The sequence below is a fragment of the Paraburkholderia sp. BCC1886 genome (assembly GCF_900996245.1).
GTDB lineage: Bacteria > Pseudomonadota > Gammaproteobacteria > Burkholderiales > Burkholderiaceae > Paraburkholderia.
Genome location: NZ_CAAJGK010000052.1, coordinates 113,423 through 169,670 on the forward strand (window position 1 = coordinate 113,423; position 56,248 = coordinate 169,670).

At 63.7% G+C, this 56,248-nt stretch carries 54 protein-coding genes and 1 pseudogene (1 of these 55 only partly in view); 25 read left to right on the top strand and 30 right to left on the bottom strand.

Going from position 1 to position 56,248, the window contains the following annotated elements:
• The 6 genes from FQ746_RS18640 to ugpQ all read right to left on the bottom strand — a co-directional run.
• A protein-coding gene (locus FQ746_RS18640; protein WP_144111103.1) for a dicarboxylate/amino acid:cation symporter crosses the window boundary here: on the bottom strand, positions 1-1,184 show its 5' portion. It extends 97 nt beyond the left edge of the window; only the first 1,184 of its 1,281 coding nucleotides appear in the window; the start codon lies at positions 1,182-1,184; its stop codon lies off the left edge, out of view.
• 370 nt (positions 1,185-1,554) lie between these two features.
• Positions 1,555-2,625: an ABC transporter ATP-binding protein gene (locus FQ746_RS18645; protein WP_144111105.1), complete on the bottom strand. Its 1,071-nt coding sequence runs from the start codon at positions 2,623-2,625 to the stop codon at positions 1,555-1,557.
• 18 nt (positions 2,626-2,643) lie between these two features.
• The gene (locus tag FQ746_RS18650; protein WP_144111106.1) at positions 2,644-3,435 is read right to left on the bottom strand and encodes an ABC transporter permease; all 792 of its coding nucleotides are present in this window, start codon (positions 3,433-3,435) and stop codon (positions 2,644-2,646) included.
• Entirely contained in the window at positions 3,432-4,370 is a 939-nt protein-coding gene (locus tag FQ746_RS18655) for an ABC transporter permease (RefSeq protein WP_144111108.1), read from the bottom strand. The genes FQ746_RS18650 and FQ746_RS18655 overlap by 4 nt, the downstream gene beginning before the upstream one ends.
• Positions 4,371-4,499: 129 nt before the next feature.
• Positions 4,500-5,612, bottom strand: a complete 1,113-nt coding sequence (locus FQ746_RS18660; RefSeq protein WP_144111110.1) for an ABC transporter substrate-binding protein — start codon at positions 5,610-5,612, stop codon at positions 4,500-4,502.
• Positions 5,613-5,683: 71 nt separating this feature from the next.
• A complete protein-coding gene (gene ugpQ / locus FQ746_RS18665) occupies positions 5,684-6,478 on the bottom strand; it encodes a glycerophosphodiester phosphodiesterase (RefSeq protein ID WP_144111112.1) in 795 nt (264 codons plus the stop codon).
• Positions 6,479-6,753: 275 nt separating this feature from the next.
• Between ugpQ and FQ746_RS18670 the strand changes: the two genes are divergently transcribed.
• The gene (locus FQ746_RS18670; RefSeq protein ID WP_144111114.1) at positions 6,754-7,524 is read left to right on the top strand and encodes a DeoR/GlpR family DNA-binding transcription regulator; all 771 of its coding nucleotides are present in this window, start codon (positions 6,754-6,756) and stop codon (positions 7,522-7,524) included.
• Between the two features lie 63 nt (positions 7,525-7,587).
• Here the strand turns inward: FQ746_RS18670 and FQ746_RS18675 are convergent, their stop codons facing one another.
• On the bottom strand, positions 7,588-9,255 hold the full coding sequence (locus FQ746_RS18675) for a Na/Pi cotransporter family protein (RefSeq protein WP_144111116.1): 1,668 nt from the start codon (positions 9,253-9,255) through the stop codon (positions 7,588-7,590).
• Between the two features lie 226 nt (positions 9,256-9,481).
• Here FQ746_RS18675 and FQ746_RS18680 point away from each other — a divergent pair, with 226 nt between their 5' ends.
• The gene (locus FQ746_RS18680) at positions 9,482-10,165 is read left to right on the top strand and encodes an HAD family hydrolase (RefSeq protein ID WP_144111118.1); all 684 of its coding nucleotides are present in this window, start codon (positions 9,482-9,484) and stop codon (positions 10,163-10,165) included.
• A 21-nt stretch (positions 10,166-10,186) separates the two neighbouring features.
• Here the strand turns inward: FQ746_RS18680 and FQ746_RS18685 are convergent, their stop codons facing one another.
• Genes FQ746_RS18685 through tauA form a run of 3 tightly spaced genes read right to left on the bottom strand, consistent with a single transcriptional unit; the run spans position 10,187 to position 13,065 of the window.
• The gene (locus FQ746_RS18685) at positions 10,187-11,137 is read right to left on the bottom strand and encodes an ABC transporter permease subunit (RefSeq protein ID WP_260854096.1); all 951 of its coding nucleotides are present in this window, start codon (positions 11,135-11,137) and stop codon (positions 10,187-10,189) included.
• On the bottom strand, positions 11,134-11,985 hold the full coding sequence (locus tag FQ746_RS18690; RefSeq protein WP_144111122.1) for a taurine ABC transporter ATP-binding protein: 852 nt from the start codon (positions 11,983-11,985) through the stop codon (positions 11,134-11,136). Before FQ746_RS18690 ends, FQ746_RS18685 begins: the two co-directional genes overlap by 4 nt.
• 57 nt (positions 11,986-12,042) lie before the next feature.
• Complete coding sequence (gene tauA / locus FQ746_RS18695; protein ID WP_260854097.1) at positions 12,043-13,065, bottom strand: taurine ABC transporter substrate-binding protein; 1,023 nt, start codon at positions 13,063-13,065, stop codon at positions 12,043-12,045.
• Positions 13,066-13,337: 272 nt separating this feature from the next.
• On the opposite strand from tauA, the gene FQ746_RS18700 reads away from it, so the two are divergent.
• Positions 13,338-13,781, top strand: a complete 444-nt coding sequence (locus FQ746_RS18700) for a hypothetical protein (RefSeq protein ID WP_144111124.1) — start codon at positions 13,338-13,340, stop codon at positions 13,779-13,781.
• A gap of 302 nt (positions 13,782-14,083) precedes the next feature.
• Here FQ746_RS18700 and lipA read toward each other — a convergent pair whose 3' ends face one another.
• The 3 genes from lipA to FQ746_RS18715 all read right to left on the bottom strand — a co-directional run bounded on the left by lipA (position 14,084) and on the right by FQ746_RS18715 (position 16,277).
• A complete protein-coding gene (lipA, locus tag FQ746_RS18705) occupies positions 14,084-15,103 on the bottom strand; it encodes a lipoyl synthase (RefSeq protein WP_260854098.1) in 1,020 nt (339 codons plus the stop codon).
• Positions 15,104-15,116: 13 nt separating this feature from the next.
• A complete protein-coding gene (gene lipB, locus FQ746_RS18710; protein WP_144111126.1) occupies positions 15,117-15,866 on the bottom strand; it encodes a lipoyl(octanoyl) transferase LipB in 750 nt (249 codons plus the stop codon).
• An 84-nt stretch (positions 15,867-15,950) separates the two neighbouring features.
• Complete coding sequence (locus FQ746_RS18715) at positions 15,951-16,277, bottom strand: DUF2917 domain-containing protein (protein ID WP_144111128.1); 327 nt, start codon at positions 16,275-16,277, stop codon at positions 15,951-15,953.
• A 98-nt stretch (positions 16,278-16,375) separates the two neighbouring features.
• Between FQ746_RS18715 and FQ746_RS18720 the strand changes: the two genes are divergently transcribed.
• Positions 16,376-17,377: a transcriptional regulator GcvA gene (locus FQ746_RS18720; RefSeq protein WP_144111130.1), complete on the top strand. Its 1,002-nt coding sequence runs from the start codon at positions 16,376-16,378 to the stop codon at positions 17,375-17,377.
• Here the strand turns inward: FQ746_RS18720 and FQ746_RS18725 are convergent.
• The 9 genes from FQ746_RS18725 to FQ746_RS18765 form a co-directional block, all read right to left on the bottom strand.
• Positions 17,343-17,615 carry a DUF493 family protein gene (locus tag FQ746_RS18725; RefSeq protein ID WP_144111132.1) on the bottom strand — a complete coding sequence of 91 codons (273 nt, stop codon included), beginning with the start codon at positions 17,613-17,615 and terminating at the stop codon, positions 17,343-17,345. The genes FQ746_RS18720 and FQ746_RS18725 overlap by 35 nt on opposite strands.
• Before the next feature lie 4 nt (positions 17,616-17,619).
• Positions 17,620-18,861 (bottom strand): D-alanyl-D-alanine carboxypeptidase family protein, encoded by a 1,242-nt coding sequence (locus FQ746_RS18730; protein WP_144111134.1) that lies wholly within the window; start codon positions 18,859-18,861, stop codon positions 17,620-17,622.
• Positions 18,862-19,200: 339 nt separating this feature from the next.
• A complete protein-coding gene (locus FQ746_RS18735; RefSeq protein ID WP_144111136.1) occupies positions 19,201-19,845 on the bottom strand; it encodes an alpha/beta hydrolase in 645 nt (214 codons plus the stop codon).
• A 17-nt stretch (positions 19,846-19,862) separates the two neighbouring features.
• Entirely contained in the window at positions 19,863-20,183 is a 321-nt protein-coding gene (locus FQ746_RS18740) for a (2Fe-2S) ferredoxin domain-containing protein (protein WP_144111138.1), read from the bottom strand.
• A gap of 150 nt (positions 20,184-20,333) precedes the next feature.
• Entirely contained in the window at positions 20,334-21,497 is a 1,164-nt protein-coding gene (locus tag FQ746_RS18745) for a VanZ family protein (protein WP_144111140.1), read from the bottom strand.
• Between the two features lie 31 nt (positions 21,498-21,528).
• Positions 21,529-22,155 carry an ABC-type transport auxiliary lipoprotein family protein gene (locus tag FQ746_RS18750; protein WP_144111142.1) on the bottom strand — a complete coding sequence of 209 codons (627 nt, stop codon included), beginning with the start codon at positions 22,153-22,155 and terminating at the stop codon, positions 21,529-21,531.
• 30 nt (positions 22,156-22,185) lie between these two features.
• Positions 22,186-23,169: an MlaD family protein gene (locus FQ746_RS18755; RefSeq protein ID WP_144111143.1), complete on the bottom strand. Its 984-nt coding sequence runs from the start codon at positions 23,167-23,169 to the stop codon at positions 22,186-22,188.
• A gap of 16 nt (positions 23,170-23,185) precedes the next feature.
• A complete protein-coding gene (locus FQ746_RS18760) occupies positions 23,186-24,064 on the bottom strand; it encodes an ABC transporter ATP-binding protein (RefSeq protein WP_144111144.1) in 879 nt (292 codons plus the stop codon).
• Complete coding sequence (locus FQ746_RS18765) at positions 24,061-25,194, bottom strand: MlaE family ABC transporter permease (protein WP_144111145.1); 1,134 nt, start codon at positions 25,192-25,194, stop codon at positions 24,061-24,063. Before FQ746_RS18765 ends, FQ746_RS18760 begins: the two co-directional genes overlap by 4 nt.
• A gap of 184 nt (positions 25,195-25,378) precedes the next feature.
• Here FQ746_RS18765 and FQ746_RS18770 point away from each other — a divergent pair, with 184 nt between their 5' ends.
• From FQ746_RS18770 to FQ746_RS18780, 3 genes are read left to right on the top strand one after another with little or no spacing between them, the layout of a single operon-like run.
• Positions 25,379-26,284, top strand: a complete 906-nt coding sequence (locus FQ746_RS18770) for a biotin--[acetyl-CoA-carboxylase] ligase (protein ID WP_144111146.1) — start codon at positions 25,379-25,381, stop codon at positions 26,282-26,284.
• Positions 26,281-27,159: a type III pantothenate kinase gene (locus FQ746_RS18775; protein ID WP_144111147.1), complete on the top strand. Its 879-nt coding sequence runs from the start codon at positions 26,281-26,283 to the stop codon at positions 27,157-27,159. The genes FQ746_RS18770 and FQ746_RS18775 overlap by 4 nt, the downstream gene beginning before the upstream one ends.
• Before the next feature lie 46 nt (positions 27,160-27,205).
• Complete coding sequence (locus FQ746_RS18780) at positions 27,206-27,445, top strand: hypothetical protein (RefSeq protein ID WP_144111148.1); 240 nt, start codon at positions 27,206-27,208, stop codon at positions 27,443-27,445.
• A 13-nt stretch (positions 27,446-27,458) separates the two neighbouring features.
• Here the strand turns inward: FQ746_RS18780 and rfaE2 are convergent, their stop codons facing one another.
• The 6 genes from rfaE2 to FQ746_RS18810 form a co-directional block, all read right to left on the bottom strand.
• Positions 27,459-27,941, bottom strand: coding sequence for a D-glycero-beta-D-manno-heptose 1-phosphate adenylyltransferase (rfaE2, locus tag FQ746_RS18785; protein ID WP_144111149.1), 483 nt, complete (start codon positions 27,939-27,941; stop codon positions 27,459-27,461).
• Positions 27,942-28,070: 129 nt separating this feature from the next.
• Positions 28,071-28,943 (bottom strand): ferritin-like domain-containing protein, encoded by an 873-nt coding sequence (locus tag FQ746_RS18790; RefSeq protein ID WP_144111150.1) that lies wholly within the window; start codon positions 28,941-28,943, stop codon positions 28,071-28,073.
• Between the two features lie 633 nt (positions 28,944-29,576).
• Positions 29,577-30,380, bottom strand: a complete 804-nt coding sequence (locus FQ746_RS18795; protein ID WP_144111151.1) for a PhaM family polyhydroxyalkanoate granule multifunctional regulatory protein — start codon at positions 30,378-30,380, stop codon at positions 29,577-29,579.
• 86 nt (positions 30,381-30,466) lie between these two features.
• A complete protein-coding gene (locus FQ746_RS18800) occupies positions 30,467-31,360 on the bottom strand; it encodes an enoyl-CoA hydratase/isomerase family protein (protein ID WP_144111152.1) in 894 nt (297 codons plus the stop codon).
• Between the two features lie 58 nt (positions 31,361-31,418).
• The gene (locus tag FQ746_RS18805; protein ID WP_260854099.1) at positions 31,419-32,639 is read right to left on the bottom strand and encodes an ABC transporter substrate-binding protein; all 1,221 of its coding nucleotides are present in this window, start codon (positions 32,637-32,639) and stop codon (positions 31,419-31,421) included.
• Positions 32,640-32,828: 189 nt separating this feature from the next.
• The gene (locus FQ746_RS18810) at positions 32,829-33,812 is read right to left on the bottom strand and encodes a fumarylacetoacetate hydrolase family protein (protein ID WP_144111153.1); all 984 of its coding nucleotides are present in this window, start codon (positions 33,810-33,812) and stop codon (positions 32,829-32,831) included.
• Between the two features lie 116 nt (positions 33,813-33,928).
• Between FQ746_RS18810 and FQ746_RS18820 the strand changes: the two genes are divergently transcribed.
• From FQ746_RS18820 to FQ746_RS18850, 7 genes and pseudogenes are all read left to right on the top strand, one after another.
• A complete protein-coding gene (locus FQ746_RS18820; protein ID WP_144111154.1) occupies positions 33,929-34,867 on the top strand; it encodes an IclR family transcriptional regulator in 939 nt (312 codons plus the stop codon).
• Between the two features lie 46 nt (positions 34,868-34,913).
• On the top strand, positions 34,914-36,257 hold the full coding sequence (locus FQ746_RS18825; protein ID WP_144111155.1) for a DUF3108 domain-containing protein: 1,344 nt from the start codon (positions 34,914-34,916) through the stop codon (positions 36,255-36,257).
• 162 nt (positions 36,258-36,419) lie between these two features.
• Positions 36,420-37,208, top strand: coding sequence for an alpha/beta fold hydrolase (locus FQ746_RS18830; protein WP_144111156.1), 789 nt, complete (start codon positions 36,420-36,422; stop codon positions 37,206-37,208).
• A gap of 117 nt (positions 37,209-37,325) precedes the next feature.
• Positions 37,326-37,583, top strand: coding sequence for a DUF3567 domain-containing protein (locus FQ746_RS18835; RefSeq protein ID WP_144111157.1), 258 nt, complete (start codon positions 37,326-37,328; stop codon positions 37,581-37,583).
• 271 nt (positions 37,584-37,854) lie between these two features.
• Complete coding sequence (locus FQ746_RS18840; protein ID WP_144111158.1) at positions 37,855-38,925, top strand: homocysteine S-methyltransferase family protein; 1,071 nt, start codon at positions 37,855-37,857, stop codon at positions 38,923-38,925.
• A 62-nt stretch (positions 38,926-38,987) separates the two neighbouring features.
• Positions 38,988-41,717: pseudogene (metH, locus tag FQ746_RS18845) on the top strand (methionine synthase); the annotation flags it as partial.
• Between the two features lie 156 nt (positions 41,718-41,873).
• Positions 41,874-42,083 carry an acid-shock protein gene (locus tag FQ746_RS18850; protein ID WP_144111160.1) on the top strand — a complete coding sequence of 70 codons (210 nt, stop codon included), beginning with the start codon at positions 41,874-41,876 and terminating at the stop codon, positions 42,081-42,083.
• A gap of 121 nt (positions 42,084-42,204) precedes the next feature.
• Here the strand turns inward: FQ746_RS18850 and FQ746_RS18855 are convergent, their stop codons facing one another.
• Positions 42,205-42,531, bottom strand: coding sequence for a DUF1840 domain-containing protein (locus FQ746_RS18855; protein ID WP_144111161.1), 327 nt, complete (start codon positions 42,529-42,531; stop codon positions 42,205-42,207).
• A 308-nt stretch (positions 42,532-42,839) separates the two neighbouring features.
• On the opposite strand from FQ746_RS18855, the gene argS reads away from it, so the two are divergent.
• From argS to FQ746_RS18880, 5 genes are all read left to right on the top strand, one after another.
• On the top strand, positions 42,840-44,630 hold the full coding sequence (gene argS, locus FQ746_RS18860) for an arginine--tRNA ligase (RefSeq protein WP_144111162.1): 1,791 nt from the start codon (positions 42,840-42,842) through the stop codon (positions 44,628-44,630).
• 61 nt (positions 44,631-44,691) lie between these two features.
• A complete protein-coding gene (locus FQ746_RS18865; protein WP_144111163.1) occupies positions 44,692-45,528 on the top strand; it encodes an SPOR domain-containing protein in 837 nt (278 codons plus the stop codon).
• A gap of 206 nt (positions 45,529-45,734) precedes the next feature.
• A complete protein-coding gene (locus FQ746_RS18870) occupies positions 45,735-46,373 on the top strand; it encodes a thiol:disulfide interchange protein DsbA/DsbL (RefSeq protein ID WP_144111164.1) in 639 nt (212 codons plus the stop codon).
• A gap of 16 nt (positions 46,374-46,389) precedes the next feature.
• Positions 46,390-47,163 carry an SDR family oxidoreductase gene (locus tag FQ746_RS18875; RefSeq protein WP_144111165.1) on the top strand — a complete coding sequence of 258 codons (774 nt, stop codon included), beginning with the start codon at positions 46,390-46,392 and terminating at the stop codon, positions 47,161-47,163.
• A 206-nt stretch (positions 47,164-47,369) separates the two neighbouring features.
• On the top strand, positions 47,370-48,956 hold the full coding sequence (locus FQ746_RS18880; protein WP_144111166.1) for an ABC transporter substrate-binding protein: 1,587 nt from the start codon (positions 47,370-47,372) through the stop codon (positions 48,954-48,956).
• A 67-nt stretch (positions 48,957-49,023) separates the two neighbouring features.
• Here FQ746_RS18880 and FQ746_RS18885 read toward each other — a convergent pair whose 3' ends face one another.
• Positions 49,024-50,106 (bottom strand): MBL fold metallo-hydrolase, encoded by a 1,083-nt coding sequence (locus tag FQ746_RS18885; protein WP_144111167.1) that lies wholly within the window; start codon positions 50,104-50,106, stop codon positions 49,024-49,026.
• A gap of 143 nt (positions 50,107-50,249) precedes the next feature.
• Here FQ746_RS18885 and FQ746_RS18890 point away from each other — a divergent pair, with 143 nt between their 5' ends.
• Genes FQ746_RS18890 through FQ746_RS18915 form a run of 6 tightly spaced genes read left to right on the top strand, consistent with a single transcriptional unit; the run spans position 50,250 to position 55,777 of the window.
• A complete protein-coding gene (locus FQ746_RS18890) occupies positions 50,250-50,663 on the top strand; it encodes a MerR family transcriptional regulator (protein WP_144111168.1) in 414 nt (137 codons plus the stop codon).
• Between the two features lie 2 nt (positions 50,664-50,665).
• Positions 50,666-52,504: a bifunctional isocitrate dehydrogenase kinase/phosphatase gene (aceK, locus tag FQ746_RS18895; protein ID WP_144111169.1), complete on the top strand. Its 1,839-nt coding sequence runs from the start codon at positions 50,666-50,668 to the stop codon at positions 52,502-52,504.
• A 60-nt stretch (positions 52,505-52,564) separates the two neighbouring features.
• Positions 52,565-53,329, top strand: a complete 765-nt coding sequence (can, locus tag FQ746_RS18900) for a carbonate dehydratase (protein WP_144111170.1) — start codon at positions 52,565-52,567, stop codon at positions 53,327-53,329.
• A 35-nt stretch (positions 53,330-53,364) separates the two neighbouring features.
• Positions 53,365-54,573: an acetyl-CoA C-acetyltransferase gene (locus FQ746_RS18905; RefSeq protein ID WP_186310773.1), complete on the top strand. Its 1,209-nt coding sequence runs from the start codon at positions 53,365-53,367 to the stop codon at positions 54,571-54,573.
• 44 nt (positions 54,574-54,617) lie between these two features.
• Positions 54,618-55,295 carry an SDR family oxidoreductase gene (locus FQ746_RS18910; RefSeq protein WP_144111172.1) on the top strand — a complete coding sequence of 226 codons (678 nt, stop codon included), beginning with the start codon at positions 54,618-54,620 and terminating at the stop codon, positions 55,293-55,295.
• A 32-nt stretch (positions 55,296-55,327) separates the two neighbouring features.
• The gene (locus FQ746_RS18915) at positions 55,328-55,777 is read left to right on the top strand and encodes a YchJ family protein (protein ID WP_144111173.1); all 450 of its coding nucleotides are present in this window, start codon (positions 55,328-55,330) and stop codon (positions 55,775-55,777) included.
• The last annotated feature ends 471 nt before the right edge of the window (positions 55,778-56,248 follow it).

The window sequence follows — 56,248 nt, forward strand, 5'->3', positions numbered from 1 at the left end:
GTCGCAACCCCGTTGCCGACGATATTGGTCAGCGCGCGGCACTCGCTCATGAAGCGGTCGATGCCGAGAATCAGCACCATGCCCGACAGCGGAATGGTCGGCACCACGGCGAGGGTCGCGGCCAGCGTGATGAAGCCCGCGCCGGTCACGCCGCTTGCACCCTTCGACGTCAGCATGGTCACCGCGAGCAGCGTGAGTTGCTGGGCCCACGACAGGTCGGTGTTGGTTGCCTGCGCAATGAACAGCACGGCCATCGTCATGTAGATGTTGGTGCCGTCCAGGTTGAACGAGTAACCGGTCGGCACGACCAGACCCACGACCGAGCGCGAGCAGCCGAGCTTTTCGAGCTTCAGCATCAGTTGCGGCAACGCGGCTTCCGACGAGCTCGTGCCGAGCACGATCAGCATCTCTTCCTTGATGTAGGCCACGAAACGCAGGATGTTGAAACCCACCGCCCGCGCGATGATACCGAGCACCACCACGACGAACACGATCGAGGTCAGATAGAACGTGCCGATCAGCTTGAGCATCGGCAGCAGCGAGCCGATGCCGTACTTGCCGATGGTGAAAGCCATCGCGCCGAACGCGCCGATGGGCGCCAGCTTCGTGATGATGCGCACGATGCCGAACAGCACGTGCGAGAGTCCGTCGATGAAGTTCGTGACGACCTTGCCCTTCTCACCGGCCGTTGCCAGCACCGCGCCGAACAGCAACGCGATCAGCAGGATCTGCAGGATTTCGCCCTGTGCGAAGGCCGATACCAGCGTGTCCGGAATGATGTGCATCAGGAAGTCGACCGTGGTCTGGCCGTGTGCCTTGGCGGCATACGAGGCGACCGCCTTGCCGTCGAGCGTGGCCGGATCGATGTTGAAGCCGACGCCCGGTTTCAGCACGTGCGTCGCGATCAGGCCGAGCACCAGCGCGAAGCTCGAGACGATTTCGAAGTACAGCAGCGCCTTGCCGCCGACGCGCCCGACCTTCTTCATGTCTTCCATGCCGGCGATGCCGGTCACCACCGTACAGAAGATGATCGGCCCGATCACCATCTTGATCAGCTTGATGAAGCCGTCGCCGAGCGGTTTCATGTCGACCGCGAAATCCGGATAGAAATGACCGAGCGCGATGCCGATGATGATCGCCACGATCACCTGCACGTACAGCACTTTATGAATAGGTTTCTTCACGATGTTTCCTGCGATGTGGATGAGCCCAAGGCCTGCCACGCAGCGCTACGTGCGAACGATGAATCGCGTCGCTCCGTGCGCGGCATCAGACCGCTGACCAGGAGGACGAATTCAGAAATACCGGGAAGGGAAATCAGACATCGTTGTCTCCTTGCTTTAGTTGTCGGACCGTTGCGGCCGCCAATCTGTTTTGCAAGCTCGATGCCAGCTGGATGGCGCGTTAAGTGCGCTGATTTATAAGCGTTTTTTGGACGTGTGCGCAAAGCGCCTTCCGGGATTCCGGAAATCCGGACAGAGGCTGTCGGGGAATCCGGAATCCGTCTTCATGCGGCCTCCGGGAAAACCCGGAGGCCTTTTACAGTGGGCGTTTTCACGCGCCGCCCTCTTCCAGCACCAGCAGGTTGTCGTGCGAAAAACCGAGCGACACCGGTTGGCCGCGCTCCGGCAAACCGCGATTCGGATCGTTGAACACGTCGAGCGAAATCACCGCGTCTTTCACGCGCGTTCTGATGCGCACTACCGCGCCGAGAAAATTCACTTCTTCGACGGTCGCGTTCAGCGAGTTGCGACCCGCGGCCGCCGGCTCCAGCACGATGGCTTCGGGCCGCAACGCGAGCATGCGTTGCTTGCCCGCGTCGTCGGCCGGCAGGGTCTGGGTGGTCGTCAACTCCTGGCCGTCGACGATCATTCTGCCGGTCGCCGGATCGACCACGTGTCCCGCCAGAATATTTAGCGTGCCGACGAAGGACGCGACGAAACGCGTGCGCGGGAAGTTGTAGATTTCCGACGGCGTACCAACCTGTTCGACGCGCCCTTCGTTCATCACGACGATACGGTCGGAGATGGACAGCGCTTCTTCCTGATCGTGCGTGACGAAGATCGACGTGATGCCCAACTCGCGTTGCAGCGCGCGAATGTCCTGGCGCAACGAAATGCGGATTTTCGCGTCGAGCGCGGACAGCGGTTCGTCGAGCAACAACACCTGCGGCTTGCCGGCCAACGCACGCGCGAGCGCGACGCGCTGCTGCTGGCCGCCGGACAGTTGCCACGGATAACGCTCGCCCACGTGCGGCAGCTTGATCAGCTCCAGCATCTCGCCGACCCGCTTGCCGATTTCGGCCTGCGGACGATGAGCGATCTTCAGACCGAAGCCGATGTTCTCCGCGATCGTCATGTTCGGAAACAGCGCGTACGACTGGAACACCATGCCGACCTTGCGCTGCCGCGTACGCAGGTGCGTCACGTCCTTGTTGTCGAGCCGGATGATGCCGCGCGTCGGCGTTTCGAAGCCCGCGATCATGCGCAGCACGGTGGTCTTGCCGCAACCCGACGGCCCGAGAAACGTGATGAATTCGCCGCGCTCGATCTTCATGTCGAAGCGATGCAGCGCCGTGTTCGCCCCGAAGGACTTATGCAGATTTTCGATTTCGAGAAATGCCATGATGTCTGCCTTGGTCCATCAAATTTTCTGGCCGCTCAACGCGCGGGCCGAGCCGAATACCTGGATCAGTCCCATCGACGCCCACGTAATGACGAACGCGATGATCGCGAGCGCCGACGGTTCGTACGCGCGATTCGCGCCGATCAGTTGCAGATACGGTCCGAACGCGGGCCGGTCGAGCAGGCTCGCCAGCGTGAATTCGCCGATCACGACCGCGAAGGTGAGAAAGGCGCCGGACAGAATGCCGGAGCGGATATTCGGGAAGATCACCTTGAACAGAATCGTCGGCCAGCTTGCGCCGAGGCACTCGGCGGCTTCGGTGAGCGAGCGCACGTCCACCGCGCGCAAGCCGGCGTCGACCGCCCGGTACATGTACGGCAACGAGAGCGTGACGTAGCCGCACACCAGCAGCACGTCGGTGGCGCGTTCGTTGCCCGTGAGCGGCAGGATCGAGCTGCTGTTGTAGATGCGCAGATAGCCGAACACGATCACGATGGCGGGCACCACCAGCGGCAGCAGCGTGATGAACTCCACCACCGGCCGCAGCTTCGGCAGTCGCAGTTGCACCCAGTAAGCGGTCGGCACCACCAGCAATACGCCGACGACGATCGTCAGCAGCGCCATCAGGATCGAATAGCCGAACGAGGCCTGAAAACGCGGATCGGTCAGCACCACCTTGTAGGCGTCGAAGCTGTAGACGCCGCGACGCATCCGCAGACTGAACTCGAAAGTCGCGATGAGCGGAATCAGGAAGTACAGCGAGCCGACCACCATCGCGGTCCACGCGCCAACGCGCGATTGGCTTTTCATCGACGGCCCCTTTCAGCGCGCGAGCGCAACCAGATATAGCCGCCGTTGGAAAGACCCGTGACCAGCACCATGCCGAGCGCGAGCGCATAGCCGAGGTTCGCGTTGTGCATCACGTCGCCGCGAATCTGCGCGTACAGCAGGATGGTGACGATATTCAGCGAGCTGCCCGTCAGTGCGTAAGCGGTCGCAACCGCGCCGAACGAGTTGGCGAACAGCAGCAGCGCTGCGCCCAGCACGCTCGGCCACAGCACCGGCAGCGCGACATGGCGCCAGTACTGGAACGCCGTGCCGCCGAGGCATTCGCAGGCTTCGCGCCATTCGCGCTTCAGGCCGTCGAGCGCGGGCGTGACGATCAGCACCATCAACGGAATCTGGAAGTACAGGTAGGTGAGCGTCAGGCCGGAAAAACTCAGAATGCTGAAGCCCGTCGAGTACAGGTTGAAGCCGAGATATTTTTTCAGCAGCACGGTGACGAGGCCGACGCGCCCCAGCGTGCAGATAAAAGCAAACGCGAGCGGCACGCCGGCGAAGTTCGACGCGACGCCGGAGAAGGTCATCAAGGTCGGCCGGATCCAGCCCGGCAGCTTGCCCTGCACCGCCGCCCATGCGAGCAGCGAGCCGATCACTGCGCCGCCGATCGAGGACGCCGCGCTCACCTTGAAGCTGATCCAGTACGCGTCCAGGATAGTCGGCTGGAACAGGTCGCGGAGATTCACGAGCGTGAAGTGACCTTGCGCGTCCTGGAACGCGCCGACCATCAGGAAGCCGGTTGGAAGAATCAGGAACAGCAACGCGAACGTGAAAAACGGCACCACGCCGATCCACGCGAGAAACTGCGACGCGCGGCCGGGACCGTCGACGCGCGGCGTCGGCGTCGGCATCGTCGGAACGAGGAGTTCCGGCTGTACCGATCCAGCATCGGATGAAGCGCTCATGGCTGACCCTTGGGGCTTGGTGACTGAAGCCGGCCGCCTCTGCCCGTGCAGCGATGCCAACGGGCAGAAGAAGGTGGAAGAAGCAGAAGCGGCCGGTGAACTACGCTGCGGTTTGAGGCGATGCGCGGCTTACTTGACGTTCGCGCCGACCGTCTCGTCCCAATGCTTCGTGATGGTGTCCTTGTAGGCGTCCTGCTGGCTCAGCGTCGGGAACACCACGTTTTTGTACGCGGACGGCGGCGGCAACTTGTCGAGCAGCGCCTGCGGCACCTTCTTACCCGCTACCAGTTCGTTGTAGCGCATCGGATGGCAATAGCCCTTCAGCCAGCCGATCTGTCCTTCATCGGAGTACAGGAATTCCATCCACAGCCTGGCGGCATTCGGATGCGGGGCGTACGCGCTGATCGCCTGCACGTAGACACCGGCGACGACACCCGTCTTCGGAATCACCACGTTCACCTTCGGATTGCCCTTCAGCGTGTCGCGGTCGGCGAGCGCGTTGTAGTCCCAGCGCACGACGATCGGCGTGGTGCCTTGCGCCAGCGAGGCTGCTTTGCCGATGACCGGCACGAAGTTGCCGTTCTTGTTCAGTTGCGAGAAGTACTTGAGACCGGCCTGATCGGCCTTGCTGACATCGCCCTTCGCGGCCGACATACCCGCGGCGAACACGGCCTGAATCGCCTGATTGGCCGTGCGCGGGTCGCCCGCCAGCGAGACGGCGTTCTTGTAGTCGGGCTTCAGCAGATCGCTCCAGTCGGTCGGCGCCTTGTCGATCATGTCGGCATTCACTTCGAACGACAGTACGCCGTAATAATCGCCGTACCAGTAGCCGTCGGCATCTTTCGACTCCTTCGGAATCGAGTTCCACGTCGCGACCTTGTACGGTTGCAGCAGACCGTCGGCTTTCGCGGTCGGGCCGAACGACAGACCCACGTCGATCACGTCTGGCGCCTGCGGCCCCTTGTTGCCCTTGTTCGCCTTGATCGCTTCTATCTCGTCGCCCGAGCCCGCATCCGGGTTCAACTCGTTGACCTTGATCCCGTATTTCTTCTCGAAAGCGGGCACCAGTTCACCGTAGTTGCACCAGTCGTGCGGCAATGCGATGACGCTAAGCTGGCCTTCCTGCTTCGCGGCCGCAATCAGCGAGTCGAGCGGCGCGGCCGACGCGCTGCCCACTCCGGCTGCGGCGACACCCGCCACGGTGGACATCGAAAGTATGCGAGCTAACGCGGTGCGGTTCATAGTCTTCCCCATCCTCTGCCGAAATTGCTACGTTTGGAAAATGTCTGGATTGAACGTCGTAAGCGCCATGTTCAGTCCGCGAACATGTCGTGATGCAGTCTGTCGAGGCGATCCGTACAGATCATGTCGACGCCCCATTGCGCGAGCAGCCGGGCGCGCTCGGGGTCGTTCACCGTGTAGGCGAGCACGCGCAGGCCGGCGGCGTGAATCTCGGCCACCAATGGTTCGCTGAGCGACGCGTGATCCGCGTGCAACGACACGCAGTCGAGTTCGCGCACGATGCGCAGCCACTCGGCCGGCACGTCTTCGAACAGCATGCCGCGTCTCAGATGGGGCGCGGCATCGCGGGCAGCGGCCAGCGCGTCGAACGAAAACGACGAAAGCAGCGGCGCAGTCTGCCCCTGCCACAGGCTCGCCGCGCCGTTCGCCACCAGCCGGCCGGTGATCTCGTCACGGCCCGCGCACGGTTTGATTTCGATGTTGGCGGCAATGCCGTCGCGCGCGCAACGTGCGGCGGCTTCAGCCAGCGTCGGCAGTCGCGTGCCCGCGAACGAGGCGTCGAACCAGCTGCCGGCGTCGAGCGTGGCCAGTTGCGACCACGCTTGCGTGGCGGCCGCGCCCTGAGCGTTCGTCGTGCGCTCGAGCAGGTCGTCGTGCAGCAGAAAGAGTTGATTGTCGGCGGAGAGCTTGGCGTCGAACTCGACCATGCGATAGCCGTAACGCACGCAGGCATCGAAACCGGCGAGCGTGTTTTCGGGTGCGAGCGTGCCGCCGCAACGATGTGCGATCAGCGTCGGGTAAGGCCAGTCGGTGCTGCCGACGGCAGACAGGTCAGTGGACGAAGCGCGATCGATCCCGTTTCCCACGTCTCGTTACCTTTCAGAAAGAGCCAGTCGATGAAAGGTCCCATTCACACCGCGCCAGCGTTGCATAACGCTGTTCGAAAGCTGTTGGAAACGGGGCCGCCGAAGCATTTTCGAAGGCTAAGGTGAAATACACAAACTTGCAAGCTGCCAAAAAAATACAACACAATCGGGCGAAAGTAGTACGCTTGACATCGTCTGGACACACATCCGTGTCCACGATGTCAACCTTTAAAACAAGCCGTGCGAGCGCGCGTTCGCACTCAAGGAAAAGCCGCATGTGGCAGGAAGACCGACATCAGAGAATCCGCGCGTTGCTGTCGACGCTGCAACGTGTGTCGACCGAACGGATCATGGCGGACCTCGGTGTGTCGCGCGAAACGGTGCGGCGCGATCTGCTCGATCTCGAAGCGCTCGGCGCGCTGCGGCGCGTGCATGGTGGCGCAATCAAACCGGCTGACGAAGCGCCGATCGCCGAACGCGCGCAGATGCGCGTCAAATCGAAAACGGCAATTGCCAAGGCGGCAATGGGATTGATCGCGAGCGGCCAGACGCTGTTCGTCGATGCGGGCACGACCACGGCCGCGCTGGCCGAAGAACTGGCGAAGCTGGCGAACCTGACTATCGTCACCAACTCGATCGACGTCGCGCTGAAAATGCGCGGCACGGTCGAGGCAACCGAAGCGGCCAACGAAGTCATTCTGCTCGGCGGGTCGATCAGCGACCGGGCCATGGCGACCTCGGGGGCGACCACCGTGCTCGACATCCAGCGCTATCGTGCGGACATCGCGCTGCTGTCGCCGGTCGGTATCGATCACCGGCATGGGGCGACCAACTACGACCACGCCGAAACCGAAGTTGCCCGCGCCATGGTCGGCAACGCCGACCGCGTGGTAATCCTCGCCGACTACAGCAAGATTGGCCAGCGTAGCCGGATTTCGTATTGCCCGATCGACCGCATCGACGTGCTCGTCACAAATAAAAAGGCGGCCGAAGCCGCCGAGTTTTCAGCGCTGAAAAAGAAGCTCGAGGAGATTTTGCTGGCTTGAATCCATTGCGACCGGGCGAGCTGGCGAGCTGGCAACCAGGCGACCAGCGCAACGAGCGCTGTCCTATTCCTTCACGTGCATGGTGTCGAGCACGCGCTTGCGCAAACGCGTGTCGTGCAGCGCGCCGGCGGCGTCGAGCACCGGATACGCCGTCGACGAAAACAGCGAATTGAGCCGCTTCATATCGCTGATCAGATCCAGATGCAGCGCGCTGGTTTCGATGCTGCGCATGCTTTGTCCGGCGAGCCGGTCCAGGTGCTTGTACGAATACGCGCGCTCCAGATCGCGAAAGCGTTCCTTCTCGGCGAGCAGACGTTCGGCGCAGCGCAGGTCGTTGTTCAGGAACACCGACAGGCCGAGTTGCAGATTGCTCACCAGCCGCGTCTGCAGATCGTCGAGTTCGCCCAGCCCCTCTTCCGAGAACGACAGCCGGTGCGCGATTTTTTTCTCTTCGATATTGCTGACGATGCGCTCGACGATGTCCCCGGCATGCTCCAGGTTGATCGTCAGCGAAATGATGTCGGTCCAGCGGCGGCTGTCGGCTTCGTCGAGTTGCTCGCGCGAGATGAGCGTGAGGTAGGTTTTGACCGCGGCATAGAGTTCGTCGACGTCGTCGTCCATGCGGATGGTCGCGCGCGCTTTCTCCAGGTCGTTGTGATGGATCAGCTCCGCCACGTTGTCGAGCATGGTGCGCACGATATCGCCGATGCGCAGCACTTCGCGCGCGGCGTGTGCGAGCGCGAGCGTCGGCGTGGACAGCGCCGCCGCATCCAGATGCAGCGGCCGCAGTTCGCCGTTGGGCACCGGGCGGTTTGGCAACAAACGGATGCAGATGCGCGACATCGGGTCGACCAGCAGCAGACATGCGCAGCAACGCAGCGTGTTGTAGATCAGGTGAAAGCCGACGGTGGCTTCGCGCGGATTCGCGATCAATACCGGCAGTCCGCGAGCGAGCAAGGACGCGAACGGCAGAATCAGCAAAGCGCCGGCCAGTTTGAACGCAAAGCTGCCCACCGCCAGACGCCGCGCCGCCGCGTTCTGCGCAACCGTGCCGAGCAGCGCGAGCAGGCCGCTGCCGAGATTCGCGCCGATCACGAGGCACAGCGCGACCTTCAGGGAAATAACGCCGGACGAGGCGAGCGTCGCCGTCAGCAGCACGGCGGCCAGACTCGAGTAGGAGAGCATCGCGAAGGCTGCACCGACTAGCGCGTCGAGCATCGTGTCGCCGGTCAGCGCGCCGAACATCACGCGCACGCCGGCGCCTTGCATCATCGGCTGGGCCGCTTCGACGATCAGATGCAGCGCCAGCAGAATCAGCCCGAGTCCGATGATGGTGCGGCCGGCCTGGCCGATCCGATTCTGCTTGCGCGACAGAAACAGCGGCACGCCGACCAGAATCAGGATGGGCGAGAGCCACGATAGGTCGAGGGTAAGGACCCGTGCCATCAACGCGGTGCCGACATCCGCGCCGAGCATGATGGCGAGCCCGCTGGTGAGCGGCAACAGACCTTGGGCCGCGAACGACGTCACGATGACCGCCGTCGCATTGCTGCTTTGCACGAGGCTGGTCACGCCGATACCGGAAGCGAATGCGCGCCAGCGGCTACTGGTGCTTCGGCCGAGCGCACTGCGCAGATCGGCCCCGAGGACTCGCAGAATACCGGTGCGTACGATGTGCGAGCCCCACACGAGCAATGCAACACCGGCTAGAAGGTTAAGGAGAATCAACATAAAGCACTGCGCGTTCGTCCTGCTGCCATGACCCGAACCGCATGCCGTGCTAGTCGGCACCCGGGGCGTTTGTGACAGTAGTGTTGCACATTTTTGCCTTATTGTAATTTTGTGCTTTTAAATATAGGCTCGTGCAAAATGTGGATGGCCTGTCTCGTGGCTATTTTCAAGCTGGATTCCTTCGCTTGCCGATTCCTCGCTGGCGATTTCATCAAGAGGACAATGAATGAGCCGCAACCTTGCGCTGTTCGACCTGGACCATACGCTGCTGCCGCTCGATAGCGACCAGGCGTGGGCGCACTTCATGGCCGGCCTGGGCATTGAAGGCGCGGCGCGACACGCGCAGGACATCGACGGGTATTACCGCCAGTACACGGCGGGCACGCTCGATATGAGCGCTTACCTGAACTACACGCTGGCGCCGCTCGCCCGTCACTCGCGCGAACAGCTCGACGCGTGGCATGCCCGCTTCATGCAGGAAGTCATCACGCCGGCCATTCTGCCGGCCGCGCGCGAACTCGTGCGACGCCATCTCGACGCGGGCGACCTGTGCTGCATCGTGACGGCCACCAATGTGTTCATCACGCAGCCAATCGGTCGCGCGCTCGGCTTCGAGCATCTGCTGGGTATCGAACTGGGCACCGAAGGCGGCGATCCGCTGGCGCGCTTTACCGGTAATGCGCTCGGCGTGCCCACGTTTCGCGAAGGCAAGATCACGCGCACGGAAAGCTGGCTCGCGTCGCTCGGACACCGGCTGCAGGATTTCGAAGAAAGCTATTTTTATAGCGACTCGATCAACGACGTACCGTTGCTGGAGCGCGTCACGCATCCGGTGGCGACGAATCCGGATGCGCGTCTGCGCGCGATTGCAGGCGAACGCGGCTGGCCGGTCATCGATATCTTTGCCTGAGCGCGTTGTTTCGGCGTGGTTTTATCCGCGCCCTTTCCAGGGCACCAGCCGCCGTTCCAGCGCCCGCATGCCGAGATCGAACAGCCACGCGATCAGGCCGATCAGGACGATCCCCATCACGACGACGTCGGTGCGTAAAAAGCTCGACGCGTTGAGCACCATCTGACCCAGGCCGGCAGTCGCCGCCACCATCTCGGCCGCAACCAGCGTAGTCCAGCCGAAGCCGATGGCGATCCGCAAGCCAGTCAGAATCTCCGGCAACGCCGCGGGCAACACGACGTGGCGCACGACCTGCGAGAAACTGCCGCCGAGCGAATACGCCGCATGAATCTGTTCGAGCGTCGCGCTGCGCACGCCGGCTCGCGCAGCCATCGCGATCGGGGCAAAACAGGCGAGATAGATCACCACGATCTTCGCCGTTTCGTCGATACCGAACCAGATCACGACGAGCGGCAGATAAGCGAGCGGCGGCAACGGCCGATAGAACTCGAGCGGCGGATCGAGCAGCCCGCGAGCGACGCGACTCACGCCCATCAGGATACCGACGGGCACCGCCGTGAGCGCGGCCAGCGCGAACGCGCCGAAGACGCGCAACGCGCTCCACGCCAGATGCTCGGAAAGCGGTAGACCGCCTTGTATGCGGCCGTGGCATGCGTCGAGAAACGCCGCCCAGACCGCTTCGGGTGTCGGCAGGAACAAAGGCGGTAGCCAGTGAAAATGCGTGGCGACCCACCACAACGCGGCGAGCGTCACGACCGAGATCGTGCTCAAAGCGGCGGTCGGGCCTTCGCCGGGCATCCGCCAGCCGCGCGCCGGGCGGCGGGTTTTGCGCTGTGGCGATGCCTGCCGGTTCGAGGCTGCGGATGCCGATACCGTTGTTGCTGCGGTGGCGGTGGCGGTGGCGGTTCCCGTTGCCGTCGTTGTGCCGGGGTTCGGGTTGGCGTTGCTCAGAGCGTCACGTGGAGCCGTCACGACAGCACCTCCTGCCGACTTGCGCCGCGATCGTGCAGCCGGCTGACCAGCCGCTCGCGCCAGTCGATGAAATCCGGCGACGACTTCACCGCGCGCGCATCGCGCGTCTCCAGAAAGCGCTTCGCGAAAGGCAATTCATAGTTTTCGGCGATACGACCCGGGCCCGGCGTCATGACCACCAGACGCGTGGCGAGAAACAGCGCCTCCTCGACACTATGCGTGATGAAGAACACCGTCTTGCGCGTGCGCCCCCACACGTCGAGGACGAGTTCCTGCATCGTCTCGCGCGTCATTGCGTCGAGCGCGCCCATCGGCTCGTCCATCAGCAGCACCTGCGGGTCGCTCGCCAGCGCGCGGGCAATGCCGACCCGTTGCTGCATACCGCCCGACAAGGTATAGACGCGCGAGCGCGCGTGCTTCTCCAGGCCGACCAGCGCCAGCATGTCGAGCGCGATGCGTTCGCGCCGCGCCTTCGGTATGCGCTGGAAGCGCAAGCCGAGCGCGACGTTTTCCAGCACGTCGAGCCATGGCATCAGCGCGTATTTCTGGAATACGACGCCGCGATCTGCGCCGGGTCCGAGCACCGGTTCGCCGTTCAGACGCACCTCGCCCTCGGTCGGCTGGATAAAACCGGCGATGCAGTTGAGCAGCGTGGTCTTGCCGCAGCCCGACGCACCCAGCGCGACGACGAATTCGCCGGCTTCGATGCGCAAATCGACATCCTGCAACGCGACGTGGGGTGCGCCGCTGCGCATGCCGCTGCGCACGCCGCTGCGCACGCCGCTGCGCACGCCGCTGCGCACGCCCTCGTATGCCACCTGTAGCCGCCGGATTTCAAGCGTGCTCATGAGCGGTCCTCGTTCGCGGTTGGGCGGGAACAGCGCCGACGGCGTGCGGCACGACAATCATTGCGCCGCGCGCTGCACGAATTGCGGATCGATGCCGGTCGAATAGTCCGGGAGCACGTTCTGAATCGTGCCCTGCGTCTTGAGGAACGCCGCCGTCGCGGCCAGCGACTTCGCGGCGCCGGACTGCGCGCCACCGCCCAGCCACGTGGACGACGCCTGCTGCGCCGCCGTCGGGAACGCGTACAGCGCGAGACTGGCCGGCACTTCCTGCGCGTTGGCGCCGGACTCTTTCGCGACGGCCTCGACCTGCGGCGAAGTCGCCGTCCATGCCGACGGGTGATCTCGATAGCTGGCATCCGTAGCCGCCAGCACCTTGACGAACCGCGTGACGAAGTCGGCGTTCTGCGCGGCGAACTTGCGATCGACGACGAAGCCGTCGAAGGTCGCCTTGCCGGTTTGCTGCGCCACCTGGCCCGAGGTGATCAGCACCTTGCCGCTCTTCTTGACCTTGGCGAGCACCGGGTCCCAGATATAAGTCGCGTCGATGTCGCCCCGCTCCCAGGCCGCCGCGATTTCAGGCGGACGCAGGTTGACGATTTTCACCTCGGACGGATTCACACCCGCGCTTTGCAACGCCACCAGCGTATGGAAATGCGACGTCGAGACGAACGGCACACCGATCTTTTTGCCTTTCAGCCCGGCCACACTCGTCACGTTCGAGCCGTCGCGCGCGACCAGCGCCTCGGCGTCGTTAATGTTGTCGAGAATCCAGAACAGCGAGATGTCGACGCCTTGCGACAGACCCGCGGCAACCGGACTCGAACCCGCCTCGCCGAGTTGCACCGAGCCGGACGCCAACGCCCGGATCACATCGGCCCCGCTGCCCAGCTTGCGGAAGGTCACCTTGTACCCGGTGGCTTTCTCCACTTCACCCGTCGCCTGCGCATAGCGCCAGGGCACCACCATGTCCTGGTACGCGATCACGACTTCCTTGCTGTCGGCGTGCGCTGCGCCGGAGAAAGATGCGGACAGTGCGAGCAGCGTAGCGAACGCGGCCAGCGGACGGAGAAAGCGGTTCATCGGGAGCCCCTCTAGTGAGTGTTGTTTGGGAGGCTCGACTATAGGGAGAATGGGCGCGCGCGGTTCTAATTAATCCTCCATTGCTAATCACGCCGTTCGAGCATTGCTTTTCGCGCTGACTTGGATCGGGCGGTTGCCAAAGCGGACGATGCGCGCTGTTCTGGTCATGATCGCGCAGGGCTATGTCCGGGCGCAACCTGGCCATTCGGCCGATTGACTGCGAGTGTCGTGCGGCGCGATGATCGCTTCGTCTTTCACGGTTCGCATTCTTCATGACGTTTTTCATCGGCCGCCTGGGTTGGCTCTTTTTCAATGTCGGCGTGCCGGTGTTCGGACCTGTTGCGTTGCCCCTTTTGCTGAGCTTTTCGCACTTCTATGGAGGGTCTTCGCGAGGTATCGTTACCCGGGTGATTCAGGACGGACAACTTCTTTGGGTCGTCATTTCTATGTGCGCGAGCGCGTGCTACGAGATCGGTTGCGCATTGGGTGGAGCGTCCAGCGACACCGCGCTTTCCTTCATGCTGGCGAGTCTGTTCCTGCATGCTCTGCTGATCGTCACCGCAACCGTTCTGGTGTCGTTCGGTGCGGCCGACGCGGCCTGCTTCCCGGCCGATTCCAGAGACCCGAAGACGCGCGGTTTACTCATGTGGCCATCTTTGCTATTGACAGCCATCTCAACCGTTTCGTTTTCCGTATCTCATTATTGGCTAACCTAACTAATCGCCAATCGACCAGGATATAATTTTTTCCACATCTGACACGGAAGACTCAAATGCTCGGCATGCTCCACCGCCTTATCGAAGACCCTGCAAGGCGCGACCGCTTTATCAAATTCGCCATCCCTTTCTCGTTCGTCTGCGGCACGCTCGCTCCTATCTGCCTGGCTCTCGCGCGCCACTACGGTTAACCGCATTTAGCGACAACAGGGACCGCATACAAAACCTCCCCACAATGAAAAAGCCCGCAACACGTGCGGGCTTTTCATCTTGCGACAGGCAGGCAACAACCCTCAACGCATTCAGACCACGCCGGCTCCGTGCGCCTGCACATCGGCGTGATAGCTCGAACGAACCATCGCGCCCACGGCCGCATGCGTGAAGCCCATTTTGTACGCTTCTTCTTCGTACATCTTGAACGTGTCCGGGTGAACATATGAGCGCACCGGCAAATGGTGTTCAGACGGCTGCAGGTACTGGCCAATCGTCAGCATGTCCACGTCGTGCTCGCGCATGTCGCGCATGACCTGAAGAATTTCCTCTTCGGTTTCACCCAGCCCGACCATCAAGCCCGACTTCGTGGCGACCTCCGGATGCAGCGCCTTGAAGTCCTTGAGCAGCTTCAGAGAATGCGCGTAGTCCGAACCCGGGCGCGCTTCCTTGTACAAACGCGGCACCGTTTCGAGGTTGTGATTCATCACGTCGGGCGGCGCTGCGTTCAGAATACCGAGCGCGCGATCCAGGCGACCGCGGAAGTCCGGTGTCAGAATTTCGATGCGTGTTTCGGGCGACAGCTCACGCGTCTGACGGATACATTCCACGAAGTGCGCCGCGCCGCCATCGCGCAGGTCGTCGCGGTCCACGCTGGTGATCACCACGTACTTGAGCTTCAACGCGGCGATCGTGCGAGCGAGGTTGCCCGGTTCGTCCACGTCGAGCGGATCGGGACGGCCGTGGCCGACGTCGCAGAACGGGCAGCGTCGCGTGCACTTGTCGCCCATGATCATGAAGGTCGCGGTGCCCTTGCCGAAGCACTCACCGATGTTCGGGCAACTCGCTTCTTCGCACACCGTGTGCAGGTTGTGCTCGCGCAGAATCTGCTTGATCTCGGTGAAACGCGAATTGCCGGTGGCCGCTTTGACGCGAATCCAGTCCGGCTTCTTCAGTTTTTCGATCGGGATGATCTTGATGGGGATGCGGGCCGTCTTGGCCTGCGCCTTCTGCTTCGCCGTTGCGTCGTAGGCGGCAACCGGCAAGGCGTCGGGAACGGGAGTAGTGGGAATAGCGGCAGTAGCGGCCAGGTTCGCGGTAACGTCAGTCATTCGTTCGATCCAGTCAGGCGGTGAACGCACCGGCCTGCGGTTGGGCGACGGCCGCGGGACTGCCGTCGAGGTTTGCGGTGAGACATGCTGCCAGCGTGCGGGCTACGTCGTCCCAGCCGGCGGCGACGCCAAGCGTCGCCATATCCACTGTTTCGAGTCCTGCGTAGCCGCATGGGTTGATGGCCAGAAACGGCCGCAGATCCATCTTCACATTCAGGCTGACACCGTGGTAGCTGCAGCCGTTGCGAATTTTCAGGCCCAGCGCGGCGATCTTGGCGCCGGCATGCAACCCGGCGTCGGGCCCCGGCGCCACGTAGATTCCAGGGGCGCCCGCCTTGCGTTCTCCGGCGAGATTATACGCTGCAAGGGTATCGATCACGGCCTGCTCGATACGCGTGACCATCTCGCGCACCATCAGCTTGCGCCGCCGCAGATCGAGCAGCAGGTAAGCGACGACCTGGCCGGGTCCGTGATACGTGATCTGTCCGCCCCGGTCGACCTTGACCAGCGGAATGCCGCTGTCGAGGGCAAGCAGATGGGCGGGATCGCCCGCTTGCCCCAGCGTGAACACAGGAGGATGTTCGACCAGCCAGATTTCATCGGGCGTGTCGGCGGTGCGCTCGTCCGTGAACGCGCGCATCGCGTCGAAACTGGTTTCGTAGGATTCGGTGCCGAGCCAGCGTAGCGTCGATGGCGACGCTAGCGGCGACGGCGCGAGGGCGAGGGCGAGGGACGGAGACGGGAGAACCGGGGTGGCGCACATGATCGCCGCAGTTTACCGAAATCCTGGGATTCGCGCCGGACGTCGATCAGATCCCGACGCCCGGCAATTGAAGGCCGCGGCCCGTCAAACCGTGCGCCAGCCCCCGCGAAGCCGCGCCGCCAGCCGTTCTACCACCCGGGCAAACCAGTTGAACGCGCGTTCGTCGCAGCGCGTCGGCACGGTGAACGACACTTTCGCGGGCGAGGCGCCTTCGGCACTCAGCCAGAGCCGCTCGCCGCGCCGCAGACGCAGCACGTGGCCGGGTTGCAGCCAGTAATCTTCGATATCGTCGCTACGCGTCACCCACACCGCGCCGCCGCGGACAACTAGCTTGGTGCTGCGCGCGACCATCATCGGAATGGTTTCGCCACTGCGGATTTCAAACGCGATACTAGAGAAAATTTCTCTCATGATGCCCTCGCCAAAATTCGTTTCGTGGCTACAATCCTAGGCGTAGCAAGGGTTTAAGCAAAACGATCTATTTTCACCTCTATGTGAGAAATATTGCGATGGACCTCCGTCAGCTTCCCGCTTTGAATGCCATCAAGGCTTTCGAGGCCGCCGCCCGGCACGAAAGCTTTTCACGCGCCGCCGACGAGCTGTTCGTCACCCACGGCGCGGTCAGCCATCAGATTCGCGCGCTCGAAGCGGAACTCGGCGTCGCGCTATTCGTTCGCGACGGCAAGCGTGTGCGGCTCACCGACAGCGGCCGGCGCTACGCCACACACGTGCGCAGCGCGCTCATGGCGCTGGCCGACGCCACGCGCGAAATCCGCGCCGGCGACCGCGAGCGCCGTCTGGTCGTGTCGATGCTGTCGTCGTTCGCGGCGCGCTGGGTCACCCCGCGCATCGGCAGTTTTATCGAAGCGCATCCGCAATGGGACCTCGAACTGCTGTCCACCAACGCGCTGACGGATTTCGCGCGCGACGACGTGGACGTGGCAATCCGTTTCGGCTTCGGCAAATACTCGGGGTTGCACGCGGAATTGCTGCTGGAGGAAATTTTCTTTCCGGCCTGCTCGCCGAATTTCAACGGCGGCAAGCTGCCTCAGACACCGGCCGATCTGGCCAGGGTGCCGCTGCTGCGTTCGGACGACGAGTTGTGGCGCCCGTGGTTCGACGCCGCCGGACTCACCGACTGGCCTGAGCCGAAGCGCGGCGTGCTCTATCAGGATTCGTCGAACCTGCTGCAGGCGGCCATCGACGGACAGGGGATCGCGCTCACCCGCCGGTCGCTCGCCATGCACGAGATCGCCGCGGGGCGGCTAGTCCGGCTGTTCGACGTGGACGGGCCGAGCCCGTGGCAGTACTACTTCATCTGCCCGCCGCAAATGATGGAAACGGAACGCGTGAGGGCGTTCCGTGACTGGGTGTTCGACGAGGTAGGACGCTTCAAGCTGCTTTTCGAACGTGCCTGCGAAGCCGGACCGACGGCAAGCGCCGACCTGGCGGCCGACGCATTGCGCGCCGCGGCCCTTACATCACGACCTTCACCATCGGATGCCCGGTGAGCGCGCGATAGATATCGTCGAGATGCGCGCGGCTGGTCGCGCGCACCGTCACCGTCAAGCCCGTGTAATTGCCGCCGCTGGACGGCCGGATTTCGACGCGCGAGGCGTCGACCTCGCTATCGAACTGGCGTACCACCGTCACGATGGTTTCCGCGAACTCGGGATGCGCGCGGCCCATCACCTTGATCGGGAAATCGCACGGAAAGTCGAACAGCGAATCGTTGTTCTCGGTGCTCATCGTTTTACTTCTTCTTGTTGAACATCAGCATCAGCGAATCCCACACGCGGCCGACCACACCGGCTTGCGGCACGGCCTGCAAGGCCACGATCGGGAATTGCGCGAGCACCTTGCCATCGGCCACCAGCTTCGCCGTGCCGACCTGCTGGCCGTTGGCGATCGGCGCGATCAGCGGATCGATCTGCTCGATCTGCGGCTTCACCTTGTCGGCCATTCCCTTCGGCACGGTGATGTACTGATCGCTCTTCACGCCGATCTGCACCGTGTCCTGCGCACCCTTGTAGACGCGCGGCGTGCCGACCACCTGAGCGGCCTTGTACAGACGCACCGTGTCGTACGCGGTGTAGCCGTAGTTCAGCATCTTCAGGCCGTCCTGCACGCGGTCGTGCTCCTTCGGCTCGCCCATCATCACCGCGACCAGGCGGCGCGACGCGTCGGCGGTGCCCGACAACGGACGCTTCGCGCTCGCGATCAGGCAATAGCCGGCCGCTTCGGTGTGACCGGTCTTCAGACCGTCGACGGTCGGATCGATCCACAGCAGGCGGTTGCGGTTCGGCTGCCTGATCTTGTTGTACGTGAATTCCTTGACCGAGAAGATGTTGTAGTAATCGGGGAAGTCACGAATCAGGCGCGCGGACAGTACCGCGAGGTCGCCCGCCGTGGTGTAGTGCTGCGGGTCGGGCATGCCGTTCACGTCGGCGAAATGCGTGTGCTTCATGCCGAGGCGCTGCGCCTCGGTGTTCATCATGTTGACGAATTGCGACTCGCTGCCGCCGACCAGTTCGGCGAGCGCGATGGCCGCGTCGTTACCCGACTGCACGATCATGCCGTACACCAGATCGTGCACGGTCACCGGCTTGTTCGCCTCGATGAACATGCGCGATTCGTCCGTGTGAACGCGGCGCACCGCTTCGCTCGGCATCACCGTCTGGTCCATCGTGATCTTCTTCGTCTGCAGCGCTTCGAAGACGAGATACGCGGTCATCAGCTTGGTGAGCGAAGCCGGTTCCGCGCGTTCGTCCGCGTTACCCGAGGCGAGCACCTGATTGCTGGTGGCGTCGACCAGCACCCACGAGCGCGCGCTGACCGCGGGCGGCGGCACTTGCGCAAACGCCGCGCTCGCCACGAGCGTGGCGGGCAGCACGATACCGAGGGCAACGGCACGGCTCAATGCAGGCGAAACGAAAGAACTGGAGATCGAAGCAGCGGAAGAGAAGGACGTGCGGCCGAGTGTGGAAAAACGCATAGGGGTCGGTTCGTGCAGATAAATACATCGCGCGTAGAGCGCATTGTTTGGAAGGGCCGGTCGGCGAGCGTCAGGCCGTAAAAACAGCACGGCGCCCGTTGGACTTCCGGCCACGCGATCGGTTCGCGCAGCACGCCTCGCATCCGGCACCGCTGCGCGCGTCGAAGCACCTACGCATCGCGCGAACCGCCGGGTGGGCAATGCTGCGCCCAAAAAAGAGCGCTCATTATACGCGCGCGCTGTCGCACCTCAGGCACCTCAGGCGCTTTAGGCCTTCAGGCACCAGCCGCCCGAAGAAGCCGGCGAAGGAAATGCTCCACACGAGCAGCACCCGCCGCGCTAACGCCACGCGTCGACGATGATCCGCTTCAGCACATGCAGCTTGCGATGCAGAAAATGCTCCGCGCCCGGAATCACGATCACCGGCAATTCCTGCGGCCGCGCCCAGTCGTAGACGGATTGAATGGGCACCGTGTCGTCGGTCTCGCCGTGAATCACGAGTGTGTTTTCCGGCACCGGCGCGACTTCCCAGCGGCTCGCCGCGGTGCCGACCAGCACCATCCGCTCTATCCCCCTGCCTTCGTCGCGCAACTTCGCGGCCACGTGCGAGAGCACGAACGTGCCGAACGAAAAACCCGCCAGCACCAGCGGCAATTCGCCCTGCCCGGTTTCCGCGCGCATATGGTCGAGCACGGCGCGCAGGTCGTCGCGCTCGCCGATACCGGCGTCGTGCTCGCCTTGCGTTTCACCGACACCGCGAAAGTTCGAGCGATACGTCACGTAGTTCAACTGCACGAGCGTGCGGGCGAGCGTCTGCGCGACCTTGTTGTCCATCGTGCCGCCGAACAGCGGATGCGGATGCGCAACCAGCGCAATACCGCGCGGCGCGGCGCCGTGTTCGCGCACGTCGTCGGGCAGATCCAGCGCGACTTCGATCTTGCCGACCGGGCCGTCGATCAGATACTTCTTCGTGTGTACGTTCATTGGGAGAGACTTATCGTTCAATCGATCTTCAGGCGCTCGACGATCTTGCCGTTGGCCAGATGCGAATCGACGATCTCGTCGATGTCGCTCTCGTCGACATACGTGTACCAGACCCCTTCCGGATACACGACGAGCGCGGGTCCGAGTTCGCATCGGTCGAGGCAACCCGCCTTGTTGATGCGCACCTGACCGGGGCCGGCGAGACCCAGTTTCTTGACACGCTTTTTAGCGTGCTCCTGCATTTCCTGTGCGTTGCAGTTCGCGCAACTCGGGCGCGTGGCCTCGGCGTCGCGCTGATTCAGGCAGAAGAAGACGTGGTACTTGTAGAAGGCGTCCATGATGTCCGGGGGCAAGACTGCTAGTGCGGGGAATGGCGCGGCAGCCGTAGCCACGCGCCTGTTGTGACATTCGTGCGGTGGATTATAGCCAGCGAGGCTACCGGCCGCCGTCCGCGGAATGCTTGCACGGCGCGTGCCCAGGCGTCGCCCTCACGCATGCCGCCGGCTCATCCGCCGCTTGAGCCACGCCTGCTCGACCACGTACGCGAGCCACACCAGCGCCGCATACGGCCAGCTCCATGCGAGCCAGTGCGCCAGCCCGTTGAAGTGCAGATAGCGGCCCTGCCGCCAGTCGGCCAGCACGGCATCGAAATACGGATTCACCGGCAGCAGATTGACGAACACGAGCGCGATCGTCAGCGCGCCGGCCGCGAGAAGCGCGCGCGTGCGGCGCCGCCAGCGCAGCGCGAGCAACGCCGCCGCCGTTCCGCCGAGCAAACCGACCAGTGCGCCCGGCGTGGCCCAGAAAAACGCCAGGCCCGCCTGCGATTGCAGAAACGTCGCGCCCACTTTCACGCACAAGGTCGTGACGAGGAACACCATCAACAACCTCACGCGTGGCGCGTGATCGCGCACCGGCAGCGACGCCAGCGACAGCGCGGCAAACAGATTCAACGTGGTGATCAGCACTTCCCAGACATCGTCGGGCAACCTGGCGGCGACCAGCGCGGGCCACGCGCCGACGTGCCATGCCGATGGCGTCCACGCCAGCAGAGCATCCTGAGTGGTCGAATCGAAGCGCAACCACAGCGCGCGCGGCCAGTTGCCGAGACCGAACAGCCGCGGCGCCGGATACATCGTCGCGAACGGCCATGCGGCCACGAGACAGGCGAGCGCCGCGCGGTCGCGCTCGAACCACATCAGCCGCAAGCGTCGCAACAAGCCGCGGTCGAGCAGCGCGCCGGTTGCGGGCGACATGATCGCCGCACCCAGCAGCGCACCGAGCGCATTGGCGGCCAGATCGAGATTCGACGCGACGCGAGTGGGCAGATAAGTTTGCACGGCTTCCATCACGCCCGACAGCAGTCCGCCCAGCAGCAGCGCCGCCGCGACGGCCAGCGCGCCACGCCAGCGCGGATAGACCGCAAGCACCAGCAGCGCGCCGAACGGCATGTAGCCGAGCACATTGGTGACGACGTCGAACGCCGTCAGATACTGCGGCATGGGATCGGACAGATACGCGAACGGCGTAAGGCCGAGCGAGCGCCAGCCGGAAAACGGATACCACGACCCGTAGACGATCAGCGCGGTGTACAGCAGTAATGCCTGACGCGCGAGCGCCGATGGGCGGCGCAGCCAGGGTCTTTCGCTCATGCAGCGCTCCGGGGTTTGCGCTGCGCGCCGGTCATTGCGCGGCGACCAGCGCCTGCACGCCGAGCCACGCGCCGATCTGCCCGACGAGGTCGTCGCTGGCAGCGGCGAGCGCTTGCGCGCCGCCGGCGGCATCGGCCGAGCTTGCCGGCGCCCGCGCAATGAAGGTGCGCTGGCCGAGCACCTTGCCGTTCTGCGTGAGTGTGGCGCGTGCGGTCACCGCGGCGTGACTTTCAGACTGGCTGTCGAAAACCTGTTCGAACTCGCTCAGATCGACTTTCAGCAGCGGCGCACTCACGCCGTCGGCGCCGGTCAGGACGGCGCCGCGCGAACTCAACGCATTGCGCAGACGCTGGGTCAGCAATTGCGACGGCGTCATCGTCCAGTGGCTGTTGGCGTAGGCGGCGATCTGCTGCGCGTCGGCGTAACTCAGCCGATAGACCAGCTTGTCGGACTCGAGCGTCGCGGGCGCGCTCACGTCGAGCACCTTCACCGTCGGCCCGCTGCCTGCGGATGCCGCCGGGTTCGGCGGCCCGAAGTCGTAGCGGATGTCCGAGATCGCCGCCGGCGTGCCGGCGCAGCCCGCAGCGAGCACGCCGAACGCGATGAGCACCGCCAGCGCGGCACTCGAGGACATCAATCGGTGGGTCAAGCGTGACATGACAATCTTCCTTTCTTCAAACCTGCGAAATCATTGGGCAGCGTGCGCGGCGGGTGCGCCGGTGTGCGCGGCAGGCCACGTGAAACCGGCCTCGCCCGGTCCCGGCGGCGCTCCCGGCGCGCCGAACAACACACTGCGCGGATTGGTGCTGAACACGCCCGCGGCCCGATCCACCGACCGCGCGGCGGAGCGCACGTCGTCGGCGAGCGAATCGACGCGTGGCAGCGTGTCGTAACCCACTCGCGCGGACAATTCCTGCAACGAGCCGTTCATCGAAGTCAGCGCGTCGCCGGCCTGTTGAGCCGCCGTGCCGACCTTGTTCAGATTGGTTTCGAACGGACCGTCCGGGCGGTTCAGGTTGCCGATCAGCTGATTGGTCGACGCCAGCGTGCGATCCAGCTGATCGATCGTGCCCGGCAATTTGCCGGTGACCGGCGCCACCTGCTGCGTGAGGGTGGCGATACCATCCGCGGCTTTCTGGATGCTCGCCGCCGTGCCGTGCAGTTGCGCGACCATTTCAGGCGACAGCAGATTGTCAGCGTCTTCCGTGACCTTTTCGAGCTTGCGCAACAGCACGTCGCCGCGTTGCTGCAACTGGTCGAGCAGACCCGGGTGCATCGGCAACTGCGCGACCTGGCTGGTCGACGACCCGAGCGGCGACGTGTCGCGACCCGTGTCGTCCAGTTGAATGAACGCGATGCCCGTGACGCCCTGGAAGCCGAGACTGCCGTAAGTCGAATGCGTGATCGGCGCGTGCGTGTCGACCAGAATGCGGATCAGAATCTGCCCCGGATGCGCCGGGTCGAATTTGATCGACTGCACCTTGCCGACGTCGAGCCCGCGATAGCGCACGGCCGCGTCGGTGGACAGACCGGTCACGTTGGTGCGCGCAATCAGATCGTACGGCACGCGCACCGAACGGTCGACGTTGAACAAAAATGCCGCCACCGCGATCGCCGCCAGCAGAACGACCGTGAAGAGCCCGGCCCAGAAGGCGTGTGATTTGTTTTCCATTGTCAGGTTCCCTGGTTCACAGCGGCAATTCGGACGACGCCGATTCGAGCGCGGCGCGCGGCAGCTTCGCGCGGCGCTCCGGCGGCAGCGCCTGCAGCGCCCGGCGCCCGCGCAGCCCGAGGAAATATTCGCGGATGAACGGATGATCGACGCCCGCCGCCTCTTCGACCGGCGCGGCGACCAGCACGCGGCGATCGGCCAGCACGGCGACGCGCGACGACAGCGCGATCATCGTGTCCAGATCGTGCGTGACCATCACCACGGTCAGTCCCAGCGCGCGATGCAGCGCGGAAATCAGTTCGACGAATTCGTCGGAGGCCTGCGGGTCGAGCCCGGCGGTCGGTTCGTCCAGAAACAGCAATTCGGGTTCGAGCGCGATGGCGCGCGCAATGCCGACCCGCTTGATCATGCCGCCCGACAGCGCCGACGGCATCTTCGACGCATGCTTGCACGGCAGGCCGACCATCTCCAGCTTGAGCATGACGATGTCGCGCAACAGGTCTTCGGGCACCTTGCCGAGTTCGCGCACCGGCTGTGCGATGTTGTCGAACACCGACAGCGACGAGAACAGCGCGCCGCGCTGGAACAGCATGCCCGAGCGGCTGCGCATCAGCAGCGCGGTGTCCGGCGAGATGGTCGCGAGGTCCTGGCCGAACAGCTTGATGGTGCCCGACGAAGGTTGCTCCAGACCGAGAATCTGCCGCACCAGCGTGGTCTTGCCCGAACCCGATCCGCCGACGATCGAGACGATCTCGCCGCGCCGCACTTCCAGGTTCAGATGCTGATGCACGATGTTGCGACCGTAGCGCTTGGTCACGTCGATCACTTCGATGACCGGTTCGGCAATCGCCGGCACCGGTTGGCCGCGCACGGCCTGGCTGAGTGGCGCGATCATCCTAGCCCCACGTTCTGGAAAAGAATCGCGAACACTGCGTCCGCGAGAATCACGATGGTGATGGAACTCACGACCGAGGTCGTGGTGCCTTCGCCGAGACTTTGCGAGTTGGCCTTGATCCGGAAGCCGAAGTGGCAACCCACCAGGCCGATCAGCATGCCGAACGCCACGCCTTTACCCAGGCCGATCCACAAGTTCGCGACCGGCACGACGCTCGGCAGCGCGCGCGCGAAATAGCTCATGTCGATGCCTAGCACGATCTTCGCGGCCAGCGCGCCGCCCGTCAGCGCGATGATGTTGGTCCACATCACCAGCAGCGGCATGGCGACGCCGAGCGCGACCACGCGCGGCAAAATCAGTCGCAGACCATGTGGAATGCCCATCACGCGCATGGCGTCTAGCTCTTCGGTCACGCGCATCACGCCGATCTGCGCGGTGATCGCCGAACCCGAGCGGCCCGCGACCAGAATCGCCGAGAGCACAGGCCCGAGTTCGCGGATCACCGACAGTCCGAGAATATTCACGATGTACTGGTTCGCGCCGAACAGCCGCAACTGCTGCGCGGACAGATAGCTCAGCACGATGCCGATCAGGAACGCGACCAGCGCGGTGATGGGCAGCGCCTTGGTGCCGGCGTTGTAGATGTTCGCGGAGATTTCGGTCCACGGCGTGCTGGCGGGACGGCGCACCAGCGACAGCAGATCGAGCACTACGCGCCCGAGCATGCCGATGCCGCCGTACAGATGCTCGAAAAACGAGAAGATGGCCAGACCCAGCCGCGTGAACGGATCGAACTTCACGACCGGCTCGGCGGTTTCGCGGGCATTGTCGAGCAGCGCGATGCGCTCGAAGATATCGCGCTGCGTGTCGTTGAGCGTCGTGTCGGGCGGCATCTTGTGGCCCCACACACGCCACAGCGCCTGGCCGCCGACGTGATCCATCCGGTCGATGCGCGACAGGTCCCACTGCCGGATACCTTCGGCGCCGACCAGCGAGCGCAGCAACGGGATCACATGACCGGTGGCGCGATCGCGTGCGAGCGCGAGCGCCGTCCACTGGCCCGAAAGCCGGACGATCTTGCCCTGGCTGCCGGCCGCGACTTCGAGGCCGGGCGGAGTGTCGTAGTTCAAGGATCGCGGAGTCTGGTTATCGGATTAGCGGCCATTGTATCGAAGGCGCGGCGGATCGATTGAGGTAGCGGGCGGCTGCGCTGGTTGGTCGCTTGCTGGTGGCTCGTCGGTGGCCCGTAGCTTGTCCGTCGTGGATCGCGGCTCGCGCCGCCCCCGCCCGCGCGCTGTCGCTACAATACGCGGCATGAACGCTTCCAAGACTCCCTCCGCAGCCGGCGCGTCCGGCGACTGGCGTATCGACCGCGAACGCGCGGTCGCCCTGTTCGGCCCGCACGCGCACGACTGGCCGATCGAAATCGTCGAGGAAACCGGCTCGACCAACGCCGACCTGATGGCCCGTGTCAAAGCACTGCCGCGCAAGGCCAATGCGCTGCAGCGGCCGATCGTGCGGGTTGCGTATCTGCAAACCGCCGGGCGCGGCCGGCGCGGTCGGCCGTGGTATGCCGAGCCGGGCAATGCGCTGCTGTTTTCGGTCGCCTGCGTGCTGCCCCGTCCGCTCGAAGGCCTCGCGGGCTTGAGCCTCGCGGTGGGCGTCGCGCTGGTCGACGGCTTGCGCTCGCTGCCGGTGGCCGGACCCGGCCAGATCGCGCTGAAGTGGCCCAACGACGTGCTGCTGGAAGGCGACAAGCTTGCCGGCATCCTGATCGAAACCGCATGGAGTACGGATGATGCAAGCGCGGTGGTCATCGGCATCGGTACCAACGTGAAGGGCGCGGACGAACTCGCCGCCAAAGTCGGCGCGTTGAATGCCGGCGTGCCGCCGCAGGCGCGCGGCACGCTGCCGACCGCGCTGCAACGCGCACTGCCCAACGCCAATCTCACCGATACGCTAGCCGCCGAACTGAACGCACTCGAACCCGCGTTGCAGCGTTTCGGCGCGGATGGTTTCGCGTCGTTCCAGTCGCGCTGGAACGCAGTGCACGCATACGCGGGCCGTGAAGTCGTGCTGCTCGAGCAAGGCGAGGAGCAGGCGCGCGGCATTGCGGCTGGCGTCGACGAGCGCGGTCAGTTGCTGCTCGATACCGCGAGCGGCCGCCAGGTCATCGCCACCGGCGACGTGTCGCTGCGCCTCGCCGACGGTGTTGCATGACGAACGGCGCACCGACTTTGCTGATCGATGCGGGCAACAGCCGCATCAAGTGGGCGATGGTGCAGGCGGATGGTACACAAAGCGCATCCGGCGCGTTCGGACACGGTGACGAAGATACCCGTCCCGAGTGGTCCGGGTTGCCCACGCCGGGCAGCGCGTGGTTGTCCAATGTCGCGGGTGGGCAGGCGACCGCGCGGGTTGAAGGGTTGCTTCGCGAGTCCTGGCCGGATCGGCCGGACCTCCCGCTGACGACGATCCGCGCGCGGTCACGACAATGCGGCGTAACCAATTCCTACAGCCAGCCGCAGGCGCTCGGCAGCGACCGCTGGGCCGGGATGATCGGCGCACACGCGGCGTTTCCCGGCGAACATCTGCTGATCGCCACGTTCGGCACCGCCACCACGCTCGAAGCATTGCGAGCGGACGGCTGCTTCGTCGGCGGATTGATCGCGCCTGGCTGGACCTTGATGATGCGTTCGCTCGGCGAGCATACGGCGCAATTGCCGACGCTCGACGCCAGCGCCGCCCGCGGTTTGCTCGAAACGGATGCGGTGCCCACTCGCGTGAGTGCAACCGCGTCGGCTGCGCACTCGACCGAAGCACCGCGCCGCGGTCCATTTTTCGCGACCGACACGCCGCGTTCGTTGTCTGCGGGTTGCACGCTGGCGCAAGCCGGGCTGATCGAGCGGATGTGGCGCGATCTGCAGGACGAATGGCAAGTCACCGTGCGACTCGTGGTGAGCGGCGGTGCAGTGAACGAAGTGACAAGCGCGCTGAAAGTGCCGCATACTCGCCACGATTCGCTCGTGCTGTCCGGCCTGGCGCTGATTGCCGCCGACGGTGGATCCGAAGCCGCGTCCGCGGCGCCCGAATGACGGCCATGGAAACATGGCGGCTTAACTTCTCGACTGGAAAAGCACCATGTTGCGCTGGCTGATCGCCATCCTGTTTCTTGCCAACCTGCTGGCATTCGTCGCGGTGCGCGGCGTTTTCGGTCCGACACCCACTGCCGGTGGCCGCGAGCCGAATCATCTGGCCCGGCAGATTCAGCCGGAATCGCTGAAGGTGCAGCCGGTCAGTCTCGCCGAGGCGGCCGATCAGGCCGTGGTGGGCGGCCCCGCACCGGCGGCGCCGGTGGCGGCATCGGAGTTGGCGCAGTAAGCTTGGCGAGACTTCACCCGTGGGCGCGAACCTTTTTCAGTAGCGCCGTCGTCGAGCGCTCATGCTCGAACGGAATCGCCAGCGCCCGGCCGCCCCACCCTCGCACCACCGCCGACTCGGGCAACGCGTCCATGTCGTAGTCGCCGCCCTTCACCAACACGTCCGGGCGTAACGCCGTGATCAGATCCACGGGCGTTTTCTCGCTGAAACACACCACGTAGTCGACGCTCTCCAGCGCGGCGAGCAATGCCATCCGGTCTGCTTCGTTGTTGATCGGACGATCGTCGCCTTTGCCGAGCAGACGCACCGAAGCGTCGCTATTGACGCCGACGATCAGACAGGCGCCTTGCGCGCGCGCATCCGCGAGATAAGTGACATGCCCGCGATGCAGGATGTCGAACACGCCATTGGTGAAGACCACCGGCGCGGTAAGCGCCGCGCGTCGCGCCACGAGTGCTTCGCGAGTCAGGATCTTGCGTTCGAAAGTAGCAGCCATGATGAATTCGGAGTGAACAGGAAAGAGCCGCCACGATACACGCGTGCGCGGCATTCAATGCAAAACGGCCCCGCCGACTTTCGCCCGCGGGGCCGTTTTGACCAGCTTTGACTACATCAAATCATGGCATCAGGCAGGCTGGCTGGCCGGATTCTGATCGGCCTGCAACCGCGCCACCACTTCCTTGCGATAGCGGTTCAGTTCCTGCGCGGTTGTGAACGAGCGCTCGAACAGAATGGACAGGTTGTGCAGAATGCGCTCGACCACCTTCTTTTCCCAACCGTCGTCGAAACGGATCTGGTCGTCGAGCCAGCGCTCGAGCCATTCCGGATCGGGCAGACGCGACTGGATCGTGTCGCGCGGGAATAGCGCCTGATTCACGTGCAGATTGGTCGGATGCAGCGGCTTTTCGGTGCGACGCGCGGAGGCCATCAACACGCCGATTTTCGCAAACGCGGCACGTGCGATGTCGCCGGTCTGAGCCATCGCTTTCTTCATGTACCGCAGATACGCGCCGCCATGCCGCGCTTCGTCGCGCGAAATGGTTTCGTAGATGTGCTTGATGACCGGCTCCGTGTGCCATTCAGCAGCGCGGCGATACCAGTGATTCAGGCGGATTTCGCCGCAGAAGTGCAGCATCAGCGTTTCGAGCGGCGGCGCCGGATCGAATTCGAAGCGCACGGCGTGCAGCTCCTCTTCCGTCGGACACATTTCCGGCTTGAAGCGGCGCAGATATTCCATCAGCACCAGCGAATGCTTCTGTTCCTCGAAAAACCACACGCTCATGAAGGCGGAGAAATCGCTGTCGTGATGGTTGTCACGCAAGAACATTTCCGTGGCGGGCAAGGCCGACCACTCGGTGATCGCGTTCATCTTGATCGTCGCGGCCTGCTCGTCGGTCAGAAGCGATGCATCGAACGTGTCCCAGGGAATGTCCTTCTCCATGTCCCATCGAACGGATTCGAGCGATTTATAAAGTTCCGGATAAAGCATGGTGTTCATAGTCCCACCCCTGTTCTGCGCATACTGTGTGTGTCTGTAACTGTGTCTGTAACTACTACGTGGAGCACGCTTGCTAACGATGGAATGACGCAAGGCGCGGTTTTTCCGGCCAAGCCTTCAATTTTACGCGTTAATACACTGCCTGGATGCAGCAGCGAAGAAGACCAGGCGCTTGCGGCGAGTAACTGTAAGTTACGCGGTACGCGGCCAACCGTGGGTGAGGGATACCCTATGCCTGAGGTCGAACCAGTTTGCGATGACGGTTGCAATGACGGTCGCAATAACTGCCGCAATCGATGCCACACCGTCCAGCCCTGCGCCGGTGATACCGGCGTCGTACTGAACATGGGCGGCAGGATTGGTTGTTTTCAGCGCACGCCCACATAACCAGTTGAAGCTTACGGGATCATAGCATGCTGATTCCACCCAACCCTTCAGCGAACAGGCGCAATTCCGGTGCCTGATTGATCTCCGGCAAGAAAAGCGGACGGCGCGCGAAGTGTGCCTCGCCGTCGGCGTCAAGAGCATGACAGGCGGCGGATTCGACCGGTGCCACCCGGGTCGAAGCCGCCCGTGCATGGCCGCGTGACGCACCCGGGCGCGCGGCCCACGCGATCCGTTTCATTCCTGCGGTCAAATAGACTTTTTCCCGCTGCGCGGTGCCGTGCCGGTAGACGTGCGTTTCGACGCTGCGGTCGTCTTCTTCGCCGCCGGCCGGCGTGTGGTGGCAGCGGCGCGCGCCGGTTGTTCGGGCGCACCCGAGGCGGTCGATTCGCCCGTTGCGGACGCTGCGGCGTCCGTGTCGGGGTCGTCAGAAGCGGTGTCGGTCGAACCGGCCGCGCTCGCCGGCTGAGTCATCGCGAACTGCGCGATCTGATTGAATTGCGATTGCAGCACGTTCCACCATGCCGAGGCATCGAACGGCGGCGCAGTGGGCGCGTCCTCCGCGGCGGCGGGTTGCTCGGCGGGCGGCTCGTCGGCAGGCGGTGCCGTGCGGGCGCTGGCGCTCGCGGAACCCGGCGCCTGCGGATGCGGCCAGCCGAACGGCGCCGGACTCGGCGCGGGCGCCTCGGTCGCCGGCTGTGTCATCGACGCCTGCGCAAAGGCGCCGAACGCACGCAGTGTCGCGAGCGTGGCGCGCTGCACTTCGAGCGCCTGAATCGCGGACTGCAACATGCTCAGATTCAGCTTGAGCCATTGCTCGACCGCGCGCATGTCGGTGATGCGCTTATCGAGTTCTTCCACGTTGGTGAGCGGCGCCATCATGTCGGACATCATCGACAGCGACGGGCTCAGTCCCGCACCCGACTGCGCGCCGGGAAACGATGCGCCGAACGGCGACATGCGCATCATGCCCCACATGCGTTCAAGCATCTCGGCAGGCGGAAATCCGGGAAAGCCGCCGAACGACGGCGTGGAATCGGAGGTATCGGTCATGCTGTCGCCTCGCTGCTGACAGGGAAAAACAGAGGGAAATCGGAATGGCGTCGGGTCACGTGGACGCGAATCAACGTGGACGCGCGTCAGGAACGCCCGTTCTCCGGCGTTTCGCCGCCGGCCTCGTGCGGTCGTCCGGCCCACGGGTCGGGCGCGCCGAAGCTGGGCGCGCGACGCTCGCGCAGCGAACTGATGCCTTCGCGAACATCGGGCCCGGCGAAGCCCATGAACTCCAGCGCGAGCGAGGTATCGAACGCCGGTCCGGCCGAGCGCAACCAGTTGTTCAACGCATACTTGGTCCAACGAATCGCCGTCTGCGAGCCTTCGGCCAGTTTGCGCGCAACCTCGAAGGCCTTGGGCAGCAATTCGTCTTCGTCGACGGCGAGCGACACGAGACCGATCCGCTCCGCCTCTTCGCCGCTCACCGGCTCGCACAGCATCAGGTAGTACTTGGCCTTCGCCATTCCGCACAGCAAAGGCCATACGATGGCCGCATGATCGCCGGCGGCCACGCCGAGCCGCGTGTGTCCGTCGATAATGCGCGCACTCTTCGTTGCGATCGAAATATCGGCGAGCAGGCCCGCCACCAGACCCGCCCCCACTGCCGGACCATGCATCGCCGAGACGACCGGCTTGCTGCAGTTGATGACGTTGTAGACGAGATCGCGTGCTTCACGCCAGACGCGCGCGCGCACGTCGAAATCGTTCGCCATGTCTTCGACGAGTTGCAGATCGCCGCCCGCCGAAAAGCCCTTACCCTCGCCGCGAATGATCGCGACGCGCGTATCGGGATCGCGGTCGATGTCGCGCCAGATTTCGGCCAGCTCGAAGTGCATCCGCGCATTGGCGGTGGCGAGGTCGCTGCGATTCGCGCCCGCGCCGTTCATCACGACTTCGAGCACGCCATGCGGATGGCGCTTCAACTGCAGCGACTGGTAATGCGCGTAGAACGCGTCGTGACTACCTGATGCTTGAGACATGGTGAGCAGATCCGTCTATCGGTGTGTCGTCGCCTCGCGGCGCATTCGGTTCAGTGGATCAACGCGGCTGATACACCCACTTCCCGTTCGTGATTTCGACCATCACGCGCGCCCGCTGATCCAGCCCGAGGTGATCGGTGGCGCTCATGTTGACCACGCCGTTGGTATCCGCGAGACCGCGGGTCGCTTCCAGCGCGTCGCGCAACGCCCGGCGGAATTCCGGCGTGCCGGGCGCGCCCGCTTTGAGCGCAACCGGCACGGCATGGCCGATCAGCATACCGGCATCCCACGTGTACGAGCCGAATGCCGACACGGTGCCCGGTCCGCGCGCCGCTTCGAAACGCGCGATGTAGTCGAGCGCGAGGCGTTTGGCCGGGTGATCCGCCGGCAGTTGCGCGGCCACCAGCACCGGCGGCGCGGGCAGGAACGTGCCGTTGCAATCGGCGCCGCACACGCGCAGGAAGTCGTTATTCGCGACGCCGTGATTGTGATAGATCAAACCCTTGAAGCCGCGTTCGCGCAGCGTCTTCGGCGGCAAGGCGGCGGGCGTGCCGGCCGCGCCGACCACCACCGCGTCCGGATGCGTGGCGAGAATCTTCAGCACCTGACCCGTGACGCTCGGATCGGTGCGATTGAAGCGCTCGCTCGCCACCATGTTGATGTGATGCAACTGTGCGAACTTGGCGACCTCGGCGTAAAAGGTCTCGCCGAGCGCGTCGGCCTGACCGATGAACGCCATGGTTTTGACGTTGTGCGTGCTCGCATGCTCGGCGATCGCGGACGCCATCATCGCGTCGGTTTGCGGCGTCTTGAAGACCCAGTGACGTTTCGCATCGACCGGCTCGATGATTTTCGCGGATGAAGCCAGCGAGATCATCGGCGTTTCGCCGTCGGCGACCACGTCGATCATCGACAGCGAATTCGGCGTGATCGACGAACCGATGATGGCGTCGACGTGATTTTCGGAAATCAGCTTCTTGGTGTCCTGCACGGCCTGCGTGGTGTCGGACGCATCGTCGAGCACGATGTATTCGACGCTTTGGCCGGCAATCGTGCGCGGCAGAAGCGCCGCAGTGTCGCGCGCCGGGATGCCGAGCGACGCGGCCGGTCCGGTCAGCGACAGTACGAGGCCGATCTTGACCTGGGCCAATGCGAGAGTGGGCAACGCGGCGGCAACGACGGCAAGCGCGCAGGCAGCGCGGGCGATGCGGCTGCGTGCCGGAAGGTGAAGCGCGAGAAAGGAAGGCGCTTTAGACGCAGGGTGGTTCGATCGTGGCATGGTGTCTCCTCAGTTGGTTATTCGTTGTGACGGCGGTATTCGATGTCCGCGCGATGTCCGCCGTGTTCTGCAAAACAGGCCGTTGAAAGGCGCCCTGCCGCCCCGGGCATGGCGCCGCGCCAGCCAGTGTAACGGCGCAAGTTTGTGCCGGCATCGGGCGAAACCCTTTCGCCGGGCTGACGGACAGCGTTAATCCAGCGGCGCGATGCTCTGGTCGATCGCACCGAAAATCGACTTGCCGGCGTCGTCGAGCATGTCGATCTTCACGGTATCGCCGTACTTCATGAACTCGGTTTGCGGCGCGCCGTGCTCGATGGTTTCGAGGCAGCGCTTCTCGGCTATGCAGCAATAGCCGAGTTTGGCGTCCTTGTTGGAGACCGTCCCCGAACCGACGATGGCCCCGGCGCGCAGATTGCGCGTTTTCGCGGCATGCGCGATCAACTGCCCGAAGTGAAACACCATGTCGGTGCCGGCATCCGGCTGGCCGACCTTGCGATTGTTCCAATGGACCAACATCGGCCGATGTACGCGACCTTCGCGCCAGTGTTCACCGAGTTCGTCGGGCGTGACCGCGACCGGTGCGAACGACGTAGCCGGCTTGCTCTGGAAGAAACCGAAACCTTTCGCGAGTTCGGCGGGAATCAGGTTGCGCAGCGACACGTCGTTGACGAGCGTGATCAAACGCACGCTTCTGAGCGCCTGGTCGGGCGTGACGCCCATCGGCACGTCGCCGGTGATCACCGCGACCTCCGCTTCGAAGTCGATGCCGAAAGCCTCGGACGCGCACAGCACGTCGTCGCGTGGACCGATGAAGTCGTCGCTGCCGCCCTGGTACATCAGAGGATCGGTCCAGAACTCGGGCGGCATTTCCGCCCCGCGCGCGCGCCGCACCAACTCCACGTGATTCACGTACGACGAGCCGTCGGCCCACTGGAACGCACGCGGCAGCGGCGCCATGCACGATTTGGCATCGAAGGCGAAGCTGTTACGCGCGTGGCCCTGATTGAGCGTGTCGTACAGATCGTTCAGTTGCGGCGCGTAGAAGGCCCAGTCGTCGAGCGCGCGCTGCAGTGTGGGCGCGATCGCGTCGGCAATCGCGGCGGTATGCAGATCGCGCGACACGACGATCAGTTGACCGTCGCGCGTGCCGTCCTTCAACGAGGCAAGTTTCATAGAGGCGGGAACCGTATTAGTGACGATAGAGGGAATCTATTCTACGATGGTGAATCCGCGCCGCCCTTATCTAAACGTTTCCGACCGATTCTGAACGCGCCCGAAGCGCGCCCCTCATGCCTCCAATCAACCGAAACAGCGCGATCCGCAGCAGTACCGATACGCTGCGGGTCGCCGTCGACCCGCTCGAATTGCACACAGCCGAAGACGAAGACAGTGTCGACGCCAACGACGCCAATGAAGGCAGCGACGGCGGCGAGGAGAAACTGCGCTCGGGCATCCAGTCCATCGAGGTCGGTTTCAAGCTGCTCGACGTGCTGACCCGCGAACCGCGCGCAATGATGCTGCGCGATCTCGCGCAGCGCGCCGGCATGAGTCCGGCAAAAGCGCATCGCTATCTGGTGAGCTTTCTGCGGCTTGGCGTGGTCGCACAAGATCCGCTGTCGGGTCGCTACGAACTGGGTGGCTTCGCGTTGCAGTTGGGACTTGCGCGGCTCGCCCGGGTGGATGGCGTGAAGCTCGCGCGCATCGCGCTGGCCGAATTGCGCGACCGGCTGGACCTCACCGTCGGTATCGCGGTGTGGGGCAATCAGGGACCGACGATGGTGCACTGGATGGAATCGAGCCATCCGGCGAAAGCATCGCTGAAACTCGGCGACGTGATGCCGCTGCTCAGTTCCGCGTCGGGTCTGCTGTTCGCAGCCTACCTGCCGTCGAGCAAAACTGCCGCGATGCTGGAGCGCGAGCTTGCCGATTCGCGCCGCTCGACGCACGGCGGCCCACGTACGCGCGACGAAGTCGACCGTGTGCTGAACGATGTCCGGCAACATGGCGCGGCGCGTGTGGAAGGCATGCTGCTCGCGACCATTCACGCTTTCAGCATGCCGGTGTTCGATGCGAGCGGCGATCTCGCGCTCGGTCTCGTCGCGCTGGGTCATGAAGGCGCGTTCGATATTCGCTGGGGCGGCGAGATCGACTCGGCGCTGCGCGAGTGCGCTGAGAAGCTCTCGTATGAGCTGGGGTATAGTGCGACGCCACGCGAGGCGCCGGATTGACGCCTCGTCGCGTCATGTCTTTCCGTTTGTTCACTTCCGTTCGCCGATGGCTTCACGCTCCACGACCGCTCATCACGCAGATCATCCAGCACCGCACGGGCCGAGGCTCGCAGTGCGCGCGTTCCGATGGATCGCGGTGTTGCTGGTGGTGGTCGTCGTGCACTGGATTGCCGCCCACTGGGTCGAGCGCAATCGTGCGAATCTGAATCCCGAAGATCGCGAGCATGTTCCCGTGCAGGTTGCCTTGCTCACGCCGGAGCGTGTCGAGCGTCACCCGGACGCAGCGGCGACTGCGCCCACGCCGGCTGCCGCGCCAGCGCATCGAGCGGCGCCTCGCAAGCCGAGCGAGCCTGTGTTGACCGCGCTTCGCTCGTCTGCGCAAGCGACTGCGACCGCCGGTGCCTCCGACGCGACCGCCGCCTCGAGCCCGTTGGCGTCTGCATCCAGCCCCGCTTCGGGAACACATACCGACGCAAACGCGACAGCCGCCGCGAGCGCAGCCACTGCAGCGAGCGCTGCGCCTCCGTCGCCGGGCGTCAAATTCTCCGTCCCACCGTCCGGCGAGTTGCAATACGACACGTTTTACAACGGCGTGCGCAACGCGCCCGGCACCATCCATTGGATGAGTAACGCGCAGAGCTACGAGATGGTGGTGTCGGTGCCGGTACCGTTCGTGGGTCCGTTCGTCTATTCGAGCCATGGTCGTATCGACGCATTCGGACTCGCGCCTGATCAGTACAGCGAGAAGCGCGGACGTCGCGCGGAAGATATCGCCATCTTCAATCGCACCGACAAAAAAATCGGCTTCACGCGTACGCCCGATACGCTGCCGTTGGCCGATGGCGCGCAAGACCGTTTCAGCGTGGTCATGCAACTGGCAAGCCTTGTACGCGGTGACCCGGGCGCATACAAACCTGGCGTGACGCGACAGTTCTTCGTGGTCGACAACAATAGCGGCGAGAACTGGCCGGTCGAAACCATCGGCGACGAGACGATCCGCACGGCCCAGGGCTACCTCGAAACGCGCCATTTCAAACGCCTTCCGCGCCATGATGGCGATCAGCGTCGTATCGACGTATGGCTGGCGCCGTCGCTTGGCTGGTTGCCCGCGCGCATCGTGCAGACGGAACCGAACGGCGCGCAGTTCGAACTGGTCTGGCGTGGCGCGCTCAATCCCGGCAATGCGACGGGTCCGGCTGGGGCCGACGATGCGCCCACCTCATCCGCCACCTCATCCGCCGCTTCCACGATCCCTGCCAACCCGGCACCTGCGGCAGCGTCGGCAGTTCCACCCGATGCAACGCAGTCCCCTCCTGCAGCACCGGTCGATCCGACCGGGACCTTGACCGCCCCGGCCAACCCCGGCGTCGACAATTCCCAACCCGAGTAGATTCTCCAGCAACTGCTGAAACTTCCACGCGCCGCTTCACTCGCAAGGAGAGTTGCAACCGTTCGCGCGGAAACTACGTATATGGGTGAGAGCGTGTGTTCCGACGCTCCAACAGCGTGCGTGAGCGGATCCTTCCACTGCGATCCTCTTCAAGGAGCCCGCATGCAAGTGAACATCAACGGTATCGAAACGCGTTATGTGCTGAGCAACGAGGGCGGCGGCCCATGGCTGACGTTCATCCACCAGCTGGGTGGCGATCTGTCGGTCTGGGACCAGCTGGCCGGCTACTTCCGTGACGACTACACGGTGCTGCGCTACGACGTGCGCGGCCATGGCCACACGGGTTTATCGACGAAACCGTTCGGGGTTGCCGACCTGTCCGACGATCTCGCCGCGCTGCTCGATGCGTTAGGCGCCCCTTCGACGCATCTGGTCGGCATGTCGATGGGCGGCATGATCGCGCAGCAGTTCGCGCTGGACCATCCGTCGCGCGTCGATACGCTGACCCTCGCCGATACCACCGGCGGCACGCCGCCCGAGGCGCGTGGAAGATGGGATGAACGTGCCGCGAAGGTACGACAGGAAGGCATGTCGGCGATAGCCGACGCAACATTGGGTCGCTGGCTGACGCCTGATTTTCAGGCAGCGCACCCCGAAGCAGTCGAGCCGATACGCGACGTGTTGACTCAAACGTTGCCGGAAGGATACGCATCGGCGTGTGTTGCGCTGCGCGATTTCGATGTCCGCAGTAAGCTTGTGACATTGCGTGTTCCAACACTGACCGTGGCCGGCCGCCACGACACGGGCACGCCGCCTGCTGACACTCAGGCGCTAGCAGACGCCATCGAAGGCGCACAGTTCGAATTGCTGGATGCCGCTCATCTCGCGCCCATCGAGCAATCTCACCGTTTTGCTGCACTGCTTGAAACGTTTCTTGAAAGGCCGGTTTAACCGGTAGGTTCGGAACTTTACAAGCGTCAATCCGGACCCACCCCTTGAATTCCACACCACACGCTCCAGATATGGCGCAGGACTGGCCAGGAGCCAACGGAAATAAGGAGTGTCGCCATGCAAATGATCTACAACAGCCCGAACTATTGTGTCGTCGAGTTTCCGCCGCAGGAAGGTTTGCTGGCCATGAAGTCGGGTGGCTATGAGATCGTCGACAAAAACATGCAGCGCGAAATTTACATTGACGGTGCAATGGCGGCGCGGTTTCGCGAGCACGTGCAGAAGCTGATCGAAGAGGAACCGTCGCTCGACGAGGTCGACGAATTCCTCGGCCAGTTCGACAGCCTCATGCAGCAGCCCGTGATTCTGCACTGACCGCAGGGTTTGGTTTAACGTATCTGGCGACCTTTATTCACTGCGTTTCGCCGCCTCGCCGGCAGCATCGACGAAGCGGGTCGCAGTCAACAGCACGCAGTGGTAGCGTAATCAAGCGGCCCAGCAGGCTTTTGCCTCGTTGGGCCGTTTTCTTTTTTGCACGACTTGTCCCGTTCCCGCGAGCCGCGAATGGCCGCCCGTGCCCGACGCAACGGGCTTACAGCGGCTACAATGACGGGTTCCCGATGCCCGGCGCAAGCCCTTGTCCGCCATGAACCAGCCAGCTCAAACCGCTACGTCCGTCCGTCCCGAGGCCGCCTACACACGCGGCGCGGCACTGCCCGCGCTGCTCGCGTCGCGCATTCTGATCCTCGACGGCGCAATGGGCACGATGATCCAGCGCTACAAGCTCGACGAAGCCCGCTATCGCGGCGAGCGCTTCAAGGACTACGGCCGCGACATCAAGGGCAACAACGAACTGCTGTCCATCACGCAGCCGCAGATCATCAGCGAGATTCACGAGCAGTATCTCGCGGCGGGCGCGGACATCATCGAGACCAACACGTTCGGTGCGACCACCGTGGCTCAAGCCGACTACGGCATGGAGTCGCTCGCTATCGAGATGAATCTGGAATCGGCGAAGCTGGCGCGAGCGGCGTGCGACAAATATTCGACGCCGGACAAGCCGCGCTTCGTGGCCGGCGCAATCGGACCGACGCCGAAAACCGCGAGCATCTCGCCCGACGTGAACGACCCGGGCGCCCGCAACGTGACCTTCGACGAGTTGCGCGCGGCGTACTACGAGCAGGCCAAGGCCTTGCTCGAAGGCGGCTCGGACCTGTTTCTCGTCGAAACCATCTTCGACACGCTGAACGCCAAAGCCGCGCTGTTCGCGCTCGACGAGCTGTTCGAAGACACCGGCGAGCGCCTGCCCATCATGATCTCGGGCACGGTCACCGATGCATCGGGCCGCATTCTGTCGGGCCAGACCGTCGAAGCATTCTGGAATTCGCTGCGCCACGCCAAGCCGCTCACATTCGGCCTGAACTGCGCGCTGGGCGCCGCGCTCATGCGCCCGTACATCGCCGAACTGGCCAAGCTGTGCGACGCGTACGTGTCGTGCTATCCGAACGCCGGTTTGCCGAATCCGATGAGCGATACGGGCTTCGACGAATTGCCGGCCGATACGTCGGGCTTGCTGAAGGAGTTCGCGCAGGCGGGTTTGGTGAACGTCGCGGGCGGCTGCTGCGGGACGACGCCGGAGCATATTGCGGCGATTGCGCAGGCGTTGGCGGGGGTTAAACCACGTCAATGGCCGACGCAATACCGCGACGCGGCCTGACAATGGCGCGCTGAATCGAGCCGCCGCTTCATCGCTAACGAACCCCACGCACGCAACCGACCCGCACTAACGCCATGACCGACCACACCCTGCGCCTTTCCGGCCTCGAGCCGTTCAACGTCACGCCCGGGACGCTCTTCATCAACGTCGGCGAGCGCACCAACGTCACGGGCTCGAAGGCGTTTGCCCGCATGATCCTGAACGACCAGTTCGACGACGCCATCGCGGTCGCGCGTCAACAGGTCGAAAACGGCGCGCAGGTCATCGACGTCAACATGGACGAAGCGATGCTCGATTCCAAAGCGGCCATGGTCCGCTTCATGAATCTGATCGCGTCTGAACCGGACATCGCGCGCGTGCCGATCATGATCGACTCGTCGAAGTGGGAAGTGATCGAAGCGGGCCTGAAGTGCGTGCAAGGCAAAGCCATCGTCAATTCGATCTCGCTGAAGGAAGGCGAAGAAGCGTTCCGCCATCACGCGAACCTGATCCGCCGCTACGGCGCGGCCGCCGTGGTGATGGCCTTCGACGAACAGGGCCAGGCCGATACCTACGAGCGCAAGACGCAAATCTGCAAACGCTCGTACGACTTCCTGGTGAATGAAGTAGGTTTTCCGCCCGAAGACATCATCTTCGATCCGAACATCTTCGCCATCGCCACCGGCATCGAAGAACACAACAACTATGCCGTCGACTTTGTCAACGCGACCCGCTGGATCAAGCAGAACCTGCCGTATGCGAAGGTGAGCGGCGGCGTGTCGAACGTGTCGTTCTCGTTCCGCGGCAACGACCCGGTGCGCGAAGCCATCCACACCGTGTTCCTCTACCACGCCATTCAGGCGGGCATGGACATGGGCATCGTCAACGCCGGCCAACTCGGCGTGTATGCCGACCTCGACCCGGAACTGCGCGAGCGCGTCGAAGACGTGGTGCTGAACCGTCGTGAAGACGGCACCGACCGTCTGCTGGAAATCGCCGACAAGTTCAAGACCGGCGCGGCGAAGAAGGAAGAGAACCTCGAATGGCGCAACCAGCCGGTCGAGAAGCGCCTGTCGCACGCGCTGGTGCACGGCATCACCAACTTCATCGTCGACGATACGGAAGAAGTGCGCGCGCGCATCGAGGCAGAAGGCGGCCGCCCGATCAACGTGATCGAAGGCCCGTTGATGGACGGCATGAACATCGTCGGCGACCTGTTCGGTCAGGGCAAGATGTTCCTGCCGCAGGTGGTCAAATCGGCGCGCGTGATGAAGCAGGCCGTCGCGCATCTGATCCCCTACATCGAAGAAGAAAAGAAGCAGCTCGCCGAAGCCGGCGCGGATGTCCGCGCGAAAGGCAAGATCGTCATCGCCACGGTGAAGGGCGACGTGCACGACATCGGCAAGAACATCGTCTCGGTGGTGCTTCAGTGCAATAACTTCGAAGTGGTCAACATGGGCGTGATGGTCTCGTGCAACGACATTCTCGCCAAGGCGAAGGTCGAGGGCGCGGACATCATCGGCCTGTCGGGGCTCATCACGCCGAGTCTCGAAGAAATGGCCTACGTCGCGTCCGAAATGCAGCGCGACGACTATTTCCGCATCAAGAAAATTCCGCTGCTGATCGGCGGCGCGACCACGTCGCGCGTGCACACCGCCGTGAAAATCGCGCCGCACTACGAAGGCCCGGTGGTGTACGTACCGGATGCATCGCGTTCGGTGTCGGTGGCCTCGAGCCTGCTCTCGGACGAAGGCGCGGCGAAGTATCTGGACGACCTGAAGTCCGACTACGACCGCATCCGCCTGCAGCACGCCAACAAGAAAGCCCAGCCGATGGTCACGCTCGCCGAAGCCCGCGCGAACAAAACGAAGGTGGACTGGGCGAGCTATCGGCCGGTCAAGCCGAAATTCATCGGACGGCGCGTGTTCAGGAACTTCGATCTGGCCGAACTGGCGAACTACATCGACTGGGGTCCGTTCTTCCAGACGTGGGACCTGGCCGGTCCGTACCCGGCGATTCTGAACGACGAGATCGTCGGCGAATCGGCGCGCCGCGTGTTTTCCGACGGCAAGTCGATGCTCTCGCGCCTGATCCAGGGCCGCTGGCTGCAGGCCAACGGCGTGATCGCGCTGCTGCCGGCGAATACGGTGAACGACGACGACATCGAAATCTACACGGACGAATCGCGTAGCGAAGTCGCGCTCACGTGGCGCAATCTGCGCCAGCAGAGCGTGCGTCCCGTGGTGGACGGCGTGATGCGGCCGAACCGGTCGCTTGCCGACTTCATCGCGCCGAAGGAATCGGGCATCGCCGACTACATCGGCATGTTCGCGGTCACGGCGGGGTTGGGCGTCGACGTGAAGGAAAAGCAGTTCGAGAAGGATCACGACGACTACAGCGCGATCATGCTGAAGGCCTTGGCCGACCGTTTCGCCGAAGCCTTCGCCGAAGCGCTGCACGCCCGCGTGCGACGCGACCTGTGGGGTTATGCGAACGCCGAGACGTTGTCCAACGACGACCTGATCGCCGAGAAGTACCACGGCATCCGGCCGGCGCCGGGTTATCCGGCCTGCCCGGATCACCTGGTGAAGCGCGATATGTTCGACGTGTTGCAGGCGACCGAAATCGGCATGAGCGTGACCGAATCGCTGGCCATGCTGCCGGCGGCGAGCGTGTCGGGCTTCTATCTGGCGCACCCGGACAGCACCTATTTCTCGGTCGGCAAGATCGCGCAGGACCAGCTGGAAGACTACGCGCAGCGTATGTCGCTGTCGAAAACCGACGCCGAACGGGCGCTTGCACCCTTGCTTTGAGTTGACCGTGGCGGGAACCCCACTATATCGGGGCTAAAAAGCTGAATATTTGCGGCAGCGTAATTTTCGGCTTTGTAGACTGAACCGGCTTTACCCGCCAGACGCGACCAGAACGCGTCGGCTCAACTAATTGCAATCGTCAACGGAGAGAATGATATGAAGAAGCTGACGCTGTTATTGACCGCGGTTTCGCTTGCCGCCAGCGCCACGGTGGCCATGGCCCAAACGGCCGCTCCGGCCGGCTCGAGCTCGGTCAGTACGTATTCACCGCCGGTCGTGAAGCACGTCAAGAAACCGAAGAAAGCCAAGGTGAAGAAGGCCAAAAAGGGTGCGTCAGCTCCCGCCGCGGACGCCGCCAGCGAGTAAGCGGCCCGCCAGAGCCGGCCAAAGCCTCGGCAACCAGCCTGAGAAATGAAAAGAGCCCGCTCGTTGCGGGCTCTTTTACATCCGGCGCATTCAGGATAGCTGGCGCGTTACCGTGATCGGGTCACAGACCCCAGACGATATCGGCATTCTCTTTCTGCGCGGCGCGCAGCATGTCGAGGAACGGATAAGCGCGCTGCGCAAGTCCCGGCGGAATTTCATGATGCTCGTGGCCGTCTTCGCCTTCGTGGAAATGGCCGTCGTGTTCGGCGCGTTCCTGCTTGTCCACGGAGACGGCGGCTTCGAGCGCCGTGATGGCCGGGCCGAGTTCGTCATGGGTGATGACGCCGCGCTCACCGAGCCGCTTGCCGACGATGCCGACGAGGTATTGGGCCAGATTTTCCAGCATCATCACGTCTGGACAGGCGCGGCATTTGAAAGTTATCAGCATGACGTTTCCTTTTGTCGTTGTCTTGGATTGGCGCGCCAGTCGCAGAAAGTGACCGCCGGCGCGCGTTACGTTGGCTCGCCGATCGGGCTGGCGGCCACGGCCCTTGGTGGGCGTCTCATCTTGGACATATTAGCACCTGCTAAAATCTGTCCGGACGGAAAGCGCGTCGCAGATAATGTGCCCGAGCCGCGCGCAAGCGCCCGCACAGCGCCGCTTCCAGGCTGTCGCGCTTCCGGCCATTGGGCCGCGCTACGCGCAGCCCACGCCCCCCCGCATCACCGGATTGCCTCACTGGACTCGCAACAAGCATGCTGCCTGCACATAAACATACCCTCGAACTTCTGCTCGCCGACACGGTGAAGCAGGTCGCACAAGCATCCCAGGGCGAAAGCGAAGCCGCTTTCGTCGCGCCCGCCATCACGCTGGAACGCCCGAAAGTCGCCGCGCACGGCGACGTCGCCTGCAACGTGGCCATGCAACTCGCCAAACCGCTGCGCGCCAATCCGCGTCAGCTGGCTCAACAGATCGTCGACGCGCTGCTCGCGAATCCACAGGCCCAAGGTCTCGTCGATTCCGCCGAAGTCGCCGGCCCCGGCTTCATCAACCTGCGGCTTGCCACCGCCGCCAAACAGTCGGTCATCGCCGCGGTGCTGGCGGGTAAGGAAGCGTTCGGCCGTTCGTCGCGCGACGCCGGCAAGCACGTGCTGATCGAATTCGTGTCGGCCAATCCCACCGGTCCGCTGCACGTCGGCCACGGCCGTCAGGCCGCGCTCGGCGACGCGCTCGCGAACGTGCTGTCCTCGCAAGGCTGGGACGTGCATCGCGAGTTCTACTACAACGACGCCGGCGTGCAGATCCATACGCTGGCCGTGTCGACCCAGGCGCGCGCTCGCGGTATTGCGCCGGACGAACCGGGCTGGCCGGCCAACTCCTATAACGGCCTGTACATCGCCGACATTGCGAAGGACTATCTGAACGGCGTGACGGTCGAGGCCAGCGACGGCGAGCCGGTCACCGGCGCGGGCGACGTGGAAGACCTCGAGGCCATCCGCCGCTTCGCCGTGACCTACCTGCGCCGCGAGCAGGACATGGACTTGCAGGCCTTCGGCGTGAAGTTCGACCAGTACTATCTGGAGTCGTCGCTGTATAAGGAAGGCCGGGTCGAAAAGACGGTCGCCGCGCTGGTCGCGGCCGGCAAGACCTACGAGCAGGAAGGCGCGCTGTGGCTGCGCACCACCGACGACGGCGACGACAAAGACCGCGTGATGCGCAAGACCGACGGCACCTACACGTATTTCGTGCCGGACGTCGCCTATCACGTCGCGAAGTGGGAACGCGGCTTCACCAAGGTCATCAACGTGCAGGGCTCGGACCATCACGGCACCATCGCGCGCGTGCGCGCCGGTCTGCAAGGTCTCGGCATCGGCATTCCGAAGGGCTATCCCGACTACATCCTGCACAAGATGGTCACGGTCATGCGCAATGGCGAAGAAGTGAAAATCTCCAAGCGCGCGGGCAGTTACGTGACGGTGCGCGATCTGATCGAATGGTCGGGCGGCGCGACGCCGGGTTCGGAAGCGGCGGTCGACCAGATCGACGCAGAGACCATCCGCCGTGGCCGCGACGCGGTGCGCTTCTTCCTGATCTCGCGCAAGGCGGACACGGAGTTCGTGTTCGACATCGACCTCGCGCTCAAGCAGAACGACGAAAACCCCGTGCATTACGTGCAGTACGCGCATGCGCGCATCTGCTCTGTGATCGCCGAATGCAAGTCGCGCTACAACACGGACGAGAGCACCCTGCCCGCCGTCGACGTCTCGCCGCTCACCAGCGAACGCGCGATGGCGCTGCTCAACAAGCTCGCCGAATACCCGGACATGCTGCAACACGCGGCCGACGAACTCGCGCCGCACGCGGTCGCGTTCTATCTGCGCGACCTCGCCGGGGAATTCCACTCGTTCTACAATGACCGCGCCGAACGCGTGCTGGTCGACGATGCGGCCGAACGCAATGCCCGTGTCGCGCTGCTCGCGGCCACGCGGCAAGTGCTGGCCAACGGCCTCGCGACGATCGGCGTCTCCGCTCCCGTCAAAATGTAATTCCTCCGGCGCAACATGCATGCGGCCGTCGTTATAATCGACGGCCGTTCCGCGATTCTTTTTGCAGGTGATTCATACGATGGCAACACCACGCCGCACAACGAAGCAGTCGAAACAAACCGGGGGCACTTTTCTCGGTATCGTGCTGGGCCTGATCGTCGGCCTTGCCATTGCGGTAGTGGTAGCGCTGTATATCACCCGTGCGCCTACGCCGTTCGTCTCGAAGGTAGCGCCGCCCGCCGCGACCGACGCCGGCGCGAGCCAGGCACAACAATACGACCCGAACCGTCCGCTGCAAGGCAAGACGCCGGGTCAACCGGTTCCGCAAGCGGCCCAACCCGCGCCGCCGAACACCGCACCCGGCCAGACCAATTCGCAAACCCAGTCGGGCATGCTGGAAGAACCGCAGATCGTCGAAGTGCCGCCTACGGGCGGTAATGCGAACGGCACGGCGAACGGCTCGGCGAACGGCACGGCAGTCGGCCCGCAGCCCGCGCAGGACAACGGGAACGGCACCACCACCGCACCGACCCGCAAGCCGCAAAGCGCGAGCGCGCCCAGCGCGACTACCGCGGGCTCCGCGCCGAAGAACACGTCGTCCACCGCGGCTGCCAATGCCAAACCGGGTTCCGGCGCGGCGCCGGCACCGGGCGATGCGAACACCGGCTACTTCCTGCAGGTCGGCGCCTACAAGACCGCCGCCGACGCCGAACAGCAGCGCGCGCGGCTCGCTTTCCAGGGCTTCGAATCGAAGGTGACGCAGCGCGATGCGGGCGGTGTGACGTACTATCGCGTGCGCATCGGACCGTTCTCGAAGTTCGAAGACATGAATTCGAACCGTCAACGTTTGTCCGACGCAGGCGTGGACACCGCCGTCATCCGCTTCTCGAAACAGTGAACCGACAATAAGCAATCGCGATCCGTCAGCACGCGCCGGCGCCGAACTCCCGGACTGCAGCGCGTGTCACAAACGTGTCGCCGGCCTCGCGTGAGCGGGCAGGCGAGCACGACGGACATTGAAAGACGTCTGACGCCAAACTCTCAAAACGGTGACGGGCATTTGCGTGGCGCCACCGTTCGACCGTCTCTCTGGACCGACACAACATGAAAAAGCTGCTGAGCATCCTGTTTCTTTCGCTAGGCCTCGTCGCCGCCACAGCGCATGCGTCGCCTGCCGCGCCGGTCTCCGGCAAGGACTACACCGTGCTGTCGAACACTCAACCTACCGACGAACCCGCCGGCAAGATCGAAGTGATCGAGTTCTTCTGGTACGGTTGCCCGCACTGCAACGAATTCAATCCGTACCTGGAAGCGTGGGTCAAGAAGCAGGGTCCGGACGTCGTGTTCAAGCGCGTGCCTGTCGCCTTCCGCGACGACTTCATTCCGCATTCGAAGATGTACCACGCGCTCGACGCACTCGGCGTCGCGCCGCAACTCACGCCGAAGGTGTTCAACGAAATCCACGTCAACAAGGACTATCTGCTGACGCCGGAAGATCAGGCCAAATTCCTCGCGAAGAACGGCGTCGATCCGAAGAAGTACATGGACGCGTACAACTCGTTCTCGACGCAAAGCGCGCTGCAGAAGGACAAGAAGCTGCTCGACGACTACAAGATCGACGGCGTGCCGACGCTGGCCGTGCAGGGCAAGTACGAAACCGGCCCGGCTGCGACCAACAGCCTGCCGGGCACGATCCAGGTACTCGACTACCTCGTGCAGCAGGTTCGCGCCAAGAAGATGTAAAGCCGAAGGCGCCGGAATGAGTTCACCATTGAAGGTTTTCATTACCGGCGCGTCGAGCGGCATTGGCCTCGCGCTCGCCGCCGACTACGCGCGGCGCGGCGCGATTCTCGGCCTCGTCGGCCGCCGCGCCGACGCACTCGCCGCGTTCCAGCAGTCTTATCCCCAGCATGCCGTCTCGGTGTATCGCGTCGATGTGCGCGATGCGGAAGCGCTCGCCGACGCGGCCGCGGATTTCATCGCCCAACACGGCTTGCCGGACGTCGTCATCGCCAACGCCGGGATCAGCGAAGGCGCGGTCACGGGTCAGGGCGATCTGCGCACGTTCCGCGAAGTGATGGACGTCAACTACTTCGGCATGATCGCCACGTTCGAGCCGTTCGCCGCCGCGATGGTCGCCGCGAAACGGGGCACGCTGGTCGGCATTGCCAGCGTCGCCGGCGTGCGTGGCTTGCCGGGTTCGGGCGCGTATAGCGCGTCGAAATCCGCGGCGCTCAAATATCTCGAGGCCTTGCGCGTCGAGATGCGCCCGGCGGGCGTCGGCGTGGTCACCATTGCGCCCGGCTATATCCGCACGCCGATGACCGAGCACAACCCCTACACGATGCCGTTCCTGATGGACGCCGACCGTTTCGCCGAGAAGGTGACGGCGGCCATCGAACGGCGCACGTCGTTCGCGGTATTCCCCTGGCAGATGCGGGTGGTGGCGATGCTGCTGCACGTCTTGCCGCGCTGGCTGTACGACCGCGCGTTCGAGCGCGCACCGCGCAAGCCGCGCGCCGCTGCGGAATAGGCCACGAGCCTGCGCATTGGCCGCAAGCGAGCCTATGCATCCACATGGAGCCGCAAGTTCGATATGGATATGCCGATTAAGTGGTTGTCGCCGCAACCACCCTTCGATAAGCTTTCGCGAACGCCGGACCCTGCAAGCCGCCTCACCGCAACATCACCACACACCACCTGACGCACTGCCTGACTGCGCTCGTTATGGGAGATCCTATGCGCTTCAAACTGCTCGCAGCCGCCCTACTGTTCACGGCGCCCGCGCTCGTGCTCGCGAAACCGCTGACTGTCTGTACCGAGTCGAGCCCCGACGGCTTCGATGTCGTGCAGTTCAATTCGCTCGTCACGACCAACGCGTCGGCCGACGTGATCTTCAATTCGCTGGTCTCGTACGACGAGGCCGCGAAGAAAGTGGTCCCCGCGCTCGCGGACAAGTGGGAAGTCAGTGCCGATGGCCTGAGCTACACGTTCCATCTGCGTCCCAACGTGCAGTTCCAGAGCACTGACTACTTCAAGCCCACGCGCCCGCTGAACGCCGACGACGTGGTCTTCACGTTCGAGCGCATGCTCGACGAGAACAATCCGTGGCACAAGGTGACGGGCGCGAGCGGCTTTCCGCATGCACAGTCGATGGGTCTGCCCAAGCTGATCAAATCGGTCAGCAAGGTCGACGCCGACACCGTCAAGTTCGAACTGAACGCGCCGGACGCGACTTTCGTGTCGATCCTCACGATGGGTTTCGCGTCGATCTATTCCGCGGAATACGCGGACCAGTTGCTCAAGGCCGGCAAGCAGACGGACCTGAACGCGAAGCCGATCGGCACCGGTCCGTTCGAACTGAAGAGCTATACGAAAGACGCGGTGATCCGCTACGACGTGAACCCGAACTACTGGGGGCCGAAGCCGAAGATCGACCGCCTGATCTACGCCATCACGCCGGACGCCACCGTGCGCGCGCAAAAGGTGAAGACCGGCGAATGCCAGATCGCGCTGTCGCCGAAGCCGCAGGATCTGGCCGATGCCAAAAGCGACAAGGCGGTCAGCATCGTGCAGACGCCGGCCTTCATGACCGCGTTCGTCGCGCTGAACACGCAGAAGAAGCCGCTCGACAACCAGAAGGTGCGCGCCGCGCTGAACATGGCGTTCGATCGCACGACGTATCTGAAGACCGTGTTCGACAATACCGCGACGCCGGCCGTGAACCCGTATCCGCCGAACACCTGGAGCTACGACAAGGCCGTGAAGCCGTGGCCCTACGACCCGGTGAAAGCGAAGAAACTGCTCGCGGATGCCGGTTTCCCGAACGGCTTCGAGACCACCATCTGGGTGCGGCCGAACGGCAGCGTGCTGAATCCGAATCCGAAGGTCGGCGCCGAACTGTTGCAGGCCGACTTCGCGAAGATCGGCGTGAAAGCCGAGGTGAAGGTGATCGAATGGGGCGAGCTGATCAAGCAGGCAAAGCAGGGCCAGCACGACTCGCTGTTCATGGGCTGGGCGGGCGACAACGGCGACCCGGACAATTATCTGTCGCCGCTCTTTAGCTGCAACGCCGTGAAATCGGGTATCAACTTCGCGCGCTTCTGCGATCAGGATCTCGACAAGCTGATCGCCGACGGCAAGGCCACGCCGGATCAGGCCAAACGTACGAAGGCGTATCAGCAGGCGCAGCAGATCATTCACGATCAGGCGTTGTGGATTCCGCTCGGTTATCCGACGGCGTCGGTCATTACGCGGACCAATGTCAGCGGGTATCACGTCAGCCCGTTCGGGCGGCAGAATTTCGGCGCGGTATCGGTGCAGTAATCGCGCTCACGCTGCAAACAAAAAGCCCGGCTGCTTTCGTGCAAGCCGGGCTTTTTTTATCGGCGCTTTACCGCGTAAAGCCTGCCGAAAAACGGATCACGCCGTCGTCACCCTGCTTGCGCGTCAATTCCCCGGCGAGCCACAGCAGATGCAAATGCGCGAGCGCTTCGCCCATCGCAAAGGTCATCTGATGGATATCGAGCTTGCGCTTGAACATCATCGGTACGATGTCCGCCGCGCTCTGCGGCTTCGCGGCACATGCCTCGCGCACTTCGGCGAGCCGCGCATCGTGATGCTCGCGCAATTGCCGGATGCGGGTACGCACTCCGCGAAACGGCTTGCCGTGCGACGGCAGAACCAGCGTGTCTTCCGGCATCGTCTCGTAACGGCCGAGCGACTCCAGATACAGCGCGAGCGGCGTGCCTTCCGGTTCCATGTCGAACACCGAGACATTCGTCGAGATACGCGGCAGCACCATGTCACCGGAAATCAGCACGCTCAGCTCTTCGCAATGCAACGCGCAGTGCTCCGGCGAATGACCGAAGCCGGTCACCACCCGCCACGACTTGCCGCCGATCTGCACGCGGTCGCCTTCCCGCAGACGGCGGTACTGCGACGGCAACGACGGCACCAGACTCGAGTAATAGCTGGTGCGATTGCGCAGCGCATCGAGCGATTCGGGATCGCTCAGACCGTGCCGCTCGAAGTGCCGCGCCGCGCCCGCGCCGCCTGCATTCGAACCATCGCCGGCCGCCAGCACGCGGGCCTGCATGTACTCGCCGAGCGTCATCCACAGGCGCACGTTCCAGCGCTGTTTGTCGCCGCCGTTGCAGACCCAGTCGGCGAGACCGACGTGGTCGGGGTGGCAGTGCGTGACGATCACGCGCAGCACCGGCAGGCCGTCGAGCGCCGTCTCGAACACCTTCTCCCAGTTCTGTCTGATCGAGTCCGACGAGATACCGCAATCGACGACCGTCCAGCCCTGTTGTCCGTCGATCTCATCGCGTAGCAGCCACAGGTTGATATGGTCGAGCGCGAACGGCAAGGGCATGCGCAGCCAGCGCACGCCGGGCGCGACGTCCATCGCGTGGCCGGCTTCGGGCAAGGTGTCGTTGAAGGGATAGTCGAGTTGATGTTCGAGTGCGTTCATGGGGATGTCTTCCTCCGTCGGCCCGTGGCATGGCGAGGTATGCGATGCCGCGTAGCGTGGTTGCGTTTCTATCAAGTTGACGATAACGTAAACGTCGATTCTAGCGTTCAATCCGATTTTCTGCCCGCTCAGGGACCGCTCCGATGAACACGCAATACACCATCACCGAGCTTGCACGGGAATTCGACGTGACGCCGCGTGCCATCCGTTTTTATGAAGACCAGGGTTTACTCTCGCCGAGTCGCGAAGGATCGAGCGGCTTGCGGCGCGTGTACTCGGGCCGCGACAGAACGCGTCTGAAGCTCACGTTGCGCGGCAAGCGGCTCGGCTTCACGCTGTCGGAAATTCGCGATCTGCTGGACGTGTATGAATCGCCGACCGACACCGTGCCGCAATTGCAGGCCTTTATCGCCACGGTAGCGCAGCACCGCTCGGTGCTCGAACGGCAACTGGAAGACCTGAACGCCACGCTCGAAGACCTCGCGCAATACGAAGCGCAGGCGCGCGCACTGCTCGAGGCCGGTTCGCGCAAGCAACGTGGAGCGGCGGCAGGCTAGAGATGAATCACTTCCCCAAACTGCTGTCGTCGCAAATCGGCTTCGATATCGCGCAGACCATGCTCGACGGTTTCGACCGGCATTACCGGGTATTTCGCGATGCGGCGATTCACGCGCAGACGCTGTTCGAAAGCGCGGACTGGCACGGCTTGCAAAAGCTTGCGCGCGACCGTATCACCTCGTACGACGAACGCGTCGAAGAATGCGTGGTGTCGCTCGAAGACGAGTACGACGCGGAGAACATCGAGCGCGAAGTGTGGCAGCAGATCAAGCTGCATTACATCGGCCTGTTGACCACGCACCATCAGCCCGAATGCGCGGAGACGTTCTTCAACTCCGTGTGCTGCAAGATTCTGCATCGCTCGTATTTCAACAACGACTTTATTTTCGTGCGGCCGGCCATTTCGACCGATTACATCGAGAACGATTCGCCCGCCGCCAAACCGACGTATCGCGCGTATTACCCGAGCCGCGACGGCCTTCCCGCGACGCTCGAGCGGATCGTCACGAACTTCCAGCTGAACATACCGTTCGACGACCTCATGCGCGATGTCGGCTGCGTGATGCAGGCCATTCACGACGCGTTCGGCGCGTTCGACGAAGCGCCCAACTTCCAGATTCACGTGCTGTCGTCGCTGTTCTTTCGCAACAAGTCGGCTTATATCATCGGACGGATCATCAACGGCGATGCACTACTGCCGTTCGCGGTGCCGCTGCGTCATGTGAAGCCGGGCCTGCTCGCGCTCGACACCGTGCTGCTCAAACGCGAGCAGCTGGCCATTATTTTCAGCTTTTCGCACTCGTATTTTCTCGTCGATATGGAAGTGCCGTCCGCTTACGTGGAATTTCTCGGCGCGCTTTTGCCGGGCAAACCGAAGGCGGAAATCTATACGTCGGTGGGTTTGCAGAAGCAGGGCAAGAACCTGTTCTATCGCGATCTGCTGCGGCATCTGTCGCATTCCAGCGACCGCTTCGTCATCGCGCCCGGCATCAAGGGACTCGTGATGCTGGTGTTCACGCTGCCGTCCTTCCCCTATGTGTTCAAGCTGATCAAGGACCACTTTCCGCCGCCGAAGGAAACTACGCGCGCGCAGATCAAGGAGAAGTATCAACTCGTCAAACGGCACGACCGGCTCGGACGCATGGCCGACACGCTCGAGTATTCGAGCGTCGCGTTGCCTTTGGCACGGCTCGACGATTTGCTGTTGAAGGAGTTGCAAAAGGAAGTGCCGTCGCTGATCGAATACGACGGCGACAACCTCGTGATCCGGCATCTGTATATCGAGCGGCGCATGACGCCGCTCAATCTGTTCCTGCAGAACGGCAGCGACGCCGATGTCGATCACGGCATCCGCCAGTACGGCGATGCGATCAAGGAACTGATGCAGGCGAACATCTTTCCCGGCGACATGCTGTACAAGAATTTCGGCGTGACACGTCACGGCCGCGTGGTGTTCTACGACTACGACGAGATCGAATACCTGACCGACTGCAACGTGCGCGCCGTGCCCGCGCCGCGCAACGAAGAAGACGAGATGTCCGGCGAGCCGTGGTACTCCGTTGGCCCGCACGACATTTTCCCGGAGACGTATGGCACTTTTTTGCTCGGTGACCCGCGCGTGCGCCGCGCGTTCATGCAGCACCACGCGGACTTCTTCGATCCGGCGCTGTGGCAACGGCACAAGGATCATCTGCTGAAAGGCGAACTGCCGGACTTTTTCCCGTACGACCGCAGCGTGCGCTTTTGTGAGCGGTATCCCGAACGTTTCGGCGATCCGGCTCGCGAGCGCGCGTCCCATGACGCCGAGCAAACCGTCGAGCGCAATGCGCGGGCCGCGTGACGATCATGCTTCGCCCCGCTCGCATGCACGCTGAACCGCGCTGAACCGTGATAACCCACCATGAACGCTAACGACTCCACGCTTCCCAATCCGCTCGCGCACCTGTTCGCCAATAACGACGCGTGGGTGACCCGCAAGCTCGCGGAAGATCCCGAGTACTTCTCGCGACTCGCGCATCAGCAGACGCCCGAGTATTTGTGGATCGGCTGCTCCGACTCGCGAGTGCCGGCCAACCAGATCATCGGTCTGCCGCCCGGCGAAGTGTTCGTGCATAGAAACATTGCCAACGTGGTGGTGCATACCGATCTGAACTGTCTGTCGGTCATCCAGTTCGCGGTCGATCTGCTGAAGGTCAAGCACATCATGGTGGTGGGCCATTACGGCTGCTCGGGAGTCGGCGCGGCTTTGCACGGCCGGCGCGTGGGTCTCGCGGACAACTGGCTGCATCACGTGCAGGACGTGCGCACCAAACATGCGGCGCTGCTCGAAAACTGGCCGCTCGGCGAGGCGCGTCACCGGCGTCTGGTCGAACTCAACACCATCGAACAGGTCGTGAACGTGTGCCGCACGACCATTCTCAACGACGCGTGGGCGCGCGGCCAGGACGTGACCGTGCACGGCTGGGTGTATGGCGTGCACGATGGCCGCGTGCGCAACCTCGGCATGACGATCGGCGACGCCGCCGCGCTCGACGAGACTTACCGAAGCTGCATCGCCGCGATTGCCGCAGGCGGCTCGTATGCGGCGGCTACCAAGGATGCCGCCGACGATACCGCCGTGCCCGCGATCGTCGAAGGCGTGATCGCCAGGCTGAAGCACGAGTAATCAAGCACTAGATATCCACGAGAACGACTCAACCCATGAAGGAGACGAACATGACTGACACCCAAGCTGATCCCATCGTTATCGTTTCGGCGGCGCGTACGCCGATGGCCGCATTCCAGGGCGACTTCGCGTCGCTCACCGCACCGCAACTCGGCTCCGCTGCCATCGAAGCCGCCGTGCAGCGCGCGGGCCTGAAACCCGAACAGATCGACGAAGTGGTGATGGGTTGCGTGCTGCCCGCCGGTCTCGGCCAGGCGCCGGCCCGCCAGGCCGCGCTCGGCGCCGGCTTGCCGTTGAGCACCGGCAGCACCACGGTCAACAAGATGTGCGGATCGGGCATGCGCGCGGCGATGTTCGCGCACGACATGCTGGCGGCCGGCTCGGTCGACGTGATCGTCGCGGGCGGCATGGAGAGCATGACCAACGCGCCGTATCTGCTGCCCAAAGCGCGCGGCGGCATGCGTATGGGTCACGGTCAGGTGCTCGATCACATGTTCCTCGACGGTCTCGAAGACGCCTATGAGAAGGGCCGTCTGATGGGCACCTTCGCCGAGGAATGCGCGGGCTCCTACGACTTCACGCGCGAGGCGCAGGACGCGTTCGCGGTGGAGTCGCTGAACCGTGCGAAGCGCGCTAACGAAGACGGCTCGTTTGCATGGGAAATCGCGCCCGTGAAAGTAGCCGGCCGCAAAGGCGAAGTCACCATCGACCACGACGAGCAGCCGTTCAAGGCGAACCTCGAGAAGATCCCGACGCTCAAGCCCGCGTTCAGCAAAACCGGCACGGTGACCGCCGCGAATTCGTCGTCGATTTCCGACGGCGCCGCCGCGCTCGTCATGATGCGCGAGTCTACCGCGAAGCGCCTCGGCGTCACGCCGATCGCGCGCGTGGTCGGCCACTCGACGTTCGCACAGGAACCCGCGAAGTTCACCACGGCGCCGGTCGGCGCGATCCGCAAGCTGTTCGAGAAGAATGGCTGGCGCGCGGAGGAAGTGGATCTGTATGAAGTCAACGAAGCCTTTGCCGTGGTGACGATGGCAGCGATGAAAGAGCACCATCTGCCGCACGAGAAGGTCAACGTGAACGGCGGCGCGTGCGCATTGGGCCATCCCATCGGCGCTTCCGGTGCACGCATTCTCGTCACGCTGATCGGCGCGTTGAAGAAGCGCGGCGGCAAGCGCGGCGTGGCGACGCTGTGCATCGGCGGCGGCGAAGCAACGGCAATGGGCATCGAACTGGTTTGAGGCGCGCACGCCGCCTGCCCTTCTGAACGACACGAGGTGATTCGATGAAAACCGTATTGATTGTCGGTGCGTCGCGCGGCATCGGCCAGGAGTTCGTGCGCCAGTACCGCAAAAGCGGCTGGCGCGTGCTCGCGACCGCGCGCGACGAAGCGTCGCTCGCGGCGCTGACGCAACTCGGCGCAGCGCCCTTTTCGCTCGACGTCACCGCGCCGGAGCAGATCGCCGGACTCGGCTGGAAGCTCGACGGCGAACGGCTCGATGCCGCAATCGTCGTCTCGGGGGTGTATGGCCCGCGCACCGAGGGCATCGAGACCGTCGGCGCGGAAGACTTCGATCAGGTGATGCGGACCAACGTCCGTGGGCCGATGCAGTTGATGCCGATCCTGCTGCCGCTGGTCGAGGAAGCCGGCGGCGTGTTCGCGGTCGTGTCCAGCAGGATGGGCAGCATCAGCGAGGCCAACAGCACGAGCGGCTGGCTGTACCGCGTGAGCAAGGCCGCGCTGAACGACGCGCTCAAGCTCGCGTCGCTCGCCGCACAGCGGGCCACGTGCGTGTCCTTGCATCCGGGATGGGTCCGCACCGACATGGGCGGCTCCACGGCGGCCATCGACCCGCAGCGCAGCGTGAGCGGCATGCGCGAAGTGCTGGCTGCGGCGGCGGCCGATCGCGCCACGTTCAACGGAAGCTTCTATCAATACGACGGCACCGCGCTCGGCTGGTAGCCGAGCCGGCCGCAAGCACGACGACTTAACCCATGAGCCAGCAACCTTTGTCGAAGCAACGACCGGTCGAGTGTCCCTGTGGCGGCGCTGCGCCCAATCCGCGCAGCGATGTCAAAGCGCCGCGCTTCGCGCAATGCTGTGGACGCTATATCGACGACGGTGACATCGCGCCGCGCGCGCTCGAACTGATGCGCTCGCGTTACAGCGCGTTCGTTGTCGGCGCAACGGATTACTTGCGTGCGACGTGGGCCCCGCAAACCTGTCCCGCCGATCTCGACGCCGACACCGACGCGCCCGATGCGCCGCGTTGGCTTGGACTCCAGATCAAGGCGTTCGCCGACACCGGCGAGAACAGCGCGACGGTCGAATTCGTCGCACGTTACAAGGTGGGTGGCCGTGCGCATCGGCTGCACGAGTTGAGTCGCTTCGTGCGCGGCGACGATGGACGCTGGCGTTATGTCGATGGCGACATCCGCGATTAAGCGTCCCCTACCGCCGCATCCTTTCTTAACCTTACGGGACGCAGCAGCGCCCATCGCTTCGAGTTCACCTAAGGCCCTTTAAACGAGGGCCTTTTTTTATGTTGGCTCAACACCACAAACCCCGCGTGGCGTGCGGTTGCTTCGTCCACCCAAGTACCGGCGCGCCGGGCGTTTCGGAGCTCGGGCGAGGCCTCGCTGGACGCGGCAATTTTTTCGTCCCGGGTTTGTCCTGCATTGCACAAAACAAAATTGTCGTGCCAGGATGAGGGCGTAGGTTCATGACGTCACCTTGCTGGAGCGGGTCGAGACCCGACCAGCAAAATGTGCCGATGCCTGCCGGGCACCAGAGAGCGTGGGTCCGGTGGAAGCGGAAAGCAACGTGAGTGACGTTCATCATCGGCGCGTGGGGTCGCGTCGGCCGTTGGGTTCATCCCGTGCGATCTCCAAAGACGTACGTGCGCTTCGCGCACT

What these genes read in the sequence shown, in the direction of transcription:
- FQ746_RS18800 (WP_144111152.1), bottom strand. Translation starts at nt 31,360, where the DNA reads ATGTCTCAAGCATCAGGTAGTCACGACGCGTTCTACGCGCATTACCAG.
- FQ746_RS18885 (WP_144111167.1), bottom strand. Translation starts at nt 50,106, where the DNA reads ATGAACGCACTCGAACATCAACTCGACTATCCCTTCAACGACACCTTG.
- FQ746_RS18725 (WP_144111132.1), bottom strand. Translation starts at nt 17,615, where the DNA reads ATGAGCACCGAGAACAACGATTCGCTGTTCGACTTTCCGTGCGATTTC.
- FQ746_RS18810 (WP_144111153.1), bottom strand. Translation starts at nt 33,812, where the DNA reads ATGAAACTTGCCTCGTTGAAGGACGGCACGCGCGACGGTCAACTGATC.
- FQ746_RS18910 (WP_144111172.1), top strand. Translation starts at nt 54,618, where the DNA reads ATGAAAACCGTATTGATTGTCGGTGCGTCGCGCGGCATCGGCCAGGAG.
- FQ746_RS18675 (WP_144111116.1), bottom strand. Translation starts at nt 9,255, where the DNA reads ATGTTGATTCTCCTTAACCTTCTAGCCGGTGTTGCATTGCTCGTGTGG.
- FQ746_RS18645 (WP_144111105.1), bottom strand. Translation starts at nt 2,625, where the DNA reads ATGGCATTTCTCGAAATCGAAAATCTGCATAAGTCCTTCGGGGCGAAC.
- lipB (WP_144111126.1), bottom strand. Translation starts at nt 15,866, where the DNA reads ATGTGCGCCACCCCGGTTCTCCCGTCTCCGTCCCTCGCCCTCGCCCTC.
- lipA (WP_260854098.1), bottom strand. Translation starts at nt 15,103, where the DNA reads ATGACTGACGTTACCGCGAACCTGGCCGCTACTGCCGCTATTCCCACT.
- FQ746_RS18660 (WP_144111110.1), bottom strand. Translation starts at nt 5,612, where the DNA reads ATGAACCGCACCGCGTTAGCTCGCATACTTTCGATGTCCACCGTGGCG.
- FQ746_RS18780 (WP_144111148.1), top strand. Translation starts at nt 27,206, where the DNA reads ATGTTGCGCTGGCTGATCGCCATCCTGTTTCTTGCCAACCTGCTGGCA.
- FQ746_RS18655 (WP_144111108.1), bottom strand. Translation starts at nt 4,370, where the DNA reads ATGAGCGCTTCATCCGATGCTGGATCGGTACAGCCGGAACTCCTCGTT.
- FQ746_RS18730 (WP_144111134.1), bottom strand. Translation starts at nt 18,861, where the DNA reads ATGCGTTTTTCCACACTCGGCCGCACGTCCTTCTCTTCCGCTGCTTCG.
- aceK (WP_144111169.1), top strand. Translation starts at nt 50,666, where the DNA reads ATGAATCACTTCCCCAAACTGCTGTCGTCGCAAATCGGCTTCGATATC.
- FQ746_RS18850 (WP_144111160.1), top strand. Translation starts at nt 41,874, where the DNA reads ATGAAGAAGCTGACGCTGTTATTGACCGCGGTTTCGCTTGCCGCCAGC.
- FQ746_RS18915 (WP_144111173.1), top strand. Translation starts at nt 55,328, where the DNA reads ATGAGCCAGCAACCTTTGTCGAAGCAACGACCGGTCGAGTGTCCCTGT.
- rfaE2 (WP_144111149.1), bottom strand. Translation starts at nt 27,941, where the DNA reads ATGGCTGCTACTTTCGAACGCAAGATCCTGACTCGCGAAGCACTCGTG.
- can (WP_144111170.1), top strand. Translation starts at nt 52,565, where the DNA reads ATGAACGCTAACGACTCCACGCTTCCCAATCCGCTCGCGCACCTGTTC.
- FQ746_RS18745 (WP_144111140.1), bottom strand. Translation starts at nt 21,497, where the DNA reads ATGAGCGAAAGACCCTGGCTGCGCCGCCCATCGGCGCTCGCGCGTCAG.
- FQ746_RS18755 (WP_144111143.1), bottom strand. Translation starts at nt 23,169, where the DNA reads ATGGAAAACAAATCACACGCCTTCTGGGCCGGGCTCTTCACGGTCGTT.
- tauA (WP_260854097.1), bottom strand. Translation starts at nt 13,065, where the DNA reads ATGAACCGCTTTCTCCGTCCGCTGGCCGCGTTCGCTACGCTGCTCGCA.
- FQ746_RS18820 (WP_144111154.1), top strand. Translation starts at nt 33,929, where the DNA reads ATGCCTCCAATCAACCGAAACAGCGCGATCCGCAGCAGTACCGATACG.
- FQ746_RS18740 (WP_144111138.1), bottom strand. Translation starts at nt 20,183, where the DNA reads ATGGACGCCTTCTACAAGTACCACGTCTTCTTCTGCCTGAATCAGCGC.
- FQ746_RS18775 (WP_144111147.1), top strand. Translation starts at nt 26,281, where the DNA reads ATGACGAACGGCGCACCGACTTTGCTGATCGATGCGGGCAACAGCCGC.
- FQ746_RS18690 (WP_144111122.1), bottom strand. Translation starts at nt 11,985, where the DNA reads ATGAGCACGCTTGAAATCCGGCGGCTACAGGTGGCATACGAGGGCGTG.
- FQ746_RS18770 (WP_144111146.1), top strand. Translation starts at nt 25,379, where the DNA reads ATGAACGCTTCCAAGACTCCCTCCGCAGCCGGCGCGTCCGGCGACTGG.
- FQ746_RS18835 (WP_144111157.1), top strand. Translation starts at nt 37,326, where the DNA reads ATGCAAATGATCTACAACAGCCCGAACTATTGTGTCGTCGAGTTTCCG.
- FQ746_RS18870 (WP_144111164.1), top strand. Translation starts at nt 45,735, where the DNA reads ATGAAAAAGCTGCTGAGCATCCTGTTTCTTTCGCTAGGCCTCGTCGCC.
- FQ746_RS18905 (WP_186310773.1), top strand. Translation starts at nt 53,365, where the DNA reads ATGAAGGAGACGAACATGACTGACACCCAAGCTGATCCCATCGTTATC.
- FQ746_RS18760 (WP_144111144.1), bottom strand. Translation starts at nt 24,064, where the DNA reads ATGATCGCGCCACTCAGCCAGGCCGTGCGCGGCCAACCGGTGCCGGCG.
- FQ746_RS18735 (WP_144111136.1), bottom strand. Translation starts at nt 19,845, where the DNA reads ATGAACGTACACACGAAGAAGTATCTGATCGACGGCCCGGTCGGCAAG.
- FQ746_RS18700 (WP_144111124.1), top strand. Translation starts at nt 13,338, where the DNA reads ATGACGTTTTTCATCGGCCGCCTGGGTTGGCTCTTTTTCAATGTCGGC.
- FQ746_RS18715 (WP_144111128.1), bottom strand. Translation starts at nt 16,277, where the DNA reads ATGAGAGAAATTTTCTCTAGTATCGCGTTTGAAATCCGCAGTGGCGAA.
- FQ746_RS18875 (WP_144111165.1), top strand. Translation starts at nt 46,390, where the DNA reads ATGAGTTCACCATTGAAGGTTTTCATTACCGGCGCGTCGAGCGGCATT.
- FQ746_RS18795 (WP_144111151.1), bottom strand. Translation starts at nt 30,380, where the DNA reads ATGACCGATACCTCCGATTCCACGCCGTCGTTCGGCGGCTTTCCCGGA.
- FQ746_RS18750 (WP_144111142.1), bottom strand. Translation starts at nt 22,155, where the DNA reads ATGTCACGCTTGACCCACCGATTGATGTCCTCGAGTGCCGCGCTGGCG.
- FQ746_RS18855 (WP_144111161.1), bottom strand. Translation starts at nt 42,531, where the DNA reads ATGCTGATAACTTTCAAATGCCGCGCCTGTCCAGACGTGATGATGCTG.
- FQ746_RS18890 (WP_144111168.1), top strand. Translation starts at nt 50,250, where the DNA reads ATGAACACGCAATACACCATCACCGAGCTTGCACGGGAATTCGACGTG.
- FQ746_RS18790 (WP_144111150.1), bottom strand. Translation starts at nt 28,943, where the DNA reads ATGAACACCATGCTTTATCCGGAACTTTATAAATCGCTCGAATCCGTT.
- FQ746_RS18650 (WP_144111106.1), bottom strand. Translation starts at nt 3,435, where the DNA reads ATGAAAAGCCAATCGCGCGTTGGCGCGTGGACCGCGATGGTGGTCGGC.
- FQ746_RS18825 (WP_144111155.1), top strand. Translation starts at nt 34,914, where the DNA reads ATGGCTTCACGCTCCACGACCGCTCATCACGCAGATCATCCAGCACCG.
- FQ746_RS18830 (WP_144111156.1), top strand. Translation starts at nt 36,420, where the DNA reads ATGCAAGTGAACATCAACGGTATCGAAACGCGTTATGTGCTGAGCAAC.
- argS (WP_144111162.1), top strand. Translation starts at nt 42,840, where the DNA reads ATGCTGCCTGCACATAAACATACCCTCGAACTTCTGCTCGCCGACACG.
- FQ746_RS18670 (WP_144111114.1), top strand. Translation starts at nt 6,754, where the DNA reads ATGTGGCAGGAAGACCGACATCAGAGAATCCGCGCGTTGCTGTCGACG.
- FQ746_RS18805 (WP_260854099.1), bottom strand. Translation starts at nt 32,639, where the DNA reads ATGCCACGATCGAACCACCCTGCGTCTAAAGCGCCTTCCTTTCTCGCG.
- FQ746_RS18720 (WP_144111130.1), top strand. Translation starts at nt 16,376, where the DNA reads ATGGACCTCCGTCAGCTTCCCGCTTTGAATGCCATCAAGGCTTTCGAG.
- FQ746_RS18880 (WP_144111166.1), top strand. Translation starts at nt 47,370, where the DNA reads ATGCGCTTCAAACTGCTCGCAGCCGCCCTACTGTTCACGGCGCCCGCG.
- FQ746_RS18840 (WP_144111158.1), top strand. Translation starts at nt 37,855, where the DNA reads ATGAACCAGCCAGCTCAAACCGCTACGTCCGTCCGTCCCGAGGCCGCC.
- FQ746_RS18680 (WP_144111118.1), top strand. Translation starts at nt 9,482, where the DNA reads ATGAGCCGCAACCTTGCGCTGTTCGACCTGGACCATACGCTGCTGCCG.